Origin of the sequence: Streptomyces sp. NPDC056480 (assembly GCF_042795405.1) — a bacterium.
Taxonomy (GTDB): Bacteria; Actinomycetota; Actinomycetes; order Streptomycetales; family Streptomycetaceae; genus Streptomyces.
In genome coordinates this window covers 1-55,017 of sequence record NZ_JBHTSA010000032.1, presented here as the reverse complement: position 1 = coordinate 55,017, position 55,017 = coordinate 1, and the positions used below count along the sequence as shown (strand labels likewise).

Here is a 55,017-nt window from a genome sequence, read left to right as displayed (position 1 = left end):
CTGGTAGCCGAGCGAGGACGTGGGCGCGTCGAGGGTGGCGCAGGCTCCGGTGGGCGGGGGCAGCGAGGGCTCCTCCTCGTACAGGCCGGGGAGGATCGCGATGGTCAGGCCGGGCCGGTCGACGGCGTCGACGGCCTGCTGGAGGTGGCGGTAGCCCTCGCGGGCGCAGCGCTCGTAGAGGGTGCGGTTGCGGGCCTTGAGGGGGGCCGGGAACCGGGAGATCCGGCTTTCGAACGCGGTCCGGTCGGTCTTGCAGACGAGGAGGTCGGGTTCTCCGGTGCGGAGCTTCGGCACGGTGCCGGAGCCGTCGGGGAAGGTGACGGGCCGCTCCTCGTGGGCCTGGGCCCCGGGGGCGGTGAGCAGGGCCGCGGCGAGAGCCGCGAGCACGACCGAGAGCGCGAGGACGAACCTTCGGGTCCAGGACATGCGCGTGAGAGTAGAGGATTGTTCATCTTTTTTGACCCCCTCGCGCAGCACCTGATTTCCGGGGCGTCCGGCGCCGGAAGCCGGGTCGGCATCCCGTTTCGGCCACCGACTCCCGATGCCCCGTTGACGCGGGACGCGCGGAATCCTACGGTCATGCATAGGATTCCCTTGATGGGCTTCCCTTGTGGGCTCAGGACAGGAGCGGGCGATGACCACGGAGCAGGCCGAGAGGCGCGAGCAGGCCGGGAAGACGGCCGAGGCGCTCGGCTACAGCACCGGTTTCGGCAACGAGCACAGCTCGGAGGCGATCCCCGGCGCACTGCCGCACGGCCGCAACTCGCCGCAGCGGGCGCCCCTCGGCCTCTACGCCGAGCAGCTCAGCGGCAGTGCGTTCACCGAGCCGCGGGCGCACAACCGCCGCTCGTGGCTCTACCGGATCCGCCCCTCCGCGGCGCACCCGCCGTTCACCCGGATCGACAACGGCGACGTCCGCTCCGCGCCCTTCGACCAGACCGTTCCCGACCCCAACCGGCTGCGCTGGAACCCGCTGCCCGACCCGGCTCCCGGTACCGACTGGCTGGCCGGCCTGTGGACCCTCGGCGGCAACGGCGACGCGACCCAGCGGGCCGGCATGGCCGTGCACCTGTACCACGCGAACGCCTCCATGGAGCGGGTCTTCGGCAACGCGGACGGCGAGCTGCTGATCGTCCCGGAGCGCGGCGGCCTGCTCCTCCGCACCGAGCTGGGCCTGCTGGCCGTCCACCCCGGCGAGACGGCGCTGATCCCCCGTGGGGTCCGCTTCCGCGTGGACCTGCTGGAGGAGACCGCCCGCGGCTACGTCTGCGAGAACTACGGGGCTCCGTTCCAGCTCCCCGACCTCGGCCCGATCGGCGCCAACGGCCTCGCCAACGCCCGTGACTTCCGCGCCCCGGTCGCCGCCTACGAGGACGTCGAGGGTCCGGTCGAGGTGGTCAACAAGTACTGCGGCAACCTCTGGTCGGCGACCTACGGCCACTCGCCGCTCGATGTCGTCGCCTGGCACGGCAACCACACCCCGTACGTCTACGACCTGCACCGTTTCAATGTCATCGGGACGATCTCGTACGACCACCCCGACCCGTCGATCTTCACGGTCCTCACCTCGCCCTCCGACACCCCGGGGCTCGCGAGCGTGGACTTCGTGGTCTTCGCCCCGCGCTGGCTGGTCGGCGAGGACACCTTCCGACCTCCGTACTTCCACCGCAACGTGATGAGCGAGTACATGGGCCTCATCGAGGGCGCGTACGACGCGAAGGCGGAGGGCTTCGTGCCGGGCGGCGGCTCGCTGCACAACATGATGTCCGCGCACGGCCCCGACCGGGAGACCTTCGACCGGGCGAGCGCCGCCGAGCTGAAGCCGCAGAAGATCGACGACGGTCTCGCCTTCATGTTCGAGACCCGCTGGCCGGTGACCGCGACCCCGCAGGCCGCGGGCGCCGACCACCTGCAGAAGGGGTACGACGACGTATGGCAGGGTCTGGAGCGCCACTTTCGGCCGTAGTGTCTCGGCCGTACGCCCGTAGCCTTCGTACGGAGAACCCGTGACCGCCTTCGCACCCGACTCGCTGGTCCTGAACCGCAAGCTGCCGCTCTGGTATCAGGTCTCGCAGTCGCTGCGCGCCTCGATACTGGGCCGCACGCCCGACGCCTCGCTCCGGCTACCCACCGAGGAGCAGCTCGCGGCGCACTACGGCGTCAGTGTGCTCACGATGCGCCAGGCCCTCAAGGAACTCGAGGAGGAGGGCCTGATCAGCCGGCACCGGCGGCGCGGGACCTTCATCGAGCCGGGCGCCCGGCGCTCCACCCCGCGCCGGCTGCTCGGCTCGATCGACGCGATCGTGGCCCAGCAGTCGGGCGAGCGGACGACGGTCCTCGGTCACGGCAGCGAGGCGGTGCCGGGTGAGCTCGCCGAACACTTCCCCGACCTCACGGAGATCGTGGCGTACCGGCGGCTGCGCCGCGACGGGGAGAGCGGCGAGCCGACCAACTGGGCGGAGAACGCGGTGCGTCCCGAGCTCGCGGCCGCGATCGACCCGGCCGATCTGGAGCGCTGGCCGATGACGAAGGTGCTGCGGGACGTCGTCGGGGTGCGGATCAGCCGCATCACGGACACGGTCGAGGCCCGTCTCGCCGACCCGGAGACGGCGGCGCTCCTTGATGTGCCGCTCCTGTCGCCGATCCTCCACTACACCGGGGTGACCTACGACGAGGCGGGCAGGGTCGTCGACGTGGCGCGCATCCGGTACCGGGGCGACCGCTTCTCCTTCACGGTCACGGTCGAGGCCCAGTGACGGTCACGGCCGAAGCCCAGTGACGGTCACGGCCGAAGCCCGGTGACGGTCCTCGCCGAAGCCCGCTGACGACGCCGACGCTGACGACCGGAGCACACCGACGGTCACGGTCGAGGCCCGTCGGCCGGAGGCCGGGGTCTCCGGACAGTGGAGACCCACGGACGGCGGTCGTTAGCATGCGGGGCGTGACGGAAGCCCCCGGAGCGAACAACGCCGATCTGCCTCCCCTCGCCGACGCGCAGTCCGTCGCCGACCTCCCCCTCCTCGACGACCTCATGCCGTGGTCCGTCGCCCCACTGCGCTTCGGCCGCTCGTGGATCGTGGCGCCGGACGCGCGGACGCTGCGGTCCCGCTGGGACCGCCTGGCGGCCGCCGAAGGGGCCGAGCGCGAGGCCCTGTTCCGCCCCAGCCGGGCGCGGACCCCGTCGAGTGCGGTGGCCGCGCTGCCGGGTCAGCGGACCGGGACCGTGCGCTGGGCCCGGGAGCCGGGACCGTGCCCGGAGCCGGTACGGGTCGCGCGGGGGCCGTTCGACGAGCAACTGCTGCTGCCCGACCACCGGCTGATCGACGCCGCACGGCCGGAGCTGTGGCGGGTGGCCGGCGAGCCGCAGCTCTTCGCCGTCGAGCAGGGGTACGTGCCCGGTGCGGCCGGCCCCGCGCTCCTGGTGACGGCCGCGCTGCCCGAGGGCCGCTCCCCCGCGGGGCGACCCGGCCGGATCCGTCCGCTGTTCCGGCGCCCGGGGGGCATGGAGCCGAACCTCGCCCCCGGCCTCCTCGGCTTCCTCGGCGAGCGGTACGGGCACGAGGTCGGCGTCCTGGAGTGGCTCGCGTGGACCGTGGCGGCGGCCCTCCCCTCCCCCGCCGGGTGCCGGGTGCCCCTTCCCGGGGACCCGGAGGTCTGGGCGGCGGGCGTGGCGCTCGGCCGGGAGCTCGTCGACATCCAGGCGCGGGGTGCGCTGAGCGGGACGAAGCCCCGGCTGCCGGGCGGGCGCCGTCCGTACGTGCGGGCCGCGGTGCCGGCGCGTCCCGGGACGTTGACGTACGAGGCGGCCGACGAGGCCCTGTGCCTCGACGGGGGGCGCGTCTCGCCCGTACCGGCGGAGGCCTGGGAGTTCAGCGTCGGCGGGGCGCGGGTCCTGGAGCAGTGGTTCGCTCACCGGACCGCCCCGGTGGAGCCCGGGTCGCTGGACGCGATCGGGCCGGCGGCCTGGCCGCAGGAGTGGACGTCGGAGCTGCTCGACCTGGTGACCGTGCTGGCGCTGCTCGGCGCACGGGAGCCGGATCGGGCGGCCCTCGCCTCGGCGGCCCTCGCACCGGAGGCGGCCGGATCCGTGGGCCGGGAGGAACTGCGGGCGGCGGGTGTCCTGCCGCCGCCGGCCGGGTCCCGCCGCCCCGCCTCGGTCCTCGACCATCAGGAGGAGGGCCCGGAGGGCCAGTTCATGCTGCTGTGACGGGGCCCTCCGGCGGCGCGAACGAGTCGAGGAGGCGTCCGATGGTCAGGGCGAAGATCTCGTCCGGGTCGACGGGGGCGGCGGGGGCCTCGGCGAGCAGTCCCGCGAGGTGCGGGTACCTCCCGCTCGCGACCTGCCCCATGAGGTAGGCGCCGCGCACCGCCTGTTCCTCCTCCTCCGACCAGGGAAGTCCGCGGGCCCGTTCGGCGATGGCCTGTTCGTTGGCGACGGTCGCCATCACCGTGCCGTTGACCATGGCGATCAGCTGCATCTTCAGCCCCGGGGGGACGTCGAGCGGGACGAGGCAGCCGAGGCACCACTCCAGGAAGCGCAGGGCGTTGGGGCTGAATCCGTAGGCGGTGGTCATCACCCGGGCCAGCCAGGGGTGCCGGTACATGATCGCGCGGCTCTGGTACGCGATCCCGGTCATGTCGGCGCGCCAGTCGCCGCTGGGTTCCTCGGGGAGCGCGTACTCGCCGCTGACCGCGTCGACCATCAGCTCGTACAGGTCCTCCTTGCGGGGGACGTAGTTGTAGAGCGACATGGTGCCGCAGCCGATCTCGGCGGCGATCCGCCGCATGGAGACCGCGTCGATGCCGTCCGTGTCGGCGATGCGCACGGCGGCGTCCACGATGTCCCGCCGGCTGTACGCCGGTTTCGGGCCTCGGCCCGCGCGTTCGGGCCGCGCCCAGATCACTTCCGGTTCGGCCGCTCGGCCCGCCATGGATCATCACCTCGCTCCCATCGTAGTTACGTACGCCGTACGTAGTGCGGTATGGTCGCGCCATGACGACTACGTACGCTGTACTTAGTGAGGGTCTGCAGAAGCGGTACGGCGAGGTCCACGCCCTCCGCGGCCTCGACCTCGCCGTCCCCGAGGGCTCGGTCTGCGGCGTCCTCGGCCCCAACGGCGCCGGCAAGACAACGGCCGTCCGCGTCCTGACGACCCTGGTGAAGCCCGACGCGGGCAGCGCGCGGGTGGCCGGCCACGACGTGGTGCGCGATCCGGCGGGGGTACGGAAGCGGATCGCGGTCACCGGGCAGTACGCCTCCGTCGACGGGGACCTGACCGGCGCCGAGAACCTGCGGCTGTTCGCGCGGCTGCTGCGCGCCCCGCGCGCCCGCGCCGACGAACTCCTGGAGCAGTTCGGCCTCGCGGCGGCGGCCGGGCGCCCCGCCCGCACCTACTCCGGCGGCATGCGGCGCCGGCTGGACCTGGCCGCGAGCCTGCTCGTACCGCCGCGGGTCCTCTTCCTCGACGAACCGACGACCGGGCTCGACCCGTACAGCCGCAACGGGATCTGGGACGCCGTACGGGGGTTGGCGTCCCGGGGCACCACGGTGCTGCTGACCACGCAGTACCTGGAGGAGGCGGACCGGCTCGCCGACGACATCGTCCTGATCGACGGGGGTCGCGCGGCCCAGCGCGGCAGCCCGGCCGAACTCAAGGCGCTCGTCGGCAGCTACGCCGAGGTGGTCGTCGCCGACCCCTCGGCCCTCGAAGCGGCCGCGGCCGTCCTCGACCGCCTGACCGGTTCGGCCCCGGTCCTGGACGCCGGGCACCGCACGGTCGGCGCGGTGACCACGGACGGCACGCTCACCCTCCCCCGGATCGTCCGCGAGGTCGACGCGGCCGGGGTCCTCCTCGTCGACGCCTCACTGCGCCCGCCCACCCTCGACGAGGTGTTCCTGCGCCTCACCGACCGGAAGGAACTCGCCGCATGAGCACCGCTCTCGTCCAGGAGCAGGGAACGCGCCCGGTGAGCACCGCGCTCCTCCAGGACGGAACGGCCGTCCTCGGCCGTCACCTCCTGCGCATCCGGCACGCGCCGGCGATCACCGTGATGACCCAGACGATGCCGATCGTGTTCCTGCTGTTCTTCGGGTACGTGTTCGGCAGCGCGCTCGCCGTGCCGGGCGCGGAGTACCGGTCCCACCTCGTGCCGGGCCTGCTCGTCGCGACGGCGGCCGGGGGCCTGATGACCGGCATGTTCCAGGCCGCCCAGGACGCCCACCGCGGTGTCATGGACCGCTTCCGCACCATGCCCGTGAGCCGGTCCGCCGTCCCGCTCGGGCAGGCCCTCGCCGACCTCGTGACCAGCGCCGTCGGCACCGTGCCGCTGCTCCTGGTCGGACTCGCCATGGGCTGGCGGGTCGAGGGAGGCGCGCCGGAGGCCCTGGGCGCCTTCGGTCTGCTGCTGCTCTTCCGCTTCGCGACGACCTGGGTGGGCATCCTGCTCGGCCTCGCCTCGAAGAGCGAGGAGGCGGCGGGCCAGCTCGGCAGCGCCACCTTCATGCTGCCGCTGCTCTCCAACGCGTACATCCCGACCGGCAACCTGCCGGGGTGGCTGCGCACGGTCGCCGAGTGGAACCCGATCTCGGCGGTCACGACGGCGGTACGGGTCCTCTTCGGCAACGCGCCCGTCCCGGCGGACGCGGCCTGGCCGGTGGCCCACCCGGTCGCCGGGGCGCTGCTCTGGTCGCTCGGCCTGATCGCCCTCTTCGCCCCGCTCGCGGTCCGCCGCTACACCCGGGGCTGACGATCCCCGCCCCACCCCGGGGGGTGACATGTCCCCTGGTGACAAGGACAGGCCCCGCAGGGTAGGCAGGGCTTTCATGAGCACTCAGCCACTCCCCCTCGAAGGCATCACGGTCGTCGCCGTCGAGCAGGCCGTCGCCGCCCCCTTCGCCACCCGGCAACTCGCCGACCTCGGCGCCCGCGTCGTCAAGGTCGAGCGCCCCGACGGCGGGGACTTCGCCCGGGGGTACGACACGGCCGCACGGGGCCTCGCCTCGCACTTCGTGTGGTGCAACCGGGGCAAGGAGTCCGTGGCGGTCGACCTCAAGGACCCGCGCGGTCTCGCCCTCGTCCGGCGGCTGGTGGCCGGCGCGGACGTCTTCGTGCAGAACCTCGCCCAGGGGGCGGCGGCTCGGCTCGGCCTCGACGCGGCCACGCTCTGCGCCGCGCACCCGCGGCTGATCGCGGTGGACGTCTCCGGGTACGGAGCGGAGGGGCCGTACGCGCACAAGCGGGCGTACGACATGCTCGTCCAGTGCGAGGCGGGCCTGGTATCGGTGACCGGGACGCCGGAGCGGCCGGTCAAGTCCGGGATCCCGGCGGCGGACATCGCCGCCGGGATGTACGCCTTCTCCGGCGTCCTCGCCGCGCTCGTACGGCGCGGCACGACCGGCCGCGGCGGCCCCGTGGAGGTCTCCCTGCTCGACTCGCTCGCCGAGTGGATGGGGCACCCGTTGCATTACGGCATGCATGGGGGTACGCCCCCGGCGCGAACGGGGCTCGCACACGCGGTGATCGCTCCGTACGACGCCTATCCGACGGCGGACGGCGGCCTGGTGCTGCTCTCCGTGCAGAACGACCGGGAGTGGCGGCGGCTCGCCGAGCAGGTCCTCGGCCGGCCCGACCTCGCCGACGCCCCGGACTTCGCGACGAACACGGCGCGGGTGGCGGGCCGGGCGGCGACGGACGCGGTGGTCGCGGCGGCGCTGGCCCCGCTGACGGCGCCCGAGGCGCTGGCCCGGCTCGACGCGGCGGGCATCGCCTGCGCCCGGCTCAACTCGGTCGCGGAGCTCGCGGACCATCCGCAGCTGACGGCCCGTGACCGCTGGCGCGCGGTCGAGTCGCAGGTCGGGCCGCTGCGTTCGCTGCTGCCGCCGATCGTGTTCCCGGACGCGCCGGAGCCGCGGATGGACCGGATCCCCGCCCTCGGGCAGGACACGGACGAGGTCCTCGGGGAGCTCGGGGTGCCGGAGGAGGAGGTGAAGGAGCTGCGGGGCGCGGGGGTGATCGCCTGAGGGCGCGAGGACCCCGGCTCCGCTCGCGGGGGCCCGGCTCCGCTCGCGCGGTCGGGCGGGCGTCTCTCGCGCGGTCGGGCACCTCGCGGGATCGGGCACCTCGCGGGGTCGGCCAATCGCGCACGGGGCGGGTGCCCCTCGGGGGTCGGAGGTCACTCAGGGGTCGGAGGTCACTCGTCAGGCCGGGCCCGCGGCCGGGTCGGGCCCGCGGCCGGGTCGGGCCCGCGGCCGGGTACGACTGAGCGCCGGACGGGCGGGGACACGTCCGGCGACGTGGCAGTCGTGCGGTCAGGCAGTCGTGCGGTCGGAGTCGTGAAGGCGACCGGGCGGAAGCGGGCGGGAACCTCGGGGTTGCTCGGCCCGGTGCGCCCGGCTCCTAGTGGCGCGTTCCGAAGAGGGAGCGGCGGAGGCGGCGGAGCGGGGCGAAGAGCGAGACCCGCGCGCTGCGGCTGCGGTGACCGTGCACCGGAACCTCGGGCGTACGCGACGTCAGTTCACGCATCAGCAGCGTCGCCTCGGCCACCTCCCGCTGGGGCACGGCGGGACCGCCGAGCACCGCGAGATGACGGTCGAGCCGCGAACTCGTCGCACTGCTCCCGCAGGTGATGGCAGGCACTCGCGGCCTGCTGCGCATTGCTATCTGTTCCATGTCACTCCCCACCCGTACAAGGGCACCCGACCCAGGGCAGGTTAACCCTATCGCCCCGCGGTGACACCCGTGTATCCCGGCGACGGGATTCACGGCACTCGTACGGGGGTTGACGGTCACCGTCCGAATCCATCTGATTCCAGGGCGAGTTGGACAGGATTTCGAACACCTGCCGAACCGTCACGAACCATCCTGCCCTCCGGACCCGCCTCCCCGCGCACCCGGACCGGTGTGATCTCCACCACCAAGATCGTTCGACTCGGGCGGCGCGCGGAGCGGACACCGCGGCGGCGCCGGACCGGGGCCGGGAGGACACCCCTCGGCTACCGTGGATCCATGACGGTGATCGCGGGTCGTTACCGGCTTCTGGACGTGCTCGCCGAAGGGGCGACGGGCACCGTCTGGCGCGCCCTCGACGAGACGGGCCGCCACGAGGTGGCCCTCAAGGAGCTCCGGGCCCCGGACGGGCTTCCGGCGGACGAGGTGCCCCTTCTGTACGCGCGGCGCGAGCGCGAGGCCCGGGCGGCCGCCCGGATCTCCCATCCCGCTGCCGTACGGGTCCTCGGCGTCGCCACGGAGGACGGCCGGCCCTGGGTCGTCATGGAGCTCGTCCGGGGTCTCAGCCTCGCCGACACCCTGGAGGCGGCCGGGCCGCTGCCGCCGCGCGAGGCCGCCCTCGTCGGGGCGGAGGTCCTGGCCGGGCTGCGGGCGGCCCGGGAGGCCGGCGTCCCGCACCGGGAGGTGGATCCCGAGCACGTCCTCCTCGCCAACGACGGGCGGATCGTCGTGACCGGCTTCGGTACGGCTCCGGAGGACGACCCGGGGCCGGCGGCGGAGCTGCGCGCCCTGGGGACGCTGCTCGACGCGACGATGTCCGCACGGCCGTCGCCGCTGCCCGCGAAGGACGACCGGGCGGGGGAACTCCGCACCCTCGTCGAGGAGCTGTCGGCCGAGGCTCCGGAGCGCCTCCTGACGGCGGACCAGGTCGAGCGGGAACTGCGGCGGGTGGCGACGGGCGGGGCGCGGCCCGCCCGGCCGGAGGCACCCCCGGCCCCGGCGTCACCGTCCACCGGGACGTCCGCCGCTCAGGCGGGGGGCGAGCCGGCCGCGCGGATCGGGAGTCCTCACGGCAACGCCTCCGCGACACCGTCGAGTTCGGCGCCGGAGGCCCCGCGGTCGACGTCGCCCCGGCGCGCCCACGTCCTGCTCGCCGGAGTGATCGGCGCGCTGCTCATCGCGGGAGCACTGGCGTACCACCTGGTCCGGGACGGCGAACGAGGCGCCGGGCCCGGGCCGGGCGGTGTCACGAGCACCGCTCCGGCCGGCCCCGGCGCCACGGACGGCGCGGGCGGCGGTCCGGTTACACCGCGTTCCTGAAGCTGGGCATGTAGCCGCCGGACTGACCGGCGGCCGTCGGGTGGTAGGACTCCCCGATGTTGAGCCAGTTGACGCTGTGCAGCCAGGCCGAGCCGGAGCAGATCTCGTGTCCGGTGAACGCCGGGACGACGCTGGAGAAGGCGTAGCCGTGGTCGGCCGCACGCTTGGCCACGGCGGCGTTGAGGTAGTCGGAGGCTCCGTTGATGGCGCTGCGCTCGGCCTCGCTCAGGCCCGCGACGCAGCTGCCGCCCAGCTGGTAGAAGCGCGGGTAGCCGAGGACGACCACGCGGGCGGCGGGCGCCTTGTTCCTGATCGCCGTGTAGACGGAGTCGAGCTTGCCGGGCAGCGTCGTGTCGACGTAGCTCTTGGCCTGATTCACCCGGCTGATACAGGTGGCTTCGGACTGCAGCACACAGGTCGTCATGACGTCGGCGAAACCGGCGTCATTTCCCCCGATCGTGAGGGAGACCAGGTCGGTGGCGGAGGAGAGCGGACCGAGCTGATTCGCGGTCACATCACCCGTTCGGGCGCCCGAGCAGGCGGTGAACGCGAAGGAGGAGGGGGCGTTCGCGTTCTTCCACAGCACCGGATACGCCTTCGTGGAGCGCTTGCAGTCTCCGCTGGCGCTGTCGTAACTCCCCGAGCCGACACCGGAGGAGTACGAGTCACCAAGGGCCACATAGTCGACTGCGGCGGTCTCGGCGGCCTGGGCGGCGCCCACCCCGGTGAGGGCGAGGACGGCACCGAGCAGGAGCGAGGACGATACGGCGGCAAAACGGGACAGTCTCATGGAACCTCCCTTTAGCAGGATCTCTGCGCTACCAGGTAGTAGCATCGGATCCGCCGCGCCGGAAGTGTTCATGTCAAAACTGGGGATGAACGTCACCCGATCCTCCGTCAGCGACCGTCCACTTCCAGCCATGGACGACAGGCGGCCGACGGGTGGCCGGAAGGGGGCGGGAAGCGGAGCCTCCGGTACCGCTGAATGGCCGACCGAGAACACGACACATTCACACAACAAAACACAGAAGCCTGATCCCGCATCACTGTTCTCTGCATGCAAACGGATTGACCGAATCCGATCGGGACGGTTGCACATCTGACCGTCGAAGCTTCGCCAAACTACGGAAAAGCGGGCCACAGAACCGGGACTTGCCATACAGTCCCATTCATCAATACCGTCGTACATCTCACCCGCACCGATCCATCACGCAAAGCGGCTCAGGGGAGGGCTCTAGCGTCGCTGATGGTCCCGGGGCGGGGCGCGGTAGGGGGGTGCCGTGCTCGGTGTTCGAACGTGCGCCGAGTCGCGGGTACCGCGCGGCCAGACATGCCAACTCGCCGATCCCGAAAGGTGATCGTTCTGTGCGGGACGGCGAGAACCCCCCTTTCGAACCGGACACACCATCGGACCGCCCAAGGGGTGGGCGGCCCACCGGACGAGAGGGAAACCAGACCCATGAGCTCGTTCCTGCGCCCATCCGTCTCGGGCCAAGAAATGACCGAGCCGAGTCGAATAGCCGCCCAGTACCGGGCCATCACCTCACATCTGGCGATCACTCCGCCGGTGAGCGTTGTCATTCCCGCGATGAACGAAGCCGAAAATCTTCCGTACGTGCTCAAGACACTGCCGGAATGGATTCACGAAGTCGTCCTCGTCGACGGAAATTCCACGGACAACACGGTGGACGTCGCCCGTGAAGTGCGGCCGGACGTCAAGGTGGTCAAGCAGGTCGGCAAAGGCAAGGGCGACGCGCTGATCAGCGGCTTCGCGGCCTGCACCGGCGACATCATCGTGATGGTCGACGCGGACGGTTCGGCCGACGGCCAGGAGATCGTCTCGTACGTCTCCGCCCTCGTCGGGGGTGCCGATTTCGCCAAGGGCTCCCGCTTCGCCAACGGCGGCGGCACGGACGACATGACGACCGTTCGCAGACTGGGCAACTGGGCCCTCTGCTCGCTCGTCAACCGCAAGTTCGGCGCCCGGTACACCGATCTCTGCTACGGCTACAACGCCTTCTGGCGGCACTGCCTCGACAAGATCACCCTCGACTGCACCGGCTTCGAGATAGAGACCCTCATCAACATCAGGGTCGTCACGGCCGGCCTCAAGGTGCAGGAGGTCCCGAGCCACGAGTACAACCGCATCCACGGCGTCAGCAACCTCAACGCCGTGCGCGACGGCATCCGGGTCCTGAAGGTGATCCTCAAGGAGAAGGCCGTCAGCAAGGCCGCCCGCCGCCGGCCGGCCCCGTTCTCGGTCAGCGTGCCCCGGGGAGAGGCGTCTTGAACGACCGCACGACCCCGCACGGCTTCTCGGTGGTGATCTGCGTCTACACGGAGGAGCGGTGGGAGGACATCCTCGCCGCCGTCGACTCCGTACGGAAGCAGTCACTGCCCGCCCTGGAGACACTGCTCGTGGTCGACCACAACGAGCGGCTCCTCTCCCGGCTGACCGAGGAGTACGCGGAGCAGCGGCTCACCGAGGAGGTGCGGGTGCTCGCCAACGCGGGCCCCCGCGGTCTCTCCGCCGGCCGCAACACCGGAATCGCCGCCGCCCGCGGCGATTTCGTGGCCTTCCTCGACGACGACGCCGTCGCCGAGCGGGACTGGCTCCACCACTTCTCGGCCGCCTACGACGACCCGCGCGTCATGGCCGTCGGCGGCCGGACGATGCCCTCCTGGGCCTCCGGCCGCCGCCCTGCCTGGTTCCCCGAGGAGTTCGACTGGGTCGTCGGCTGTACGTACCTGGGGCTGCCCCCGGGCCGCGTCCCGGTGCGCAACGTGCTCGGGGGCAACGCCTCCTTCCGCCGTACGGCCTTCGACGCGGCCGGCGGTTTCGCCACCGGCATCGGGCGGGACGGCGACCGGCGGCCCCTGGGCGGTGAGGAGACCGAGCTGTGCATCCGGCTCTCCAAGGCACTGCCCGAGGCGATCCTGCTGATCGACGACCGGGCGGTCATCCACCACAAGGTGCCCGCCGTGCGCGAGCGCTTCGGCTACTTCCGTACCCGGGTCTACGCCGAGGGGCTCTCGAAGGCGCTGGTCGCCCGCAGCGTCGGCGCGCAGAAGGGCCTGGAGTCGGAACGGCGCTACACGACACGGGTGCTGCCCGCCGGAGTCCTGCGCGGGATGCGCGACGCGGTGCTCGGGCGCTCCGGCGGCGCAGGCCGCGCCGGGGCCATCGTCACCGGGGTGACGGTCGCGGCCGGCGGCTACGCGCTGGGGACGCTCCGGGCCCGGAGGAGCGGAACGACGTTCTCCTGGGGACCGATCGAGCGTCACGGCACCACGGAGACCGGGGCGGGAGCCGAGGCGGGTGCCGCTTCCGGAACCGATGCCGCCACCGGCGCCGGAACCGGCGAAGCGGTACGGGCGGACGCCCTGGCCTCCGAGGGAGGTACCCGGTGACCGACAGCACGGGTGCCACGGGCACCACGGGCACCACAGGCACCACGGACAGCGCCGGCGGCTCCGGCGTCACCGACACCGCCGTGCCCGTCCCCATCCTCATGTACCACGCCGTCGCCCCCGACCCCGCCCCCGCGACCCTCGGGCTCTCCGTCACCCCGGAGGCCTTCGCCGCGCAGATGGACGTGGTCGCCGAGCGGGGGTTCACGCCGCTGACCACCGCCGCGCTCGCCGCCGCCTGGCGCACCGGCGACCCGTTGCCCGCGCGGCCGCTCCTCGTCACCTTCGACGACGGCTACGAGGGCGTCCACCGGCATGCCCTCCCCGTGCTCGCCGAGCACTCCTTCGCGAGCACCGTCTTCGTCTCCACCGGCTGGCTGCGGGGCAGGCACGAGACGGGTGGCGCGCTCGACACCATGCTGGACTGGGCGCAGGTGCGGGAACTCGCCGACGCGGGCACGGAGATCGGCGGGCACAGCCACACCCACCCCCAGCTGGACCAGCTCGGCGCGCGACGGCTCCGGTTCGAGACGCTGCGCTGCCGGGAGATCGTCGGCGAGGAGCTCGGGACGGCGCCGCTCTCCTTCGCGTACCCGTACGGATACTCCAGCCGCCGGGTCCGCCGTACGGTCCGGGAGGCCGGCTTCACGCAGGCGCTCGCGGTCGGCAACGCGCTGGCCAGACGCCGCCAGGGGCCGTACGCCCTGGAACGGGTGACCGTGCGCCGGTCCACCGGCGTCGAGGAGTTCACCCGGCTCGTGGAGGGGCGGGCGATCGCCCGTGCCTTCGCGGTGGACCGGGTCATGACGAAGGGGTACGCGCTCGCGCGGCGCGCCCGGGGTGCGGCGGGGGGTCACTGGATCTGAGCCCCAGGTCCGGCTCCGGGAGCCGGGCGTCCACGGAATCGTCCCGTTCAAAACCCGGTGCACGGAATGCCCGGTTGCCCGATCATGGGCCCATGGCTGACACCCCACCGGTACCGTCCGAGCCGCAGCGTTCGCTGCCGATCCGGCTCACCCTCGACGACAGCGACTCGCCCGCGGACGTCGTGGACGCGCTGTTCCTCGGCCGCTTCGCGACCGGGGAGCAGCCGCACTCGCACAGCACCACCGTGGACCGGGTCAGGCCCGAGGCGACCCTCCTTCCCGCCGGTGCCACGGTGCTGCGGGCCGCGAAGGACGACGACCGCAGCGCCGTGCTCGCCGAGGGCGAGGGGTGGACGCTGCTGATCTCCCGCTGGAACCGGGGCGCCGACGTCACCGTCACGGCCGCCGACGCCGACCTCGCGGAGCGGGTCCTGAAGGAGGCGACCGACGGGGCCAAGGACGACCCGGAGCCCCAGCCGGAGAACGTGACGATGGGGTTCTGGTACGTGTCCCCGCGCCGCGGCCCGCACCGGACGACCCGGCAGATCAGCGCCGGGACCTGGGACGAGGTCCGGCCCAACTACTCGGCGCCGGTGGCCGAGTCGATGGACCGGCTGATGAAGGTGACGCCCGAGTCGATCTCGGGCCGCCTCCTGCTCCTGCACGGCCCGCCCGGCACGGGCAAGACGTCCGCGCTGCGCACCCTGGCCCGGTCGTGGCGGGACTGGTGCCAGGTGGACTGCGTCCTCGATCCGGAGCGGCTCTTCAACGACGTCGGCTATCTGATGGACATCGCCATCGGGGAGGACGAGGGCACGGCGAAGGGGCGCTGGCGGCTGCTTCTCCTGGAGGACTGCGACGAGCTGATCCGGGGCGAGGCCAAGCACACGGCGGGTCAGGCCCTCTCCCGGCTGCTCAACCTGACGGACGGTCTGCTCGGCCAGGGGCGCAACGTCCTCGTCGGCGTCACCACCAACGAGGACCTGGAGCGGCTCCATCCGGCCGTGGTCCGGCCCGGCCGCTGCCTGGCCCGGATCGAGGTGGGACCGCTGAGCCGGGCCGAGTCCGTGGAGTGGCTCGGGCGCGCGGAGGACGTTCCGCGCGAGGGCGCGACGCTGGCGGAGCTGTTCGCCCTGCGCCGCGGCACGCCCCCGGCGGAACTCCCGGAACCCCGCACGGCGGGGGCCGGCCTCTATCTGTAGGTCCCTCGCGTCGGGGTCGGCTATCTGTCGCCCCTCGTGTCAGGGTCGGCTGTCTGTCGCCCCTCGTGTCAGGGTCGGCTGTCTGTCGCCCCTCGTGTCAGGGTCGGCTGTCTGTCGCCCCTCGCGTCGGGGTCAGCTGTCGTAGGCGGCGCGCAGGGCCTCGTTCATCGCGGCCTCCGCCGCCTCGCGGCTGAGGCCGAGGCGACGGGCCTCCTCCGCGTACTGGGCGGCGGCGGTCGCGGCCCGGCGGGTGGCCGCGTCGCCCGCGGCGGCGACGAAGGTGCCGTGACGCCCGCGCGTCTCGATCACCCCGTCCGCCTCCAGTGCCTTGTACGCCTTGGCGACCGTGTTCGCGGCGAGGCCCAGCTGCTCCGCGAGTCCTCGTACCGTCGGCAGCTTGTATCCGACCGGCAGCCTGCCCGACCGGGCCCGCTCCGAGATCTGGGCACGCAGTTGTTCGTACGGAGCGGTGGTGGATTCGTGGTCCACGGCGATGGTGAGTGTCACCCCGCCGATTCTGCCCCCACCCCACGGGAAAATGGGAGGCGGCGGTGCGTCCCCGGCCCGTAGCGTGCGACCACATGACTGTGATCGTCCGTGATGTACACGCCGAGGACGCCGAGGGTTTCGCCCAGGTGCGCCGGGCGGCCCTGCCTTTCATGCTCTCCACCGCCGAGCAGCTCGTCTTCGACTGGGCGCGCGCGCATCCCGACAGCCACTACCGCCCGCTCGTCGCCGTGACCGAGTCCGGCGGGATCGTCGGAACCGCCCAGGTCGGCATCGCGCACGACGCGCCGCGGCCCGGGATCGGCTACGCCAACGTGTACGTGGACCCCGCGCACCTCGGTCAGGGGGCGGGGACGCTGCTGCTGCGCGCCGCCGAGGAGTACCTGGCCGAGCGGGGGGCGCGGACCCTGTACAGCTGGGCCCTGGACGCGCCGGAGAACCTCTCCTGGGCCGCGCGGCGGGGGTACTCCCCCAGCCGTTCCGCCTACTTCCTCCGGCTCGACCTCACCACCGCCGAACTGCCGCCGCTGCAGGCGCCGCCGGCCGGTGTCGAGCTGCTGACGGCCGAGGACTTCGCGGCCGATCCCCGGCCGCTCTTCGAGCTGGACGCGCTGACGTCGGCCGACGAGCCGGGCGATGTGGGGGTGGAGATGGACGACTTCGAGCACTGGCGGACGACGACCTGGGAGCACCCCCTCCTCGACCGGGCGCTGACGACGGTCGCGGTGGTGGACGGCGTTCCGGCGGCGTTCAGCGCGGCGCAGACGGACGGTCTCGGCCGGTACAACTCGGGAATGACGGGCACCGCGCCCGCGTTCCGGGGGCGCGGGCTCGCGAAGCTCGCCAAGAACGCGTCGCTGCACCGGGCCCGGGCGGCCGGCTGCACGGAGGCGTTCACCGGGAACGACACCGGGAACGAGCCGATGCTGGCGATCAACAAGTGGTTCGGTTACGAGGTCGGAGCACGGGAGGTACGGCATGTCCGGACGATCGGTTGAGGTCACCCTGACGAAGGCGGGCCGGACGAAGATCCGTTACCCGGCGGAGGTGCTCACGGAGGACGGGGCCCGGCTCTCGGTGCGTGCCCCGTGGGCGGCCGAGGGGGTGAGGGACTTCGGCTTCGTGCGGTTCGAGCCGGGCGACGTCTTCGTGGAGCACTACTGGAGCGACCGCTGGTTCACCGTCAAGGAGGTGTGGTCGGCCGAGGGGGCTCTCAAGGGCTGGTACTGCGACATCACCCGTCCGGCCGTGATCGACGGTTCCGAGGTGGTGATCGAGGACCTGGACCTGGACCTGTGGGTGTCGGCCGACGGCAGCGAGGTGCTGCGGCTCGACGAGGACGAGTTCGCGGCGAGCGGGCTCACCGCCTCCGATCCGGAGGCGGCGGCGTGCGCCGTGGTCGCCCTCGACGAGCTGGAGGTCCTGGGGCGCGAGGGCCTGATCGAGCTGCTGCGCTAGCGCGGAGGCGCGGCCCGGCGGCCGGACGTCCGCGCGTCGTCAGCGGAGTTCGACGGGAGCGTCCTCGGCGGCGAGGAAGCCCGGCGCCGGCAGGCCCGTCTCGCCGGCCGTGAGCTGCATCAGGGTGGCACGCACCCGGGCGGCGCCCGGCCGGTAGGCGGGGTCCTTCACGACGGAGGTGTTGACCCACTCGTGGAGGTGTCCGTCGCAGACGGCCTGGGTGCCGCCGATCCCGGCGGAACGGTTCCCCTGGACGAGGGTGGAGCTGACGAAGACGGGGCCGGCGCTGTCGTCGAGACAGCGGTACATGCCGGAGAGCGTCACCGTGCTGTCGTCGCCGACGGTTCCGTAGCCGTAGACGGAGAGGTCGTCGGCCGTGCGGCTGCCGAGCGGCTGGCCGTTGAGGACGGGGCCGTTCAGGACGGGGCCGTCGAGGGCCGGGCGGGCGGTGAGGCCGTCGGCCCCGCCCGCGTGGGCGAGTGGGGCGACGGCGGCGGAGGCGAGCAGAACGCCTGCGGCGAGGACGAGTCGGACGCGCATGAGCGGGGTCCCTTCGGGGTGGGGGGAAGGTACTGCCCGCCAGGGATACCGGATCCGGCCGCCATCTGGCCGAAACTCACCCTATTGGGGGCGAGTTGAGCCGCTTTCGGTAGTGAATACGGTCGTACGGTCCGTCCGCGCGCCGCTCGACGGCCTCATAGCCGTACCGCTCGTAGAGCTTCTGGTTCTCCCACATCATCGCGTTCGTCAGCAGCCTGACCTCGGGAAGCCCGAGCTCGCCCGCCCGGGACTCGACGAAGCCGAGCAGCCGCCGGCCCAGGCCGGTGCCCTGGGCGTCGGGGTGGACGGCGATGTTGTCGAGATAGAGGTGGTCGGCCTCGGTCCTGAGGACCACGAGACCGACCACCGGGTCACCGGCGACGAACACCCTCCCGGCGGCCACGTCCGCCGCGTGGTCCGCCTCCATCGGGGCCGGTACGAGACCGATGCGGTCGATGTAGTGGTGATAGGCCGCGTCGGTCACGGCCTTCACCCTCGGCACGTCGGAGCTCGTCGCGCGGCGGATGTCCTGTGTCATGCCGCCACGTTACGGCGCCGTACCACCACCTTCCTCAGCAGCGGCCAGGCGAGCAGGAGGACGACGACCGCGTACACGGTGATCGAGAACGGCGTGTTCACCAGGCCGGTCACCGAACCGTCGCTGATCTGCAGGGCGCGCCGCAGCTGCTGTTCGGCGGCCGGGCCGAGGATGACCCCGATCACGGCCGGCAGGACCGGGAGCCCGTACCTCCGCATGCCGAGTCCGATCAGGCCGACGACCAGCAGGATGACCAGGTCGAGGGCCTCGCCGCCCACCGCGTACGCGCCGACGGCCGCGAAGAAGAGGATGCCCGCGTAGAGGTACGGGCGGGGGATGCGCAGCAGCTTGGCCCAGACGGGGGCGAGCGGCAGGTTGAGCGCGAGCAGCAGCACCATGCCGACGAACAGCGAGGCGATGAGCCCCCACACCAGGTCGGGCTCCCGCTCGAAGAGCAGCGGGCCGGGCTGGATGCCGTACTGCTGGAACGCGGCCAGCATCACGGCGGCGACGGCCGTCGTCGGCAGCCCGAGGGTCAGCATCGAGACGAGCGTCCCGGCCGCCGAGGCCGAGGCCGCCGACTCGGGTCCGGCCACGCCCTCGATGGCGCCCTTGCCGAACTGCTCCTTGTGCTTCGAGAGACGCTTCTCCGTCACGTACGACAGGAAGGTCGGGATCTCCGCGCCGCCGGCCGGGATCGCGCCGAACGGGAAGCCGATGAGGGGACCGCGCAGCCAGGACTTCCAGGTGCGCTTCACGTCGTCGCCGCCCAGCCAGGGACGGCCGACCGGGATGGCCTCCCCCGCCGTGCGGCGCAGGTGGGCCGCGACCCAGAGGGCCTCGCCGATGGCGAAGAGCCCTACCGCGACGATGACGACGTCGACGCCGTCGGCGAGCTGGAGCGAACCGAAGGTGAGGCGCTGCTGCCCGGTCATCTGGTCGAGGCCGACCAGACCGATCGTGAGGCCGATGAGGAGGGAGGCGAGACCGCGGATGCGGGAGGAGCCGAGGACCGAGGTCACCGCGATGAAGGCGAGGACCATCAGGGCGAGGTAGTCGGGGGCGCCGATGTCGACGGCGAGCGCGGCGACCGTCGGGGCGAGGACGACGAGCAGGATCGTGCCGATCATGCCGCCGGCGAAGTGGCCGATGGCGGCCGCGGCGAGCGCCTGCGCGCCCCGGCCCGCCTTGGCCATCGGATTGCCCTCGATGGCGGCGACGACGGCCGCGCTCTCCCCGGGGGTGTTGAGGAGGATCGAGGTGGTGGAGCCGCCGAACATCGCGCCGTAGTAGATGCCGGCGAACATGATGAACGCGCCGGTCGGTTCGAGTCCGTACGTCACCGGGAGCAGCAGGGCCACGGCCATGGCGGGGCCGATGCCGGGCAGGACTCCGATGGCGGTGCCGAGGAGCACGCCGATGGCGGCCCACAGCAGGTTCATCGGGGTGAGGGCGGTGCCGAAGCCGTCGATGAGGGAGTTCAGGGAATCCATGGGTCAGATCACTCCCATCAGCGGGCCGCCGGGCAGCGGGACGCCGAGCAGCTTGTCGAAGACGGCGTAGGTGAGGAGCGAGAGGGCGGCGGCGATCAGCGGGTCGCGGTGGAAGTGGCGGCTGCCGAGGGCGTACGCCGCGCCCCAGAAGAGGAGCGCGCCGGCGACGGGGAAGCCGATGGGGCCGATGAGGACGGCGAAGGCGAGGAAGACGCCGGCGAGGAGCAGGACGGTGCGCCAGTCGGCGGGCTCCGTCAGGTCGACGTCCTCACCGGCCTCGGCCTCGCCGCGGCCGCCGCGCAGGACGTCGACGGAGAGGAGGACGGCGACGACGAGGAGGCCGCAGCCGACGACGAGGGGGACGGTGGCGGGGCCGACGGGGCCGCGGCCGGCGAGGTCGGCGTCGAGGGTGAGGGCGTCGGTGAGGACGAGCACGCCCAGGACGAACAGCAGCACGCCGACGCCGAGTTCGGACCGTTCGCGCCACCAGGAGGCGAGGTTGCCGCTCTTGCCGTTCACCGTCGGGGTGGTCTCGGATTCGGTGCTCACAGTCCGAGCTCCTTCAGTACGGAGCCGACGCGGCGGTCCTGCTCGGCGAGGAAGGTGCCGAACTCCTCGCCGGGCAGGAAGGCGTCGTTCCAGCCGTGGGTCTTCAGCGACTCGCGCCACTGCGGGGAGTCGTGCAGCTCGGTCACCAGGGTGACGAGCTTCTCGCGCTCGGCGTCGGAGAGGCCGGGCGGTGCGACGATGCCGCGCCAGTTGGTGAACTCGGTGTCGAGGCCCGCCTCGCGGAGGGTGGGGGCGTCGAGGCCGGGGACGCGCTTCGGCCCCGTGACGGCGAGCAGGCGCAGCTCGCCCGCCTTGATCTGGTCGAGGTACTCGCCGACGCCCGAGACGCCGAAGGCGACCTTGTCGCCGAGGATGGAGGCGAGGAGCTCGCCGCCGCCGTCGAAGGGGACGTAGTTGACGTCCTTGGGGGCGATGCCGGCGGCCTGGGCCATGAGCATCGGGGCGAGGTGGTCGGGGCCGCCGGGCGAGGAGCCGCCGCCGACGGGGAGTTTGCCGGGGTTCTTCTTCCAGGCGGTGAGCAGCTCGTCGATGGTCTTGTACGGGGAGTCCTTGCCGACCACGACGATGTCCTGCTCCTCGGTGAGCCGGGCGATCGGGGTGGTGTCGGCGAGGGTTCTGGGGGTCTCGTTGGTGTGGACGGCGCCGACGACGCCGAGGCCCATGGACATGGCGAGGCGGCCGTTGCCGCGTTCGCCGACGAGCCGGGTGAGGCCGACGGTGCCGCCCGCGCCGGGCAGGTTGAAGACCTCGATGTCGCCGGTGAGGTCCGCCTCCTCGGCGTTCTTGGCGGCGGTGCGGGCCGTGATGTCGTAACCGCCGCCGGGGGTGTTGGGGACCATGAAACGCAGGCCGGGTATCCGGGTGCCGGTGTCGGAGCCGCTGCCGGGACTGAGCAACGGCGGACCCACCAGCACCAGGAGCGCGGCCCCGAGGAGGGCGAAGGGGGTGCGCAACCGCACGTGTGCCGCCTCTCAGCTGTAGGGGAAAAGGGGATGTGAAGTGGCCCACATGTTGCCCGCGCGTTAAGAAGCTGTCTCTCTTCCGCAATCAACGGACGTTGTGGTCGTTGTGGTCGGGACCTAGCGTGGGTCGTCGTGACGAACGTGCTGGTGGTGGACGACGACTTCATGGTCGCCAAGCTGCACTGCCGCTATGTGTCGGCGGTGGCGGGCTTCACGGTGTCCGGGGTCGCGCACAGCGGCGCCGACGCCCTGCGCGCGGCCGAGCGGCTCAGGCCCGACCTGGTGCTCCTCGACGTGTTCCTGCCGGACATGGACGGCATCCAGGTGCTGCGGGAGCTGCGCGCGGCGGGCCTGGGCATGGACGCGCTCTTCATCACGGCGGCCCGGGACACGGGCACGATCCGCGAGGCGCTGCGGGCGGGGGCGCTGCACTATCTGATCAAGCCGTTCAGCCAGGCGGCGCTGCACGAGCAGCTCCGGCACGTGGCCTCGCTGCGCAGCCGCCTCGACGAACTCGACGAGGCCCGCCAGGAGGACGTCGACCAGATCTTCGGCACCCGCCCCCGCGGCTCCCGGGAACTCCCGAAGGGCCTGGCGGCCCACACGGCCGACCTGGTCGACTCCGTCCTCCGCGCCCACCCGGAGGGCCTCTCGGCCACGGAGTGCGCGAAGGCCGGCTCCCTGTCCCGGGTGAGCGCCCGCCGCTACCTGGAGTACTTCGCGGAGACGGGCCGAGCGGAGATCACCCTGCGCTACGGCGGCACGGGCCGGCCGGAGCGGCGGTACCGGCGGCTGGGGTGAACCCCGCTCACGTGGAGGCGGCGGCACCGTCCCGGAACGTGCGGAGAAGCCCTTCGGCGTGGACCGTCCAGGGGTGGGCGGGGCCCAGGACCCGGGTCCGGCCCTCCACCAGCATCTCTCCCTGCTCCACCGCGTCGGCGTGCCGTCCCAGGGCGTTGAGGACGATGCCGAGCGACTCTCGCGCGTTGAGCAGCAAGGGGTAGTCGGGAGCGAAGATGCGCTCGTATCCGGAAAGGGCCCTGCGCGCGTGGGGCAGCGCCTCGGCAGCCCTCTCCACCGCGGCGAGCGCGGACGCGTAGCCCAGCTCGGCTCCGAGCGTCATGGGGTGGTCGTCCCCGGTGGCGCTGCGGCAGTCCTCGATGACGCCCGGCCCCATGGCGAGGATGTCGTCCCTGTCCGGAAGAGCGGCCGCGGCCGGGCTCCCCGCCACCTCCACGATGTACTTCCGTGCGATGAGCGTGAGCGGGTGGGACCTCCCGAGGGCCGCCTCCCGGCCCTGGGCGGCCCGCCTCCTCAGGACCATCGCCTCCGGAAGCCGACCACGGTGGGGAAGAACGAGTGCCAGCCGCAGGCACGCCTCGAGCGTGTCGGGGTCATCGGCTCCGAGGACCCGCTCGCAGTCGTCGAGGGCCTGCTCGTAGACGGCCTCCGACTCCTCGAACCGGCCGAGGCGGAAGAGTGCGCGGCCCACGCGAAGGCGAAGCCTGAGAGCGAACACGTTGTCGACGGCAAGACCGCGGGTGACGAGTGCGAGGGCTTCGTTCGCCAGGGTGAGCGCCGAGGCGTAGTCCCCCGACCTGTGCACGGCGACGACGAGTCGGAGGACGCAGTCCGCGGCGCCCTCCAGCACGTCCGGGGCGGCACTCCGGCCGACCGCTCTCCGCAGGTGGGCCGTGACGTGGGGAGCGAGCAGGGTCACCGCGGGATCCTGCACTCCGCGCTGGGGGACCTCCGGCAGGACGGCCCGCAGAAGTCGGGTGGCCGTCGCGGCGAGCCGATCGCACTGGTCGTCGGGGGTGGCCCGGGCGACGCTGTCGAGGAGGATCCCATGGACGCGCAGGCAGCGCACGCGGCCCGGAACGAGCTCGGTGAGCGAGTGGTCGAGGAGCCCGCGCAAGGCGGGTTCGACGCGGGACGGGTGGAGTTCCGCACCGAGATCGGCGCCGGAGAGGAGGGTGAGCGGGAGGGGGTCGCCGGCCCAGCAGGCGAGCAGCCGCAACAACGCGGTGGCTTCGGGAAGGCCCTGCGCGCTGAGGGCGTCCAGGGAGAGCTGCCAGGTGCGGCTGAGGAGCTGCCGGGAGTCCGTGCCCGCCTCGGCGCCCCGGTCGAGGAGTTCGATCGGATGGACGTCCGCACCGCCGTCGAGCCCGTGCCGGTAGTCGGCGAGGTTCCACGGGTCGATGATCTGATGGGCGAGGAACCCGCCGGCGAGGGTGAGTGCCAGGGGGAGACGCCCGAGGCGGTCCGCGACCTGCGCCGCCTCCTCGGCGCTTCCCGCGTGGGGGGCGAGGTCCTGGAGGACGAGAGCGGCGTCCGCGCGCGGCAGGACACCGAACTGGAGGAGTTCGGCGCCCGGCCACCAGTGGGCCGCCGCCTGGCGGGTGGTGACGACGACGATGCCCTTGGGGCTCGTCCGCAGCCACCCGCCGTCGCGGAGGACGGCAGGGGTGTCGGCGTTGTCCAGGACGAGCAGCCAGGGCTGGTCGGAGGCGTCGAGGTAGTGCCAGACCAGGTCGGCGGCGGGCCGCAGTCCGCTGCGCGCGCCGGTGAGTTCGGAGTCGGTGGCGCCCCGGTCGGCCGCGACGGCGAGCATGCCCGCCCGCAGGGAGGCCGGGTCGGAGGCGTTGACCCAGAGGCCGATGCGCCCGGAGTGGCCGGTGGCGTGCCGGAAGAGGGCATGGGCCACGGCGGTCTTGCCACAGCCGCCCATGCCGTGGAGGACGTAGGCGCGGTTGCCGACGCCGGGCTCGACGGCGGCTCTCAGGCGGTCCATCTCGCCGACGCGGTCGCGGAGTACGACGGGTGTCCGGCCGACCGCCGGGTGACGGACCGAGTCGGGGCCGGCCCACTCGGGGGCGTGGTGATGGTGCTCGACGATGTGCTGGTCGCCCGAGGCCTGGTAGATCCGTCCGTGCCCGTCGGCCCGCGCGTCGTAGGCGCCGCTCATCGTTCCTCGATGTACTGGTCGCGGCCCGCCTGGTACACGCGGGCGTGTCCGGAGGCGGTGGCGTGCTGTGTCACCGACGGAACGTCGGGCGTGGGCGGCTGCAGCTCGTCCATCAGCCTCCGGAGTGCCGCGGCCTCCTCGGGATGTGTGACGAGCAGCCGCCGGATCCGGCCCTGCCACTCCGCCCCGAGTTCGCGTCCTGACTCCTCGTCCCCGCCGTCCCGCGCGGCGAGCAGGTCCGCCCGGGTCACCTCCAGCTCGGCCGAGATCGCCTCGGCCCGCTCGGGCTCGGCCCGGCGCCACAAGGACGCGACGCCGTCGCTGACGCGCTGCCACGCCTCGGTCGTCAGCAAGGTGACCAACGTCGTCCCCGCCGTGCCCGCCAGCACGGCCAACTCCGCGTCCAAGAACCCGCCCCCTCCAGCCAGTTGTCGCCCGTCGGCCCAGAGTAGTCGCACCCCGGCTCCGCGGCGGCCGGCGGCGGCGACTTCCTCAGCAGCCGCTTAGTGGTTCCTTAAAGCGGTCCTAAGGATCGTCTTCTCCGGCTCTCCAGCGGGCTTTTCGTGGATTCGGGCGGCTAGCTTTCTGGGCATCCCCCCACCTCACCCTCGTGAAGGAGCTGTCCCCCCATGACTTCTCGCCGTACCGCCGCCGTGACCGCCACCGCGGTTCTGGCTCTCTCCGGGCTCGCCTCCTCGCCCGCGTTCGCGCACGGGTCGATGACCGATCCGGTGAGCCGGGTCTCGGCCTGTTACGCGGAGGGGCCCGAGTCGCCGAAGTCGGCGGCGTGCAAGGCGGCCGTGGCGGCGAGCGGGACGCAGGCGTTCTACGACTGGAACGCGGTGAACATCGCCAACGCGGCCGGGAAGCACCGTGACCTCATCCCGGACGGCAAGCTGTGCAGCGCGGGGAACGACAAGTACCGGGGGCTCGACCTCGCGCGGGCCGACTGGCCGGCGAGCCCGATGGCCTCCGGGGCGCACACCTTCCGTTACAAGGGGACCGCACCGCACCGGGGCTCGTTCGCGCTGTACGTGACGAAGGACGGGTACGACCCGTCGAAGCCGCTGAAGTGGTCGGACCTGGAGGACAAGCCGTTCGCCACGGTGACCGACCCGCGGATGGAGAGCGGCGACTACGTGTTCCAGGGCACGGTGCCGAAGAAGTCCGGCCGCCACCTGATCTACTCGGTCTGGCAGCGCTCCGACTCCCCCGAGGCCTTCTACACCTGCTCGGACGTGGTGTTCGGGAAGGACAGCGGCGGCGGTACGGCTCCGGCGCCGACCGCCTCCGCGCCGAGCGACGAGCAGATCGAGGACGGTCAGGACGAGTCCTCGGTCGAGCACGGCGGGCACGGGGACGGCAACGCCTCCACGGGTCCGGAGAAGACCACGGCCGCCCCCGAGCCGAGCCAGGAGACGGGCCACGGGGCGGGGCACGAGACGCAGACCGCTCCGGCCGGCGAGACCTCCTCCGCCGCGCCCAACGCGCCTGCCCCCGCCGCCGGTTCGGGCTCCGGTTCCGGTGAGGTGCTCGCCGAGACCGGTGGCGACGCCACCACCCCGTACCTCGCGGTCGGTGGCGCCGCCGTGCTCGCGATCGGCGCGGCCGTGCTCTTCGGGTCGACGCGCCGGCGGCGTACCCAGGGCTAGAAGGGCCGGAAGGACTAGCCGATCACCGAGAGGCAGGTGGTCGGGGTCGCGTGGGCCGGGTCGAGGGCGTTCTCCACCTCGTGGAAGGTGACCCGGTCCACCGTGCCGATCGCCACGTGCTCGGACAGGTCGAGCGCGCACTTGTCCTGGATGAGGACGTTGGTGACGTTCGGGCCGCTCAGGAACTGCGAGCGGTACGGGGTGACCACCTCGTCGTACCGGGTCGCGATGACGTGGTAGCGGACCCCGGGCACGGTGTCGCCGCCCTGGTTGAGCTTGGTGATGAACGGCGAGCCGGCGATCTGGTCGGCGAGCCCGGGAGTGTTGGCCTTGATCAGGTCCTCGGCGCCGGGGAAGTACGGCAGGAGCTTGGTGAGTCCGAGCAGGGTGGTGCCGTGGTTGTCGGGGGCGATCCCGACGAGCGCGTTCACCTTCTCGGCCCCGCCGAGGAACTTGAGGTACCAGCGCGGCATCATGCCGCCCTGCGAGTGTCCGACGATGTCCACCTCGGGGGCGCCGGTGGCGGCGAGGACCCGGTCGACATAGGTGTCGAGCTGTCCTGCGGAGGCCTCGATGGGGCCGAGTCCGTGGAAGAACGGCACGTTCGGCAGCTGGCCGTAGTCCAGCGAGAAGACGCAGTATCCGCGGTTGACCAGGTACGGCGCGAGGACGAGCCAGTTGTCGACGGAGTTCCCGAGGGTTCCGTGGACGAGGACGACGGGCCGCGGGTGCGCGGCGGAGGGCTTGCAGGAGTAGTCGTTCCAGCCCCGACTGGTGGTGGCGGTCTCGGCCCGGGCCGAGGCGGCGGTGGTCGGCGCGAGGGTGGCGGCGGCTGCCAGCAGCAGGACGGACAGTGCTCTGACGGCGTGTTTCCAGGGCAGCATCGGGCGATCTCCTTGCGGCTCAAGGGGATGGTGGGGGTGCTACGCCCTGCGGTCCGGACCACAAGTGGGGATGCGCGATGGGGATGCGCTTCAGCCAAGCTACGCACGGGTAGCCTTGGCTGGGAAGTTACGCGTCGGTAAAAAGTGATGTGTCGTCACAGGAGCCCGGCGGAAGGGCTGTCAGGCCGCCAGTGATCCCGGCAGGACCGCCCGCGGACCGAATTTCGCCCGTGCCTTGTCCGCCACCGCCTCGATCCGCCGGGCCTTCTCGTCCGCCGGGTCCAGGGACAGCTGATGCGCCGCGCCCTCCGCGGCCGCGAGCCCCTCGGCGCGCAGGGCGATGCCCCGTACCCGGGCCCGCTGGAGGCCGAAGGAGTCGTGGACGGCGTACGCGAGGGCGGTGAGCGCCGCCGAGTGGGCGGTGGGTTCGGGCAGCGTACGGCTCCGGGTGGTCGTGGTCCGGTCCGCGTAGCGCACGGTGACGGCGAGCGCGCGGCACACCTGTCCCTCCGTGCGCAGCCGGGTGCCCAGTTCCCCGGCGAGTGAGAGGAGGGCCCGGCGCTGCCGCGTCCGGTCGGTCTCGTCGCGCGGGAAGGAACGTTCGGCCGCGACCGAGCGGGAGGCCGCGTGCGGGACGACGGGGGTGCGGTCGATGCCCCGGGCCCGTTCCCACAGCTCACGGCCGGTCTTCGCGCCGACGAGCCGCTGGAGCACGGCGAGCGGCGCGTCCGCGACGCGGCCGACGGAGTCGAGTCCGTAGCCGCAGAGGGTGCGGGCGGTGGCGCGGCCGACGCCGTCGAGTGCGACGACCGGCCGGTCGCGCAGGAAGGCCGCGGGGTCGTCGACGACCAGGGTGACGCCGGGCCGGGCCTCGCTCGCGGCCATCCGGGCCAGCATCGGGTTGGGGCCGGCCCCGATGACGCAGTCGACGCCGTACAGGGCGAGGGTCCTGACCCGGATCACCGAGGCGAGCTCGGCCGGGCTCCGGTCGAAGTAGCGCAGCGCACCCCGCACGTCGGCGAGCGCCTCGCAGGGCGGGGCGGCTTCGACGACGGGGGTGAACTCGGCGAGCAGGTCGATCAGCGGGGGAAACAGGGTCTCCGCCCCGCCCCTCCCGAAAGCGTCAGAAGCGCCGGAAGCACTGGAAGCACCGGAAGCGGGTGGCCCGAGCCGGAACCGTACACAGAGGATCATCTCGTTCTCCTCCGTCTCGTGTCCCCGCCAACCCTGAGCGGTTTGTCCCTGAACGCCCCCTCCCGCTCCCTCAGCCTAGAGCATGTTCGAATGTTTGTGCGAGTCGCTTGAGTGTCAACTGCGGTTGACGCGAGGACGACTGTCAACGTAAGTTGACGTCATGACCGATGCGACCGATCTCGCCGCACGGGCGGGCGACCGCGACCCACGGGTCGGACTACGGGCCGTCTCCGCCCTGCGGCGACTGCTCGAACAGCTGGAAGCCGTCCAGGTGCGCAGTGCGCGCAACCAGGGGTGGTCGTGGCAGGAGATCGCGACCGAACTGGGTGTCAGCCGGCAGGCCGTCCACAAGAAGTACGGGAGGCAGTGATGTTCGAACGGTTCACGAAGGCCGCGCGCGCCGTGGTGAAGGGCGCGGTCGAGCACGCGGAGCGGGCCGGGGCGACGGTCGTCACCCCGGAGCATCTGCTCCTCTCCCTGCTCGACGGGGAGGGCACCCGGGCGGCGGGCGCGCTGCGCGTGCTGTGCCCGCCGGACCGCCGGCCGTCCCTGGTGGCCGCGCTGACCGACGCCCGGCGCCGGGCGGGGCTCTCCCGCGCGGACGAGGAGGCCCTGGCGGACCTCGGCATCGACGTCGGCGCGATCGTGGCGCGGGTGGAGGAGACCCATGGCGAGGGCGCGCTGGCGGGCGACCGCAAGGACTCCGGGTGGTGGTCGGGTCGCCGGTCCTTCTCGCGGGAGGCCAAGACCGTCCTGGAGAAGTCCCTCCGGGTGGCGCTGGCCCGCAAGGACCGGGAGATCGGCGACGAGCACATCCTGCTCGCGCTCACCACGACCGGCGGGGTCGTCGCGGAGGTCCTGGCCGACCACGGGGTGACGTACGCGTCCGTCGACACGGCGGTCTCCGGAGCGGCGACCGCCTGATCGGGAGCGGCGACCGCCTGATCCGGGGCGGCTACCGCTTGACCTGGGGCGACTACCGCCTGATCCACGGCGGCCCGTCCCGCGGAACGGCTCAGCCCGCCGAACCCGGGCTGCTGTGCCACAGCTTCCGTCCACTCGGAGTCCCTTCACCCGCCGGCTTGAGGTCGGCCCAGGGGTTCATCTCGTACCCCGTGGGCATCGTGATGCGCCGGCCGGAGTCGCCGCGACCGCCGGCGGGCGCGGCGTCGCCGTTCCCGTCGCCCGTGGCGGGCGCGGTCGGCTCGGCGGGTTCGGCGAGGCGCTCCCCCACCGCGTCCAGGCCGCCGGACGCCCGGAGTTCGACGAGTTCGGCGAGGTTCCAGGCGGCGCCGCCGACCACGCTGACGCTGCGCGGGCCGCGCCGCTGCACCACTCCCCTGACCAGCAGCAGCCAGGAGTGGAAGACGGTGTGGGCGCAGCGCTCGTGGGCGTCGTCGAAGAAGGCGAGGTCGACCAGGCCGGTGCCGTCGTCGAGGGTGGTGAAGATGACGCGCTTGCCGGAGCGGATCGGCGGGGTCTGGGTGGCGGCCTTGGCGCCCGCGACGAGGACGGTCCTGCCGTGCGGGGTCTCGCGGAGGCGCTGGGCGGAGACGACGCCGAGTTCGCGGAGGAAGGCGTGGTGGTCGCCCATGAGGTGGCGGGAGGCGTCCATGCCGAGGATGCCGAGCTCGGCGCTGAGGCGTTCCGTCTCGTCGAGGTCGGGCAGGCCGACGGGGGCGGTCTTCCCGCCCTGGGCGAGCGGGAGTTGACCGCCGTGGGAGGCGGCTCCCCGCTGGATGCGCCGGAGTTCGGTGAGGTGGAGGAGGAGGTCGCGGCGGTTGGCGCCGAAGGCGTCCAACGCGCCGACCTGGGCGAGCCGTTCGGCGACGGGGGTGCGGGGGCGGGCCCGTTCCCAGAAGTCGAGGAGGGAGGCGTACGGCTGTCCGGCCTCGATCCGCGCGCCCTCGGCCTCACTGATGCCGTGGACGTCGGTGAGGCCCAGCCGGAGCCCCCACCGAACCGTCGATTCAGACACCAGTTCGATACGGTGAGCGACCGCGGACCGGTTCACGTCCAGCGGCAGCACCGGCACCCCCCGCCGCCGCGCGTCCGCGAGCAGCAGCCGCTTGGGGTACATACCGGGGTCATGGGTGAGCAGCCCGGCGTAGAAGGCGGCCGGATGGTGCGCCTTGAGCCAGGCGGACTGGTACGTCGGTACGGCGAAGGCCACCGCGTGCGCCTTGCAGAAGCCGTACGAGCCGAAGGCGGCCACGATCTCCCAGGTGCGGGCCACGACCTCGTCCGCGTATCCGCGCGCCGAGGCCTCCCGGGCGAACCAGAGCCTGATCCGGCCCTGCGACTCCGGGTCCGAGAGCCCGCGCCGCACCTGGTCGGCCTCGTCGCGGCCGCAGCCGGTCATGATCCGTACGATCTCGATGATCTGCTCGTGGAAGACCACCACGCCGTACGTCTCCCGCAGCGTCTCCTCCAGGTCGGGGTGCGGGTAGCGGACGGGCGCGCGGCCGTGCCGGGCCTCGATGAAGGGGCGGACCATGTCGGCGGCGACCGGCCCCGGCCGGAAGAGCGAGATGTCGACGACGAGGTCGTGGAAGGTGGCGGGCTGGAGCCGGCCGACCAGGTCGCGCTGGCCCGGCGACTCGATCTGGAAGCAGCCGAGGGTCTCGGTGGAGCGGATGAGCCGGTAGGTCTCGGGGTCGCCCTCCGGGACCGCGTCGATGTCCGGGCGGGTGCCGGTGGCCCGCTCGACCTCGGCGACGGCGTGGGCCATCGCGGACTGCATGCGGACCCCGAGGACGTCGAGCTTGAGCAGCCCGAGGTCCTCCACGTCCTCCTTGTCGAACTGGGACATGGGGAACCCCTCGCCGCTGGTGGGCACCACGGGGGTACGGGCGAGCAGCGAGGCGTCCGAGAGCAGCACCCCGCAGGGGTGCATGGCGGTGCCGCGCGGCAGCGCGTCAAGGGCCTCGACCAGCTCCCAGAGCTTTCCGAACCTCTCTCGCTCGCCCGCGAGTTCGCGCAGTTCGGGCAGTTCGTCGAGGGCCGCGAGGGCGTCGCGGGCGCGGATGTGCGGGAAGGCCTTCGCGACCCGGTCGATCTCGGCCGGATCCATGGAGAGGGCCGCGCCCACGTCCCGTACCGCGTGGCGGACCCGGTAGGTCTCGGGCATGGAGACGGTGGCGACGCGCGCGGTGCCGAAGCGGTCGATGATCGCCCGGTAGACCTCGAGCCGGCGGGCGGACTCCACGTCGATGTCGATGTCGGGCAGGGCGGTGCGGCGCTTGGAGAGGAAGCGTTCCATCAGGAGGCCGTGCTCGACCGGGTCGGCGTGGGCGATGCCGAGGAGGTGGTTGACGAGGGAGCCGGCGCCGGAGCCCCTGGCGGCGACCCGGATGCCCATCTCCCGGACGTCGTCGACGACCTGGGCGACCGTCAGGAAGTAGGGGGCGAAGCGGTGGTGGGCGATGACGTCCAGCTCGCGGTGCATCCGGTCCCAGTAGGCGCCCCGCCTCTCGTACCCCTTGAGGATCATGCCGGCGGCGGCGCGGGAGGCGAGGACGCGCTGGGCGGTGCGGTGCTCGGCGCCGACGAGGTGCGGTTCGGGGAAGTGCGCGGAGCCGATGCCGAGGTCGTCCTCGGGGTCGACCAGGCAGGCGGCGGCGACCGTCGCGGTCTGTTCGAGGAGCCGGTGGGCGGTGTCCCGGCGGAAGCCGGCGGCCTCGACGATCCGTTCGGCGGCGGCCAGCATGTCGCCGGTCCCCTTGAGCCAGGCGGCGCCGCTGTCGAGCTCCTTGCGGGGGTCGACGGGGACGAGGCGGCGGGCGGAGTCGAGGACGTCGGCCACCGGGCCCTGGCCGGGGTCGGCGTACCGGACGGCGTTGCTGAGGACCGGCCGGACGCCCTGCTCGGCGGCGAGGCCGACGGTACGGGCGGCGAGCCGCAGGGAGCCGGGCCCGGTGCCGGAGCGCCCGTGGTCGACGGCCGCGAGGCGCAGCGCGTCGCCGTACCGGTCGCGCCAGGGCGCGAGCAGCCGGACGGCCCGGTCGGGGCGGCCGGCGGCGAGGGCCCGGCCGACGTCGGAGTCGGGGCCGAGGAGGACGAAGACGTCGTCGTCGCACAGGGCGGACCAGGGCAGCAGGGGCCGCTCCCCTCCTCCGGCGTGGGCGGCGGTGATCATCGCACAGAGCGAGGCCCAGCCGGTACGGGAGCGGGCGAGGAAGAGGGCGCGGGGCGCGGACTCGTCGACGAAGGCGCCGCCGCGGACGGGGACCCGCCGGATGTCCTGCGGGCCGCGGTCGGGGACCCGCCCGGCGCCCCCCGGGCCGCCGCCGGAGGCGGCTGCCGGCGCCTGCCCCGCGCCTGCTCCGGACCGCCCCGGTCCCGGCCCGGGCGCCGTCGCCTCGTAGGCGAGGTCCACGCCGAACAGGGGGCGGACCCCCGCCTTCGCGCAGGCCTTCGCGAAGCGGATCGTGCCCGCGAGGGTGTCGCGGTCGGTCAGGGCGAGCGCGTCCATGCCGCGCTCGGCGGCGCGTGCGGCCAGTCGTTCGGGGTGGGAGGCGCCGTAGCGCAGGGAGTAGCCCGACGCGGTGTGCAGATGCGTGAACCCCGGCATGGCGCGCCTCCCGGCTCCCGCATCGAAATCGTACGTACGTTCCCACCCCCTCGTTCCTCACCTTAGCCCATTTCGAACGTCCGTACGATAAGCGTGCCGGGCCGTCCTCCGGTCAGCCATTCGGGCGCATCCCACCTGCGGAAACGTCCCCTGCCCCAGAGCGTGGGGGCATGAGCCTCGTCGACGAACTGAAAAGCGCCGTCACCCCCCGAGCCGCCCTCCTCGTCGTCGGCGTCTTCGCCCTCCAGCTGCTGTTCATCACCTCGTACGTCGGAGCCCTGCACCACCCCAAGCCGAGGGACGTCCCCTTCGGCGTCGTCGCACCGCAACGGGTCTCCGCACAGCTCGTCGGACAGCTGGACCGGCTCCCGGGCGCCCCGCTCGACCCCCGTGCGGTCTCCGACGAGGCCACGGCACGGAACCAGATCCTGAACCGGGACATCGACGGCGCCCTGATCGTGGACCCCACCGGCCGCACCGACACCCTGCTCGTGGCCTCCGGCGGCGGCACCGTGCTCTCCTCGGCCCTGGAGACGATCCTCACCCGGGTGGAGGCGACCCAGCAGCGCACCGTACGGACCGTCGACGTGGCCCCCGCCTCGCCGGAGGACTTCGACGGGCTCTCGGCCTTCTACCTCGTCGTCGGCTGGTGCGTCGGCGGCTACATCTGCGCCGCGATCCTGGCCATCAGCGCGGGCTCCCGGCCCGCGAACCGGGAGCGCGCGATCATCCGACTCGGGGTCCTCGCGGTCTACTCGGTCCTCGGCGGGCTCGGCGGCGCGGTCATCGTCGGCCCGATCCTGGGCGCCCTGCCCGGCAGCGTCGCCGCCCTGTGGGGGCTCGGGACACTGGTCGTCTTCGCCGTCGGCGCCGCCACCCTCGCCCTGCAGTCGGTCTTCGGGATCGTCGGCATCGGCCTGGCGATCCTGCTCATCGTGGTCGCGGGCAACCCCAGCGCGGGCGGCGCCTTCCCGCTGCCGATGCTGCCCCCGTTCTGGAACGCGATCGGCCCCGCCCTGCCACCGGGCGCCGGCACCTGGGCGGCGCGCTCGATCGCGTACTTCAAGGGCAACGACATGACGGGCTCGATGCTGGTCCTCTCGGCCTGGGCGGTCGTCGGCGTGGCCGTCACCCTGGTGATGTCCTCCCTGAAGCGCAAGCCCGAGTCGGAGCCGATCGCGGACGAAGTCGACACCGCGAGCGGGGCGCGGATCCGCTGACGCCCAAAACCCCTGGCCCGCCCGCCCATCGGCCGTTACGTTCACGGGGCAGCACCGACCGTTCCCCGAACCGACAAGGCTCTCCGTGACTTCTGTCCGCCCCGCCCGTCCCGACGAACTCCCCGCCCTGGTCGAGCACCCCGGCGACCCCGAGCGCAACGCCGCCACCCGCGCGTACCTCGCCCAGCTCCTCGACAGCGCGTGCACCCGGCCGGAGTGGTGCCTGGTCGCCGAGGACGGCGACGGCCGGCTCACCGGCAGCGTGGTGCTGTGGACCATCCCGGGGCACGAGGTCCCGCTCGCGCTGGTGCTGTTCGAGGCGCCGGAGGACGCTCCGGAGACCGCTGCCGCGCTGCTCGACGCGGCCGCCGCCAAGGCCCGGGAACTGGGCGCGACGGAGCTGGAGCACGTCGTCGACTCCCCCGCCCAGGCCCCGCAGTTCCAGCGGAACCCGGAGCACCGGGGCGAGCTGCTGCGGGCGTCCGGTTACGCCGTGATCCGCGACGGCCGCAGGTTCAGCATCGGGATCACCGCCGCGACCGGCACCGCCGGCGCCGGACCGGAGTCGTCCGGCGGGCCGGACGGGCTGCCCGCCGACGACCCCCGGCTGACCTTCCGCTCGCTCGCCGAACTCGGCCCCGAGCCCTTCGTCGCGGTCCTCGCCGAGCTGCTCGCGGACACCGCCGACGCCCGCCTCGCGGCCGACGTACGGCAGCACGGCGCCCGGCGCGCGGCCGAGCTGCTCTTCGAGGAGACGGCCGAGCTGAAGCACGAGCCCGCGTGGTGGGAGCTCGGCTACGACGCGGACGGCACCGTCGCCGTGATCAGCCTGCCCGCAGAGAACCCCAGCGTGCCGGTCATCGGTTTCGTCGGCGTCGCCCCCGCCCACCGGGGCAAGGGGTACGCCACCTCGGTCGTGGTCCGGGGCACGCGGGTCCTGGCCGGGGCCGGGGCCACCGAGATCCGCGGGGACTGCGACGCCGCGAACGTGGCGATGGCCAAGGCCTTCGAGCGCGCCGGGTACGTGAACTTCGCCGACCGGCTGGAGTTCGCCCGCGCCCTCTGACGCCCTGCCCCTCTGAACGCCCTGCCCCCTCTGGACGCTCGGACCCCGCGGCCTCTGACGCGGTCCGCGGTAGGACGGTGCCGCCCCGTGCGAGGAAGCACGGGACGGCACCGTCCTGCCGCGGCGGACTACCGGCCGTAGTACGCCCGGGTCATCAGCTCCTTCATCTCGTCGATCATCGGCATCCGGGGGTTGGCCGGCGCGCACTGGTCGGCGTACGCGTTCATCGCCTGCTGCGGCAGCGCCGCGAGGAAGGCCGCCTCGTCGACGCCCTCCTCCTGGAAGGAGGCGGGGATGCCGCACCGGGTCCGCAGTTCCTCGACCGCCCGGGCGTAGGACTCCACGCCCTCCTCCGGGGTCGCGGCCGGCAGGCCGAGCGTCCGCGCGATCTCCTGGAAGCGCTCCGGGGCCCGGTAGACCTCGGCCTTCGGCCACGGCACGGCCTTGTGGGTGACGGTGCCGTTGTGGCGGATCACGTGCGGGAGCAGCAGCGCGTTGGTGCGGCCGTGGGCGACGTGGAAGGTGTTGCCGAGGGTGTGGGCCATGGCGTGGACGAGGCCGAGGAAGGCGTTGGCGAAGGCCATGCCGGCGATGGTGGAGGCGTTGTGCATCCTCTCGCGGGCCTCGGGCGCCCTCGCGCCCTCCGTCACACAGGTCTCCAGGTTCTGGAAGATCAGCTTGATCGCCTGGAGGCACTGGCCGTCGGTGAAGTCGTTCGCGTAGGCGGAGACGTACGCCTCGGTGGCGTGGGTCAGGGCGTCGAAGCCGGAGTCGGCGGTGACCGTGGGCGGCAGGTGCAGCGGCAGGGCCGGGTCGACGACGGCCACGTCCGGGGTGAGGGCGTAGTCGGCGAGCGGGTACTTCTGCGCAGCCTCCGGGTCGGAGATCACCGCGAAGGGGGTGACCTCGCTGCCGGTGCCCGAGGTGGTCGGGATCGCGACGAGCCGGGCCTTCTCGCCGAGCTTCGGGAAGCGGTAGGCGCGCTTGCGGATGTCGAAGAACTTCTCCTTGGTGTCCGCGAACTCGACCTCGGGCCGCTCGTACATCAGCCACATGATCTTCGCCGCGTCCATCGGGGAGCCGCCGCCGAGGGCGATGATCGTGTCCGGGCGGAACGCGCGCATGGCTGCGGCGCCCGCCCGGACGGTGGCGAGCTCCGGGTTGGGCTCGACGGAGTCGATGACCTGGAGGGCGACCGGCTCCTCGCGTCCGTTGAGGATGTCGGTGACCTTCTGGACGAAGCCGATCTCGCCCATGGTCCGGTCGGTGACGATCGTGACCCGCTTCAGGCCCTCCATCTCGCCGAGGTAGCGGATGGCGCCGCGCTCGAAGTAGATCTTCGGCGGGACCTTGTACCACTGCATGTTGGTGGTGCGCCGTCCGATCCGCTTGATGTTGATCAGGTTGACCGCGGTGACGTTGTCCGAGACGGAGTTGTGCCCGTAGGAGCCGCAGCCGAGCGTGAGGGAGGGGAGGAAGGAGTTGTAGACGTCGCCGATGCCGCCGAAGGTGGAGGGGGCGTTGACGATGACCCGGATCGCCTTGACGCGCCTGCCGAACTCCTCGGCGAGCTCCTCGTCCTCGGTGTGGATGGCGGCGCTGTGGCCGAGGCCGTGGAACTCGACCATCCGCGCGGAGAGTTCGAGGCCGTGCTCGGTGGAGTCGGCCTTGAGGGCGGCCAGGACCGGGGAGAGCTTCTCGCGGGTGAGGGGCTCGCCCTCGCCGACCTCGGCGCATTCGGCGAGGAGGACCGAGGTGTTCCCGGGGACCTCGAAGCCGGCCTGTTCGGCGATCCACTGGGGTGACCTGCCGACGACGTCCGCGTTCAACTTCGCTCCGGCGCAGTCGGTTGCGTAGGCGGTGGTGCCGAAGACGTACTCCTCCAGCTTGGTCTTCTCTGCGGCGGTGACGACGTACGCGCCGAGGCGTTCGAACTCGGCGATGCCCTCCTCGTACACCTCCGCGTCGAGGATGACGGCCTGCTCGGAGGCGCAGATCATGCCGTTGTCGAAGGCCTTGGAGAGCACGATGTCGTGGATCGCGCGCTGGAGCCTGCCGCTGCGGGTGACATAGGCGGGGACGTTGCCCGCGCCGACGCCGAGGGCGGGCTTGCCGCACGAGTAGGCGGCTTTGACCATGGCGTTCCCGCCGGTGGCGAGGATGGTGGAGACGCCCTCGTGGTTCATCAGGAGGCCGGTGGCCGCCATGGAGGGCTCCTCGATCCACTGCACGCAGCCGGCGGGCGCGCCGGCGGCGACGGCGGCGTCGCGGACGATCCGGGCGGCCTCGGCCGAGCATCGCTGCGCGGAGGGGTGGAAGGCGAAGACGATCGGGTTGCGGGTCTTGAGGGCGATGAGCGCCTTGAAGACCGTGGTCGAGGTGGGGTTGGTGACGGGGGTCATCGCGCAGATCACGCCGACGGGTTCGGCGATCTCGGTGATGCCGTTCAGCTTGTCGCGGCGGACGACTCCGGCGGTCTTCAGGCCGGCCATCGAGTGGGTGACGTGTTCGCAGGCGAAGAGGTTCTTGACGGCCTTGTCCTCGAAGAGGCCGCGCCCGGTCTCCTCGACGGCGAGCTTCGCCAGGTCGCCGTGGGCGCTCAGTGCGGCGAGCGAGGCCTTCTTGACGATGTGGTCGACCTGCTCCTGGTCGAAGGTCTCGAACCGGTCGAGCGCCGCGAGGGCTTCCCGCACCAGTACGTCCACCGTCTCCTCGGTCTCCATGGCAGGCACTCCTTCGTGGGTCCCTTTTCTCTGATGTCTCCATTCGACACCCGATGACCTGCGAGAAGGGGCGCTGAAGGGCCTGCCGGGAGGGGCCGGAAGTCCCTTTGTGAACGCATTCACAAAGGGACTCCGGGCCGTGTGTCCCGGGTCGGCTAGAAGACGCTGACCCCGTACGCGCTCAGCGCCTCCGTCACGGGCTGGAAGAAGGTCGTCCCGCCCGTGGAGCAGTTGCCGCTGCCGCCCGAGGTGAGGCCGACGGCACGGCTGCCCGAGTAGAGCGGGCCGCCGGAGTCGCCGGGCTCGGCGCAGACGTTCGTGCGGATCAGGCCGGAGACGATGTCGCCGCCGCCGTAGTTCACGGTGGCGTTGAGGCCCGTCACGGAGCCGCTGTGGATGCCGGTGGTGGAGCCGCGGCGGGTGACGGACATGCCGACGGTGGCGTTGACGGCGCTCGTGATGTCCACGTTGCCGACCGTGCCGGACTTGGTGACGGAGGTGTTGGTGTAGCGCACCAGGCCGTAGTCGTTGCCCGGGAAGCTGGACCCGGCGGTGGTACCGAGGACGGTGGTCCGGGAGGAGTTGGAGTACCAGGTGCCCGCGCCGTCGGTGCAGTGTCCGGCGGTCAGGAAGTAGTAGTTGCCCGCGCCGTCCCGGACGTTGAAGCCCAGCGAGCAGCGCCAGCTGGTGGCGTAGATCGCGTCGCCGCCGGATATCAGCTTGCTGAACTTCCCGGGGGTGCGCTCGATCCGGATGGCGTCCGCATGGGCGCCGGCCTGCCGCTTGATCTTCGCGAGTTCGGCCTGGTCGACGGTGGAGTCGGCGGTGACGACCAGTTTGCCGGTGGCGGTGTCGGCGTACCAGGCGGTTCCGGCCACGTCCGCGGCGCGGACGGCGTCGCCGGTCGCCGAGAGGGCGGCGGCGTCGAAGGTGCGGGTGCTCTGTGCGGTGTCGGCGGTGCCCGCGCTCGCGGTGGGGGCGGCGAGCGCGGCCGCGGCGGCGAGGCCTGCCGCGACGGCGAGCAGCCGGACGGTTCTCGTGGGGGTGGTGCGCATGGTCCTCACTTCTGTTCCTCCCGAGGGGAATCGGGGGCCCGCCGTGGGGTGCCGGGCCCGTGAGGCGCGGCCCGGGGCCGGCGCTGTGGGGGAGTCTCGGGCCGTACGACTTCGCGCCGCAAGGGCGCGATTCGGCCGTACGGCCCTGGACTTACCACCGGTTCGGGGCCCCACCCGACTTCCCACCCGACTCGACTTCCCACCGGTTCGGCTCCCCGCCGGTTCGGCTTCCCACCGATTCACCCGAGTCGAGAGGTCAGACCTCGCTCAGCCGCCGCTCCCCCGCCGCGACGGCGGTGTCGAGCGTGTTCCCGGGCGGCGGGAACGGGCAGATGAAGTGGTCGGCGAAGGCGCACGGCGGCAGCAGCGCGCGGTTGAGGTCGACCGTCACCGAGCCGTCCGCCGCCGGGGCCGCCGGGCGCAGGAAGCGGAAGCGGTAGCTGTCCCGGCCGCTGGTGGCGTCCGCGAAGACCGCCCACAGGGAGCCGTCGTCCTCGACGGCCACCTGGAGGGTGTGCTCGCCGCCGTGCAGTTCGAAGACCAGCTCCCCGGAGAGCCCGAGACCGCGCTCGCGGCCGTCGGCGTTCTCCACCCGCACGCTGCGCGTCCGCTCGTAGGGCCGGAAGACTCCGGGCACCACCCAGCGCTCGTCGTACGGGGTGGCCTCGATGCCCCGGAAGGCGGTACGGGCCTCGGAGCCGGGGTCGAAGTCCCGTACGGCCCAGAGCCCTTCGCGCCGCAGCACCACGAGCCGCCGGCCCGCCGACTCGACGCGGGACTCGTGGATCGGGCCGTGGTCGGCGGTGAGCCGGACCGTGCCGGTGAAGGGCTTGTCGTCGACGGTGATCCCGTCCTCGGCACGGGCGCTGAGGAGCACCTCGTCGCCGTCCTCGCGCCACTCCCCCGGAACGGCCGGAATTCGCCCCTCCGGGAAGTCCGAGAGCCAGTGGGTGCCCGTGAGGGAGAGCGGACCGTACGAGGAGGAGACCGCGGCCTCCCGCTGCTCGTGCCAGTGCTGCCACTCCTGCCGGGCTCCGGCCCCCGCGTCCGTACCCGGGTCGCTGTCGTTGTCCGTGCTCATGGTGCTCAACCTTTCCATACGGGCTCGGGAAGCCCGAGGTGCGACCGGAGCGTCGTGCCGGAGTACTCCGTACGGAAGACGCCCCGCTCCTGAAGCAGGGGGACGACCCGGTCGACGAAGTCGTCGAGGCCGCCGGGGGTGAGGTGGGGGACGAGGATGAAGCCGTCGGCGGCGTCCGTGGCGACGAACTCCTCCAGGGCCGCCGCGACCGTCTCCGGGCTGCCGACGAAGGACTGCCGGCCGGTGGACTCGACGACCGTCTGACGGATCGACAGGCCCTTGGCCTCGGAGAGCGCCCGCCACTTCCTGGCCACCCCGACCGGGTCGGCGACCCGCACCCGCCCCTGGACCAGGGTCGAGTCGGGATCGGGGTCGACGTCCGGGAGCGGTCCGTCCGGGTCGTAGCCGGACAGGTCGCGGCCCCAGATCTGCTCCAGGGCGAGGATGGCGTTCTGCGGGGAGACCTGCTGACGGCGGATCTCACCGGCGTGCTCCTGCGCCTCGGCGTCGGTGTCCCCGAGGACGTACGTCACCCCGGGCATGATCTTCAGATCGCCGGGCTCCCTCCCGTACCGGGCGAGCCGCGCCTTGACGTCGGCGTAGAACTCCCGGCCGGCCTCCAGGGTCGAGTGACGGGTGAAGATCACGTCGGCGGCCGAGGCCGCGAACTCCCGGCCCTCGGTGGAGTCGCCGGCCTGGATGACGACCGGGTGACCCTGCGGCGGGCGCGGGACGGTGAACTCGCCCTCGATCCCGAACTGCGGCCCGCTGTGGACGAAGGGCCGCTGCCGGCCGTCCGGGGTCCAGGAGTCCCACAGCTCCCGGGCCGTGGCGAGGAACTCGGCGGCCCGGGTGTAGCGGTCGGCCCGGTCGAGGTAGCCGCCGCGCCGGAAGTTCTCGCCGGTGAAGGCGTCCGAGGAGGTGACGACGTTCCAGGCGGCCCGGCCCGCGCTGAGGTGGTCGAGCGAGGCGAGCCGACGGGCCAGTTCGTACGGCTCGTTGAAGGTGGCGTTGACCGTACCGGCCAGGCCGAGCCGGTCGGTGACGGCGGCGAGCGCGTTCAGGACCGTGATCGACTCGGGCCTGCCGACGACGTCGAGGTCGTGGATGCGGCCGTTGTGCTCGCGCAGCCGCAGCCCCTCGGCCAGGAAGAAGAAGTCGAACAGACCGCGCTCCGCGGTCCTGGCGAGATGCTCGAAGGAGGAGAAGTCGATCTGCGAACCGGAGCGCGGATCGGCCCAGACGGTGGTGGAGTTGACGCCGGGGAAGTGCGCGGCAAGATGGATCTGCTTCCGGCCCGGAGCCGTACTCATGCGCGTGCTCCCGTCGTCACCCGTGCATCGGCGGCGTACTGGCTGACGGGGCGGGCGAGCCCCAGGTGGTCGCGGAGGGTGGTGCCCTCGTAGGCCGTGCGGAAGAGCCCGCGGTCGCGCAGCCGGGTGACGGTGCCGGCGGTGAACCGCTCCAGGTCCCGCTCGGGCACGGCCGGCACGAGGTGGAAGCCGTCGATGGCGCCGCCGCCGTGCCAGCCCGCGATCAGTTCGGCGAGCGCCCCGGGCCCGCCCTCGTACGCGTCGAGGTCGACGGTCGCCGAGAGCAGGACGCGCAGCTGTCCGGGGTCCCGGCCGTGGGCGCGGGCCCCCTGCCGCAGTTCGGTGCGGAGGGCGGCGGCCTCCTCGGCGGAGGAGGCCCTGATCAGGGCCACGTCGGCATGGTGGGCCGCGGTGTCGCGGGCGGCGGGGCGGGTGGCGTCGACGACGGTCACCGGGTTGCCCTGCGGGGGCCGGGGGACGATCGAGGGGCCCTTGACCGAGAAGGTCGCGCCCTGGAAGTTCACGTGGTGCAGCTTGCGGCGGTCGACGAACCGCCCGGTCACCACGTCCCGTATCTCGGCGTCGTCCTCCCAGCTGTCCCACAGTTTGCGGGAGACCTCGGCGACCTCCCCGGCCTCCTGCCAGAGTTCGGCGGTGGGCGGTGCCGGGCGGCGGCCGAAGAGCCTGGCCTCGGCCCCGGTCGGGGAGACCGCGATCCGCCAGCCCGCCCGGCCCCGGCTCACCCAGTCGAGGGTGGCGACGGCGGCCTGGACGTGGAAGGGCTCGGTGTGGGTGGTGGTCACGGTCGGCACGAGGCCGATGGAGCGGGTCTCGGGGGCGACCCGGGCCAGGACGGCGAGCGCGTCCAGGCCGGGCCGGGTGAAGGAGTCGTCGTGGGTGAGGAGGTCGAGCCCGGCGGCCTCGGCGAGCCGGGCGAGCGCGACGGTACGGGCGCCGGTGCCGGCGACGGCGGGTGCGGCGGCCCGGGCGGCGGCGGAGGCCAGGGTGGTGCCCGGGACGTCACCGGCGCCCGGGGCGAGTTCGGCGGCGAGGTGGAGCGTTCGGCTGCTGGTCATGCGGTCTCTCTCGAAGCGACGTGGAGCGGACGGAGCGCGGTCAGTTCTTGGTGCGGGGCAGTCCGGGCGGGTTGATCTCGGACTTCGTCACGGACTCGCTGTCGAGGCCCCAGCGCTTGAGGACCTGGGCGTAGGTGCCGTTCTCGACGATGTGGTCGATCGCTGCGGCGTAGGCGGCGACGAGCCCGCTGTCCTTCTTCGTGGTGGCCGCGATCTTGCCCTGGAGTCCGGCGCCCGCCCCGGAGAACTTGCCGACGATCTCGGTCTGTCCGGCGGAGAGCACGTGGTAGGCGGCGACGGGGTTGGGCCCGAGGTAGCCGTCGATCCGGCCGGACTGGAGCGCCAGGTAGTAGTCCGAGGTGTTCTGGTAGTACTTGATGTCGACCGGCTTGCGGCCGGCCTTCTCGTTCTGCGCGGACCAGTCGACGAGGATCTTCTCCTGGTTCGTGCCGGAGCCGACGGCGATCGCCTTGCCCGCCACGTCCTCGGGGCCCTTGACCGTCCAGCCGGAGCCCTTCTTCGCCTCGAAGGCGAGGTCGTCCAGGCGGTAGGTGGCGAAGTCGTACTTGTCCTTGCGCTCCTCGGTGACGGTGACGTTGGAGAAGACGGCGTCGTACTTGCCGCTGTCGAGGCCGACGAAGAGGTTCTCCCACGAGACCGGGTTGAACTCGGGCTTCAGTCCGAGGGCGTCGGCGACCAGGGTCGCGAGGTCGACCTCGACGCCGATCAGCGTCTTGTCGTCGGTGGCGTGGAAGGCGAGGGGCGGATTGCTCGTCGCGGAGACGCCGAGGATCAGGGTGCCTCTCTTGCGGACGGCCTCGGGCAGCTTCGCGGCGAGTGCGTCGACCTTGGGGGTGTGGACGCGGTTCTGCTCGGGGCTGAGGTTGATGCCGTTCGCGGCCTTCTTCGCCTCGGGCTTGGCCGCGTCGAGGGCGGCGTCACCCGAGCCGCAGGCGGTGAGGACGCCGAGGGCGGCGAGCGAGGCGAGGGCGGCGAGGACGGTGCGACGGGTCTTCATGGCAGTACTCCTAAGAGAGAAGGGACGGGGCGGTCAGAGGACCTTGGAGAGGAAGGCGCGGGTGCGTTCGTGACGGGGGCTGTCGAGCACCTCGGCCGGCGGCCCCTGCTCGACGATCCGGCCCTCGTCCATGAAGACCACGGTGTCGGCGACCTCGCGGGCGAAGCCGATCTCGTGGGTGACGACGATCATGGTGGTGCCGGAGGCGGCCAGGTCCTTGATGACGTCGAGGACCTCGCCCACCAGCTCGGGGTCGAGCGCGGAGGTCGGCTCGTCGAAGAGGAGCAGGCCGGGTTCGAGGGCGAGCGCGCGGGCGATGGCGACCCGCTGCTGCTGTCCGCCGGAGAGCTGCTTGGGGTACGCCTCCGCCTTGTCGGCGAGCCCGACGCGTTCGAGCAGCGTCCGGGCCGCGGCCTCGGCCTCCTTGCGGGGGCGCTTCAGGGCCGAGACGGGGGCCTCGACGATGTTCTCCAGGACGGTGAGGTGCGGGAAGAGGTGGAAGTTCTGGAAGACGAAGCCGATCCGGGTGCGCTGCTTGAGGATGTCCCGCTCGCGCAGCTCGTAGAGCTTGTTGCCGGAGCGGCGGTATCCGACGAGGGTGCCGTCGACGCTGACGGTGCCGCTGTCCACCTTCTCCAGGTGGTTGATGGTCCGCAGGAGGGTGGACTTGCCGGAACCCGAGGGACCGAGGACGACGGTGACCTCCCCGGCGCGGACGTCGAGGTCGATGCCGCGCAGGACGTGGAGGGGGCCGAAGTTCTTGTGGACGGACCGGATCTCGACCTTGGCGGTGGTGGTGGCCCGGGCTTCGGCGGGCGGGTCGGCGGTGACGGAGCTCATCGGACGCTCCCCTTCGCGTAGTGGCGTTCGACGTAGTGCTGGACGACGGAGAGCGCGGTGGTGAGCAGGACGTACCAGGCGGTGGCGACCATCAGGAGCGGGACGACCCGTCCGTTGCGGCCGTAGACGACCTGGACCTGGTAGAAGAGTTCGCCGATCGCCATGACGGAGACGATCGAGGTGCCCTTGAAGAGCGAGATGATCTCGTTGGCGGCGTTGGGCAGGATCGAGCGCATCGCCTGCGGCAGGACGATCCGCCGCACCTGCCGGAGCCGCGGGATGCCGAGGGAGGCCGCGGCCTGCAACTGGCCCTCGTCCACGGCGAGTACACCGCCGCGGACGATCTCCGCCGCGTAGGCCGCCTGGTGCAGGGCGAGCCCGAGGACGGCGGCGCTCATCTCGCCGACCAGGCCCATCGTGTCGAAGGAGAGGAAGCTCGGCCCGAAGGGGATGCCGATGCTCAGCTCCTTGTAGAGATAGGCGAGGTTGAACCAGAAGAGCAGCTGGACGATGAGCGGGATCGAGCGGAAGGCCCAGATGTAGCCGAAGGCGACGGACCGCAGGAACGGGCTGTCCGACAGGCGCATGAAGGCGAGCACGATGCCGATCGCGAAGCCGAGGGCGGTGCCGTAGAAGGTGAGCTGGAGGGTGACCCAGACGGCCCGGAGGACCGTCTCGGTGGTGAAGAACGCGGCGAAGACGTCCCACTCCCAGCCGGGGTTGGTGACGAGCCCGTGGACGAACTGGACGAGCAGGACGGCGGTGACGACGACGGCCACCCAGCGCCAGGGGTGCCGCACGGGGACGACCACGAGCTCGGGGCCCGCCGCGGGTTCCTTCACGACGGCTCTGGTGGCGGGCGGATCGCTGGTGAGAGACATGGCGGTTCCTCGGAAAGGGGTCGGGCGGCGGGAGGGGGAGGAGAGGTGGTCAGGCGCTCAGCGGGGCCGGGAGCCGACACGCCCGGTCACGCAGGAACGTCAGCGCCTCCCGCGCGGTGACGTCGTTCTGCCGGAAGGCGACCCCGCCGGTACGGGGCCGGGTGAAGGCGCTGTCGGTCCGCGCGGTGGTGTGCGGACCGAGCGCGAAGCGGCGCGGGTGCGGACGTCCGTCGAAGTCGAGGACCCGGCCGTCGACGGGGTCGACGACGAGGAGGCCGCTGGCGGTGGCCCGGGCGCCCTCCTCGTGCAGGGCGCGCAGGAGCGGGCTGCCGGTGAGTTCGAGGGTGGGGTCGGGCAGCCGGGCCTCGACCAGGGCGCGTGCCTCGGTCCACTCCCCGGGTACGGCGGCGGACGCGGCCCGGAAGACTCCGCGCTCCTCGTCGGCCTCGACGGCGATCTGGGGGCCGAGGAAGCGGACGACGCCGGCGCGCGAGAGGGCGAGGAGCTGGCGCAGCCGGGGGCCGGGCGGCCCGGAGGCGAGGTAACTGAAGAAGCCGTGCCACCAGTCGCCGGTGTCGATGCGGTTTCCGAGCCTGAGGAGCTGTCCGTAGACGGAGAGCAGGCCGGCGAAGACGGCGGCGTCGGAGCTGTGGGCGGGGTCGTGGCGGCGGGTCAGGTCGTCGGTGATGTAGTCGCGCAGACCGTGCTGGAGGGCTTCCTTCGAGGCGAAGCGGATGCCGTCCAGGGGGTGGTCGAGGGCGTCCAGGTCGAGCCGGTCGGCCGGGTCGGGGACGGCCGCGGCGACGACGGCGGCGAGTTCGGCGCCGCGCGGCGGCGCCGCCGCGTAGGCCCGCTCGAAGTCCTCCCACGCGAGCGCGGTCCGCTCCGGGTGGGTGGAGAAGAGCCGGTGGTAGTGGGCCCAGCCGAGTTCCTTGTCGACCAGCGGCCACACGTCGCGCCGGAAGTCGAGCGGCCCGTTCCTCCGCAGCAGGGCGTCGGTCTGCCCGGGGCCGAAGAAGCGGGGCAGCGGGGGCCGTTCGCCTTCGAGGGCGTAACCGATCTTCGAGTGGTACGGGACGCCCCGGCGCGATCCGACGTGCAGCACCGGTTCCTTGCCGGAGGGCACGTAGACCAGCGCGTCGCCCTCGCCCTCGTACCGTCCGCCGCGACCCTCGGTGAGCAGCACCATCAGGTCGACGAAGGCGAGCCCGAAGCCGCGGACGAGGACGGGCTCGCCGGCGGGCAGCGCGGTCAGGTCGGTGTCGGCGGTGAAGTCGGGCGGCAGGTGGACGAGTCCGTGGCGGGCGGCGAAGCCGGCGAGGGCCCGCTGCTCCGGGTCGGGCTCGGCGTCCAGGTGACCGACGGTGAGGACGACGAGGTCGGCGAGGAGGGGCACGGCGGAGCCCTCCAGCCAGACCCGCTGGCGCCCCTCGCGCGGGCCGCCGATCCGCAGGGCGCTGGTGCGGTGCTCGTGGACGGAGACCGTGGCGGGCAGCGCGGCCCGGGCCCGCTCGAACACCCAGCGCAGGTAGGCGCCCTGCTGGGTGCGGGTGGGGAAGGTCCGGCCCTCGATGCCGGCCCACTCCGCGACGGTGGGGCCGGGGCGTACCGGGCCCGCCAGGTCCACGGTCTCGTCGGTGAACATGGTGACGTCCTCGGCCCTGGAGTTCATCCAGAGCAGCGGGGACTGCGCGGTGCGCCAGATCCGGCCGGGGCCCGGCGGGTGCGGGTCGACGAGGTGGAGGTCGAGGGGGCGGTCGCCGTACAGCTCGGGCAGGTTGGCGGCGAGCCGTTCGAGGAAGCCGGTCCCCCGCGGCCCGGCGCCCACGATCACGATCGACGGATTCGTGCTCATCGCGCACCCGCCGTACCGCGGGCGTAGTGGCGCTCGACGTAGTGCTGGCCGAGGCTGAGGACGGAGGTGACGGCGACGTACCAGAGCGTGGCCACGAGCAGCAGCGGAATGACCTCGTACGTGCGGTGGTAGACGAGCTGGGTCGAGTAGAGCAGGTCCTGGACGGCGATCACGGAGACGATCGAGGTGCCCTTGAGGGTGCCGATGAGCATGTTCCCGGCCGGCGGGACGATGGCCCGCATGGCCTGCGGCAGCACGATCCGGGAGAGCCGGCGCCACCTGCCGAGGCCGAGGGACTGGGCGGCCTCGAGCTGGCCGCGGTCGACGGAGAGGATGCCGCCGCGCACGACCTCGGCGGCGTAGGCGGCCTCGTGCAGGGTGAGGCCGATGACGGCGACGGACACGGGGCCGAGGAGGTTGACCGTGCTGACGCCGAGGATCTGCGGGTAGAGCGCGCCGATGTTGAACCAGAAGAGCAGCTGGACCAGGATCGGGGTGGACCGGAAGAACCACACGTATCCCCAACTCACCGCGCGCAGAACGGGGTTGTCGGAGAGTCTGAGCACGGCGAGCAGGGTGCCGAGGACGAAGCCGAGCACCATGACGAGGGCGGTCAGCCACAGGGTGAGGCCGAGTCCGCGCAGGACGGACGCGGAGGTGAAGTACTCGGCGACCACGTCCCACTGGAAGGCCTTGTTGCGGACGACCGAGACCAGGCCGAGGGCGAGCAGGACGAGGACGAGGACCGCGGCGGTCCACTGCCCGGCGCGGCGGGCGGGGACGATGCGGGGCGGTGGTTCGGCCGGTGGGGCCGTGGAGGGGGTTTTGACCAGGGTCGCGGACATACGAAGACTCCGTGGATGCCAGAGGCGGATCGAACACGGGGTGCGCCTTCACACGCGGTGAGCACGGAGCCGGGCCCCTCAGCCCGATCCGCCCTTCGAGGCTATGCGGTCAACAGGCCCCGTTGTCAAGGGTGTCCGCACTGTGAGCCGTACGTCTCATCGCGGTTGACGCGGGAACGGATGCCTGTTCCACTGTGGCCATGCATTCGCAGCAGCTGGTCACGCGCTCCCACATCGACTTCGGTCGCGTGTGGTCCTCCTCCTGTTGAGCCGACCCTCTGCTCGGTGAGCCGGCCTCCGGCTCCGCCCCGTCCGCGTGCTGTTCTCCGCGGCGCCTTCACATCCAGGCCCCTCGTGGTGCCTGAGCTCTCCCCTCCCCTCGCTCTGCCGCGCCGCCCTCCTTCGTTCTGAAGGGCTGCCCTCCTTCGTCCTGAAGGACCGTCATGACCTTCGCGTTGTCCGTGCACCGGACCACGACCACCGACCCCCTGGCGCGCCCGCTCCTCGACGAGCTGGCGTACGAGTACACGACCCGGTACGGCTCCGCGCACGATCTGAGCCGCTACCCGGCGGAGGAGTTCGCCCCGCCCCACGGCGCCTTCCTGCTCCTCCTCGAGCAGGGCCGGCCCGTGGCGGGCGGCGCCTACCGCCGCTACGACGACGACACCGCCGAACTGAAGCGGATCTGGACCCACTCGGCGCACCGCAGGCGCGGACTCGCCCGCCGGGTCCTGACCGTGCTCGAACGGGAGGCCGCCGCCCGCGGCTACTCCCGCCTCTATCTCACGACCGGACCGCGCCAGCCGGAGGCCAGGGGCCTCTATCTGGCGAGCGGCTACCGCCCGCTCTTCGACGTGTCCGCCGATCCCGAGTCGATCGGCCCGCTGCCGTTCGAGAAACTCCTGGAGAACCCGAAGCCATGACCACGCGCACGCGTCCCGGCACCGCACGCACCGCCCTCGTCTTCGCCCTGATCACCGGCGCCGCCCTCACCCTGACCGCCTGCGCGGGCGGCGATCCCGCGACGGCCCCGGCCGGCGCCTCGGGAGCCCCGGGCGCCGCGAAGGGCGCGCTCCCGACGGAGGACGTGGTGTCGGCGGTGAAGAGGAACGAGGCGGCGGCGAAGCTGCTGCCCGCCGACGTACGGCAGCGGGGCAGCTTCACGATCGCCTCGTCCGTCGCCACCCCGCCCAGCTCGGCGTACCTGCCCGACGGGAAGACGGTCGTGGGGGTGGACGCCGACTTCGCCGCGGCCGTGGCGAAGGCCCTCGGCCTGGAGCTCAAGCGCGAGGTGGTCGGGTTCGAGGCGATCCTGCCGGCGCTCGGCAGCGGCAAGTACGACGTCGGCACCGGGAACTTCGGCGTGACCGAGGAGCGGCGCAAGGCCATCGACTTCGTGACCTACATCAACGACGGCCAGGGCTTCGCCAGCCGCGCGGACAGCCCGCTGAAGGCGGTCACCGACCTCACTCAGCTGTGCGGTCTGAAGGTGGCCGTGAACGCGGGCACCACCTTCGAACGGACCCTGGAACAGAACAAGGGCCGGTGCGCGGAGGCGGGCAGGAAGCCGTACGAGGTGAACGTCTACAGCGAGACCGGGGCGATCTGGATGTCGCTCCAGCAGGGCCGCAGCGATGTCGTGATGAACACGATCAACGGGGTGCGGTACGCGGTGACGCAGCAGAAGAACGTGAAGTTCCTCAACGAGTACCGGCGGCTCGACGTCGGCTTCGCCTTCAAGAAGGGCACGCCGCTCGCGCCCGCCTTCCAGGCCGCGGTGAACGGCCTGAAGGCGGACGGGACGTACGACCGGATCCTGCGGAAGTGGGGCGTGACGGGGTCGGGCATCGCCACGTCGCAGATCTCCCCGCCGGAGATCCCGGCGCCGAAGAAGTAGCGGGCACGGCCCCGGTCGGCCGACGGTCCGTCAGCAGCCGTCGCAGGGGCAGCAGCAGTCGCAGTTGCCGCAGCCGGGGTCGCAGTCGCAGTCCCGGCAGCAGCCCTCGCGCTTCTTGCGGGACCAGGGGCCCTCGTACTCCTTGGCGCAGCAGATCTGGCAGGTGCAGAAGAGCCAGGTGAACATGGCGCACCCGGCGAGGAAGCCGCGCGGCTTGGGTGCCTGCGGGGCACCGCCGCCGAACTGCGGCGGCAGCCCACCGAATCCGCCGGAGCCACCGGACCCACCGGACCCACCGGACCCACCGAATCCACCGGATCCGCCCGGGCCGCCCCCGTACGGGTTCCCGCCACCGCCGCCGTGGGGCTGGTACGGGCCCGGTGCCCCGCCCGCGTACGGATTGCCCGGCACCGGTCCCCGGCCCTGGTCCTGACCCTGGCCGTACCCCGGTCCCTGCCCCGCCCCCGGCGCCCCGTGCGCGCAGGTCGTCGTGCCGAAGGCGCGGTCCACCGAGGTGCGCAGCTCGTGGGCGAGCAGGACGTGCGCCAGCTTGTCGTCGGCGAACTCGGCGTCCTTCAGCGCGAGGCGGATGCCGTGCAGGGCGTCGTCGGCGAGCCGGCGGGCCTCCTCCCGGGACGTGCCGGTCGCGGTGAGCGGGTTCCAGGCGCCCTTCTCCGCGTCGGCGGTCTGGTCCTCGACGGCGTCGAGGAGGTGCGCGAGGCGGCCGAAGAGCCGGCCCGCCTCGGCGAGCGGCTCCGCGTTCCCGGGCCGTCCGGCGAGGACGGCGGTGTGCGCGAAGGCCGCCGCGGTGGCGGTCTCGGTCGGTTCGGTGACGGTGAGCAGGGAGGTGCCGGGCCCGGCGAGGGCCTCGATCCCGGTCTGGCGGTCGACGGCGTCCACGAGGACGGCGGTGTCGAAGCCGAGGGCGCGGCCGGTCCTGGCCCCCGCCTTGTCCCAGGAGCGTGCGACGCGGCGGGCCGCGGCGGCGGCGGGCCGCCGGGCCAACAGCCCGTCCCGGTCGGCGACGTGGTCCCGGACCTTGGCGGAGGCGAGGACGAGCGAGACGGCGGCGGCGAGCCGGGCGCCTTCGCCCCTGGCGACGGGAGCGGTCCGCATGGCGCGCAGCGCGCAGGGCCCGGCGGTGCGGCGGCCGGCCTCCGTGACGCCGGTCTGAGCCTCCGTCAGAACGGAGACGATGAGTCCGTCGTAGTTGGTGACGACCCGGGCGAACTGGCCGTGGTCGGCGCGAAGTGCCAGGCAGAGGCCGCAGAGATGGGCCATCCACTCGGTCTTGAGCCCGTCGGTGAGCCGATGGGTGCAGGGTCTGACGATTCCGAACATGGACTCCCCCGTGAGTCGTGAATCTGGGCCGGGCTATGGACCGCCGGACGGCCTCGCGGCATCGTAGCGAGCGGGTCCGTTCACCCGTACGCGCCCATCGTCACCCTTGTGGCCCGACTTTCATATTTTCAGCTACATGGCCCTCCCTCAGGCCCCGCATACCGCAAGTTTCCTGACGAATCGCCAGTAAACGGTGCTCACGTTCTGCACCAGTACCGTCACGAATCCCCTGCGCGCCGACTATCCACTTGGCGCGCGATCCGCATCATGAAGGACGATAGGGATTGCGGAACCACAAGTGACCGCGTGAAAGGAGGCGTCCATGGGATCGGTGCGCAAGGCGAGTGCCTGGCTGGGCCTCGTCGAGGACAACGACGAGCGTTACTACGACGACGAGTACGCCGACGGTGCCGAAGGCGGCGACGCCTGGGTGACGGACCCCCGGGTCCGGGTGGCCACGGACACCGCCGAGGACCGGGGCCGGCGCATCGCCACCGTCTCCCCCGACGGCTTCCGGGACGCCAGGGGCATCGGCGAGCTCTTCCGGGACGGTGTTCCGGTGATCGTGAACCTGACCGCGATGGAGCCGAACGACGCCAAGCGCGTGGTCGACTTCGCCGCCGGTCTCGCCTTCGGACTGCGCGGCTCGATCGAGCGCGTCGCGACGCGGGTCTTCCTGCTGACCCCCGCCGACACCCAGATCGTCACCGGTGAGACGGGTCGCCGCCAGCAGGACGGTTTCTTCAACCAGAGCTGAGCGGGTCCGCCGGTCGGCCGGGCACCCCGAGGGATCGGGTCAGTGCACCGGACGCCCCGAGCCGGCGGGCTCGATCGCTTCCCGGGTCGCGGGCACTCGCGGCTCGGACGGGTCGGCGGGCTCCCGTGCCTCCGACGGCTCCGAGGACCGCGCGGCCCCCGTCGGCCTCGACGGCACCGGCGCGGACCGGACGGGCTCGGACCCGGCCGTCTCGGACGGAGCCGGCTTCGACGGCACCGGCCGCTCCGCCTCCGGAACACCCTCGGACCTCGCCTCCTCCGGATCCACCGGGCACTCCATCACCCGGGGCAGGCGCCGGGCCATCGCCGCGCCGAGCAGCAGCAGCCCCGCGCTCACGAAGAGCGTGATGTGCAGCCCGCTCACGAAGGCGTGCCGGGCCGCCTGGTGCAGCGCGCCGCCGGCCGCGCCGCCGAGCTGTTCGGCGACCTGGTAGGCCTCGCCGAGCGAGTTCGCGGCGGCCCGGCTCGCCTCCGCGGGCACCCCGGGGACGGCGGCGAGCCCGGGGGCGTACGCCGCGTTCATCACACTGCCGAGCAGGGCCGTGCCCATGCCCGCGCCGAGCTGGTACGAGGTCTCCCCGATCGAGGCCGCCGCACCCGCGCTCCGCTGCGGCGCCTCGCTGAGCATCGACTCGTACGCCGAGAAGAGCGTGGTCTGCAGGCCGAAGCCGAGCAGCACGAAGCCCACCGTGAGCAGCAGCGGCCGGTCGTGCTGCCCCATGAAGGTGAGCAGCAGCACGGCGGCGGCGGTGAGGACGAAGCCCCAGCCGACCATCCGGCGCGGTCCGATCCTGCGCAGGGTGTACGAGCCGGTGGCGCCGGCGGCCATCGCGGCGAAGGTGAGCGGCAGCAGCCGCAGCCCGGTCTCCAGCGGGCTGAGGCCGAGGACCAGCTGGAGGTACTGGACGGCGATGAGCTGCAGGCCGACCAGGGCCAGCATCGCGAGCACGATGCAGCCGACCGAGGTCGTGAAGGCGGCCCGGGAGAAGAGCCGCATGTCGATCAGCGGGTGGGGCCGTCGCCTCTGGCGCCGTACGAAGAGGACGAGGAGCGCGGCGCCGAGCAGCAGGGGCGCGGCGGTCGGGAGCGCGACGAGCGGTTCGCCGGCGCCGGCCCGCTTGACCCCGAGGACGCAGCCGAGCACACCGGCGGCGGCCATGAGCGCGCCGAGGACGTCCCAGGGTCCGTCGACGGCCCCCCGGGACTCGGGGAGGAGGCGGCGGCCGAGCGGCAGGATCAGCGCCATCAGCGGAATGTTGATGAGGAAGACGGAGCCCCACCAGTAGTGCTCGACGAGGAAGCCGCCGAGCACGGGCCCGGTGGCGGCACCTATCGCGGCGACCGCCGTCCAGATCCCGATGGCGGTGGCGCGCTCCCGCCGGTCGGGGAAGACCGCCCGGAGGATGGAGAGCGTGGCGGGCATGATCATCGCGCCGCCGACGCCGAGGAGCACCCGGGCCCCGATGAGGACCGAGGGCTCGGTGGCGAGCGCGGCGACCGCCGAGGCGATGCCGAACAGCGCGTATCCGAGGAGCAGGATTCTGCGCCGTCCGACCCGGTCCCCGAGGGTGCCGAAGAGGATCAGGAGCGAGGCGCAGATCAGCGGGTAGGCGTCGACGATCCAGAGCAGCGAGGTGGCACTGGGGCGCAGGTCCTCGGTGAGCGAGGGGATCGCGACATGGAGGATGGTCGCGTCGAGCGCGACCACGAGAAGGCTGACGCAGAGGACGACGAGGACGACCCAGCGGTTGGCTCCGCCGCCGGCTGCGGCACGCGGTCGTGCTGGGGCCGTGTTCGTCCGCGACATGTACGTACCTCCCAGTGAAGCTCTCGCGCTCGGCGGGCCCCGACCAGGGCTTATGCCCCTGGGGCGGCCCGGCATCGACGGGCGAGTGAGCCGTCAGCGTACGCGAGTTCAAGGCCCGAGCGCGTGGTGCAGCTCTCACCCCGGCGGGCCGCGCGGTGTGGTGTACGCCACTCGGGGCGGCCCGTGCGTCGCATGGAATTCCGTACGGACACCTGTTTGAAGCAATTCCCCCGCGTTCAAACACTCTTCCGGAAACGACTCCCCGACAATAGGGCGGAAGGTCATCGGATTTCCCGACGGACGGCGGGAATAGGTCACCGACTGAGACCTACTCCACATCACATCAACATCACGAACAGACCGGAACGACCGGGTCTGCTACTCACTCCCTGTAACGTCGATTCGGTGCGTACCGACATCTTTGCCCGGCTGGACCGGGAGCCGGAACCGCCGAAGATAGAGGTCCCGCGGATGACCCGCACGCGTCTCGCCCTCTTCGGCGGGACGTCGGCGTTCTATCTCGCCATGGTCGTCGCCGTGCTGCTCTCGACGTGGCTGGTGACCCTCGACTGGAAGATCATGCTCTTCCGGCCCTATCAGCAGTGGCCGGAGATCCACGGCTTCCTCGACTACTACGTCGTCCTCGGCCAGCGCGGCCCCACGGCCGTCATGGTGGCCGCCTGGCTGGGCTGGCGCTCCTGGCGCCAGCACACCCTGCGGCCCCTGCTCTGCCTCGGCGCCGCCCTCCTGCTGCTCAACGTCACGGTCGGCGCGGTCAAGCTCGGGCTCGGCCGCCTCGGCCCCCACTACGCGACCGAGGTCGGCTCCGCCGAGCTCTTCGCGGGCGGCGACATATTCCCCTCGGGTCACACCGCGAACGCGGTCGTGACCTGGGGCATCCTCGCCTATCTGGCGACCACCCCGAGGGCCAGGCGCTATCTGTCGGCGCTCTCCGCCGTGGTCGCGCTCGGCGTCGGACTCACCACGGTCTACCTGGGCACGCACTGGCTGAGCGACGTCCTCCTGGGCTGGGCCGCCGGACTGCTGATCCTGCTCGCCCTGCCCTGGTGCGAGCCGGTCCTCGCCGTGGCGGAGTCGTGGATCCTCGCCCTGCGCGACCGGGTACGGGACCGGCTGCGGGACCGCCGCCGTCTGGTGCCCTCGCTGCCCGTGGCCTCCGGAGGACCCCGCCCGGGGTACTTCCCGCAGCGTCCGCCCGGCTCCGAGGAGCCGGTCCGCGGGCCGGCGGGAGTGGCCGGCGGCCGCGCTCCGGCGACCCGCGCGGGAGTGGCCGGCAGCCGCGCCCCGGCGACCCGCGGCTGACCGCGAGCACCCGCCCCACGCATACGGAAGGGCCC

At 72.6% G+C, this 55,017-nt stretch carries 50 protein-coding genes (1 of these 50 only partly in view); 23 read left to right on the top strand and 27 right to left on the bottom strand.

The window, feature by feature from the left end; all coding sequences use genetic code 11:
• Window positions 1-426, bottom strand: the start of a protein-coding gene (locus ACFQ79_RS16835) for a right-handed parallel beta-helix repeat-containing protein (protein WP_383583900.1). Its footprint begins 1,899 nt before the window's first position; only the first 426 of its 2,325 coding nucleotides appear in the window; its start codon is at window positions 424-426; its stop codon lies off the left edge, out of view.
• Between the two features lie 208 nt (window positions 427-634).
• Here ACFQ79_RS16835 and hmgA point away from each other — a divergent pair, with 208 nt between their 5' ends.
• From hmgA to ACFQ79_RS16820, 3 genes are all read left to right on the top strand, one after another.
• Window positions 635-1,966, top strand: coding sequence for a homogentisate 1,2-dioxygenase (gene hmgA, locus ACFQ79_RS16830; RefSeq protein ID WP_383583897.1), 1,332 nt, complete (start codon window positions 635-637; stop codon window positions 1,964-1,966).
• A gap of 40 nt (window positions 1,967-2,006) precedes the next feature.
• On the top strand, window positions 2,007-2,756 hold the full coding sequence (locus tag ACFQ79_RS16825) for a GntR family transcriptional regulator (protein WP_383583895.1): 750 nt from the start codon (window positions 2,007-2,009) through the stop codon (window positions 2,754-2,756).
• Between the two features lie 176 nt (window positions 2,757-2,932).
• A complete protein-coding gene (locus ACFQ79_RS16820; protein ID WP_383583893.1) occupies window positions 2,933-4,207 on the top strand; it encodes a type ISP restriction/modification enzyme in 1,275 nt (424 codons plus the stop codon).
• Here the strand turns inward: ACFQ79_RS16820 and ACFQ79_RS16815 are convergent.
• Complete coding sequence (locus tag ACFQ79_RS16815) at window positions 4,194-4,931, bottom strand: TetR/AcrR family transcriptional regulator (RefSeq protein ID WP_383583891.1); 738 nt, start codon at window positions 4,929-4,931, stop codon at window positions 4,194-4,196. The genes ACFQ79_RS16820 and ACFQ79_RS16815 overlap by 14 nt on opposite strands.
• Before the next feature lie 62 nt (window positions 4,932-4,993).
• On the opposite strand from ACFQ79_RS16815, the gene ACFQ79_RS16810 reads away from it, so the two are divergent.
• From ACFQ79_RS16810 to ACFQ79_RS16800, 3 genes are all read left to right on the top strand, one after another.
• Window positions 4,994-5,932: an ATP-binding cassette domain-containing protein gene (locus ACFQ79_RS16810; RefSeq protein ID WP_383583889.1), complete on the top strand. Its 939-nt coding sequence runs from the start codon at window positions 4,994-4,996 to the stop codon at window positions 5,930-5,932.
• A complete protein-coding gene (locus tag ACFQ79_RS16805; protein ID WP_383583887.1) occupies window positions 5,929-6,747 on the top strand; it encodes an ABC transporter permease in 819 nt (272 codons plus the stop codon). The genes ACFQ79_RS16810 and ACFQ79_RS16805 overlap by 4 nt, the downstream gene beginning before the upstream one ends.
• 76 nt (window positions 6,748-6,823) lie before the next feature.
• Window positions 6,824-8,020 (top strand): CaiB/BaiF CoA transferase family protein, encoded by a 1,197-nt coding sequence (locus ACFQ79_RS16800; RefSeq protein ID WP_383583884.1) that lies wholly within the window; start codon window positions 6,824-6,826, stop codon window positions 8,018-8,020.
• A 376-nt stretch (window positions 8,021-8,396) separates the two neighbouring features.
• On the opposite strand, the gene ACFQ79_RS16795 is transcribed toward ACFQ79_RS16800, so the two are convergent.
• Window positions 8,397-8,669 (bottom strand): hypothetical protein, encoded by a 273-nt coding sequence (locus tag ACFQ79_RS16795; protein WP_030315798.1) that lies wholly within the window; start codon window positions 8,667-8,669, stop codon window positions 8,397-8,399.
• A gap of 336 nt (window positions 8,670-9,005) precedes the next feature.
• On the opposite strand from ACFQ79_RS16795, the gene ACFQ79_RS16790 reads away from it, so the two are divergent.
• Window positions 9,006-10,046: a protein kinase gene (locus tag ACFQ79_RS16790; protein WP_383583882.1), complete on the top strand. Its 1,041-nt coding sequence runs from the start codon at window positions 9,006-9,008 to the stop codon at window positions 10,044-10,046.
• Here the strand turns inward: ACFQ79_RS16790 and ACFQ79_RS16785 are convergent.
• Entirely contained in the window at window positions 10,030-10,836 is an 807-nt protein-coding gene (locus tag ACFQ79_RS16785) for an SGNH/GDSL hydrolase family protein (protein ID WP_383583879.1), read from the bottom strand. The genes ACFQ79_RS16790 and ACFQ79_RS16785 overlap by 17 nt on opposite strands.
• Before the next feature lie 669 nt (window positions 10,837-11,505).
• On the opposite strand from ACFQ79_RS16785, the gene ACFQ79_RS16780 reads away from it, so the two are divergent.
• From ACFQ79_RS16780 to ACFQ79_RS16765, 4 genes are all read left to right on the top strand, one after another.
• Window positions 11,506-12,336, top strand: coding sequence for a glycosyltransferase family 2 protein (locus ACFQ79_RS16780; protein WP_383583946.1), 831 nt, complete (start codon window positions 11,506-11,508; stop codon window positions 12,334-12,336).
• On the top strand, window positions 12,333-13,457 hold the full coding sequence (locus ACFQ79_RS16775; protein ID WP_383583876.1) for a glycosyltransferase family 2 protein: 1,125 nt from the start codon (window positions 12,333-12,335) through the stop codon (window positions 13,455-13,457). The genes ACFQ79_RS16780 and ACFQ79_RS16775 overlap by 4 nt, the downstream gene beginning before the upstream one ends.
• 101 nt (window positions 13,458-13,558) lie before the next feature.
• Window positions 13,559-14,323 (top strand): polysaccharide deacetylase family protein, encoded by a 765-nt coding sequence (locus ACFQ79_RS16770; protein WP_383583945.1) that lies wholly within the window; start codon window positions 13,559-13,561, stop codon window positions 14,321-14,323.
• A gap of 92 nt (window positions 14,324-14,415) precedes the next feature.
• Window positions 14,416-15,525 (top strand): DUF5925 domain-containing protein, encoded by a 1,110-nt coding sequence (locus ACFQ79_RS16765; protein ID WP_383583873.1) that lies wholly within the window; start codon window positions 14,416-14,418, stop codon window positions 15,523-15,525.
• A 132-nt stretch (window positions 15,526-15,657) separates the two neighbouring features.
• Here the strand turns inward: ACFQ79_RS16765 and ACFQ79_RS16760 are convergent, their stop codons facing one another.
• On the bottom strand, window positions 15,658-16,032 hold the full coding sequence (locus ACFQ79_RS16760; protein ID WP_055599231.1) for a GntR family transcriptional regulator: 375 nt from the start codon (window positions 16,030-16,032) through the stop codon (window positions 15,658-15,660).
• Window positions 16,033-16,106: 74 nt separating this feature from the next.
• Between ACFQ79_RS16760 and ACFQ79_RS16755 the strand changes: the two genes are divergently transcribed.
• Together ACFQ79_RS16755 and ACFQ79_RS16750 are read left to right on the top strand one after the other, a co-directional pair.
• Complete coding sequence (locus ACFQ79_RS16755) at window positions 16,107-17,030, top strand: GNAT family N-acetyltransferase (protein WP_383583870.1); 924 nt, start codon at window positions 16,107-16,109, stop codon at window positions 17,028-17,030.
• Window positions 17,011-17,490: a DUF402 domain-containing protein gene (locus tag ACFQ79_RS16750; protein ID WP_383583867.1), complete on the top strand. Its 480-nt coding sequence runs from the start codon at window positions 17,011-17,013 to the stop codon at window positions 17,488-17,490. The genes ACFQ79_RS16755 and ACFQ79_RS16750 overlap by 20 nt, the downstream gene beginning before the upstream one ends.
• Before the next feature lie 39 nt (window positions 17,491-17,529).
• On the opposite strand, the gene ACFQ79_RS16745 is transcribed toward ACFQ79_RS16750, so the two are convergent.
• The 5 genes from ACFQ79_RS16745 to ACFQ79_RS16725 form a co-directional block, all read right to left on the bottom strand.
• A complete protein-coding gene (locus tag ACFQ79_RS16745) occupies window positions 17,530-18,030 on the bottom strand; it encodes a DUF6299 family protein (protein ID WP_383583864.1) in 501 nt (166 codons plus the stop codon).
• 76 nt (window positions 18,031-18,106) lie between these two features.
• Complete coding sequence (locus ACFQ79_RS16740; protein WP_383583861.1) at window positions 18,107-18,568, bottom strand: GNAT family N-acetyltransferase; 462 nt, start codon at window positions 18,566-18,568, stop codon at window positions 18,107-18,109.
• Complete coding sequence (locus tag ACFQ79_RS16735) at window positions 18,565-20,061, bottom strand: tripartite tricarboxylate transporter permease (protein ID WP_383583859.1); 1,497 nt, start codon at window positions 20,059-20,061, stop codon at window positions 18,565-18,567. Before ACFQ79_RS16735 ends, ACFQ79_RS16740 begins: the two co-directional genes overlap by 4 nt.
• A 3-nt stretch (window positions 20,062-20,064) precedes the next feature.
• On the bottom strand, window positions 20,065-20,610 hold the full coding sequence (locus ACFQ79_RS16730; protein WP_383583856.1) for a tripartite tricarboxylate transporter TctB family protein: 546 nt from the start codon (window positions 20,608-20,610) through the stop codon (window positions 20,065-20,067).
• The gene (locus tag ACFQ79_RS16725) at window positions 20,607-21,590 is read right to left on the bottom strand and encodes a Bug family tripartite tricarboxylate transporter substrate binding protein (protein WP_383583854.1); all 984 of its coding nucleotides are present in this window, start codon (window positions 21,588-21,590) and stop codon (window positions 20,607-20,609) included. Before ACFQ79_RS16725 ends, ACFQ79_RS16730 begins: the two co-directional genes overlap by 4 nt.
• A 135-nt stretch (window positions 21,591-21,725) precedes the next feature.
• Between ACFQ79_RS16725 and ACFQ79_RS16720 the strand changes: the two genes are divergently transcribed.
• Entirely contained in the window at window positions 21,726-22,394 is a 669-nt protein-coding gene (locus tag ACFQ79_RS16720) for a response regulator (protein ID WP_383583852.1), read from the top strand.
• A 7-nt stretch (window positions 22,395-22,401) separates the two neighbouring features.
• Here the strand turns inward: ACFQ79_RS16720 and ACFQ79_RS16715 are convergent, their stop codons facing one another.
• Both ACFQ79_RS16715 and ACFQ79_RS16710 read right to left on the bottom strand, forming a co-directional pair.
• On the bottom strand, window positions 22,402-24,561 hold the full coding sequence (locus ACFQ79_RS16715) for a tetratricopeptide repeat protein (protein WP_383583850.1): 2,160 nt from the start codon (window positions 24,559-24,561) through the stop codon (window positions 22,402-22,404).
• Window positions 24,558-24,968, bottom strand: coding sequence for a hypothetical protein (locus tag ACFQ79_RS16710; RefSeq protein ID WP_383583848.1), 411 nt, complete (start codon window positions 24,966-24,968; stop codon window positions 24,558-24,560). The genes ACFQ79_RS16715 and ACFQ79_RS16710 overlap by 4 nt, the downstream gene beginning before the upstream one ends.
• Window positions 24,969-25,190: 222 nt before the next feature.
• On the opposite strand from ACFQ79_RS16710, the gene ACFQ79_RS16705 reads away from it, so the two are divergent.
• Window positions 25,191-26,213 (top strand): lytic polysaccharide monooxygenase, encoded by a 1,023-nt coding sequence (locus tag ACFQ79_RS16705; protein WP_383583846.1) that lies wholly within the window; start codon window positions 25,191-25,193, stop codon window positions 26,211-26,213.
• Between the two features lie 14 nt (window positions 26,214-26,227).
• On the opposite strand, the gene ACFQ79_RS16700 is transcribed toward ACFQ79_RS16705, so the two are convergent.
• Both ACFQ79_RS16700 and ACFQ79_RS16695 read right to left on the bottom strand, forming a co-directional pair.
• On the bottom strand, window positions 26,228-27,097 hold the full coding sequence (locus tag ACFQ79_RS16700) for an esterase/lipase family protein (protein ID WP_383583844.1): 870 nt from the start codon (window positions 27,095-27,097) through the stop codon (window positions 26,228-26,230).
• 180 nt (window positions 27,098-27,277) lie between these two features.
• Entirely contained in the window at window positions 27,278-28,291 is a 1,014-nt protein-coding gene (locus ACFQ79_RS16695) for a hypothetical protein (protein ID WP_383583842.1), read from the bottom strand.
• A gap of 160 nt (window positions 28,292-28,451) precedes the next feature.
• On the opposite strand from ACFQ79_RS16695, the gene ACFQ79_RS16690 reads away from it, so the two are divergent.
• Entirely contained in the window at window positions 28,452-28,661 is a 210-nt protein-coding gene (locus ACFQ79_RS16690) for a helix-turn-helix domain-containing protein (protein ID WP_030315760.1), read from the top strand.
• Window positions 28,661-29,215, top strand: a complete 555-nt coding sequence (locus ACFQ79_RS16685; protein ID WP_383583840.1) for a Clp protease N-terminal domain-containing protein — start codon at window positions 28,661-28,663, stop codon at window positions 29,213-29,215. Before ACFQ79_RS16690 ends, ACFQ79_RS16685 begins: the two co-directional genes overlap by 1 nt.
• A 91-nt stretch (window positions 29,216-29,306) precedes the next feature.
• Here the strand turns inward: ACFQ79_RS16685 and ACFQ79_RS16680 are convergent, their stop codons facing one another.
• A complete protein-coding gene (locus tag ACFQ79_RS16680) occupies window positions 29,307-32,864 on the bottom strand; it encodes a DNA polymerase III subunit alpha (RefSeq protein ID WP_383583838.1) in 3,558 nt (1,185 codons plus the stop codon).
• Between the two features lie 170 nt (window positions 32,865-33,034).
• Between ACFQ79_RS16680 and ACFQ79_RS16675 the strand changes: the two genes are divergently transcribed.
• Window positions 33,035-34,084 carry a DUF3533 domain-containing protein gene (locus ACFQ79_RS16675; RefSeq protein WP_383583836.1) on the top strand — a complete coding sequence of 350 codons (1,050 nt, stop codon included), beginning with the start codon at window positions 33,035-33,037 and terminating at the stop codon, window positions 34,082-34,084.
• An 85-nt stretch (window positions 34,085-34,169) separates the two neighbouring features.
• Complete coding sequence (locus ACFQ79_RS16670; RefSeq protein WP_383583834.1) at window positions 34,170-35,150, top strand: GNAT family N-acetyltransferase; 981 nt, start codon at window positions 34,170-34,172, stop codon at window positions 35,148-35,150.
• A 128-nt stretch (window positions 35,151-35,278) separates the two neighbouring features.
• On the opposite strand, the gene adhE is transcribed toward ACFQ79_RS16670, so the two are convergent.
• From adhE to ACFQ79_RS16620, 10 genes are all read right to left on the bottom strand, one after another.
• Complete coding sequence (gene adhE, locus ACFQ79_RS16665; protein ID WP_383583833.1) at window positions 35,279-37,873, bottom strand: bifunctional acetaldehyde-CoA/alcohol dehydrogenase; 2,595 nt, start codon at window positions 37,871-37,873, stop codon at window positions 35,279-35,281.
• Between the two features lie 155 nt (window positions 37,874-38,028).
• Window positions 38,029-38,928, bottom strand: a complete 900-nt coding sequence (locus tag ACFQ79_RS16660; RefSeq protein WP_383583831.1) for a S1 family peptidase — start codon at window positions 38,926-38,928, stop codon at window positions 38,029-38,031.
• 256 nt (window positions 38,929-39,184) lie between these two features.
• Complete coding sequence (locus tag ACFQ79_RS16655) at window positions 39,185-40,009, bottom strand: DUF1684 domain-containing protein (RefSeq protein ID WP_383583829.1); 825 nt, start codon at window positions 40,007-40,009, stop codon at window positions 39,185-39,187.
• Window positions 40,010-40,014: 5 nt separating this feature from the next.
• On the bottom strand, window positions 40,015-41,322 hold the full coding sequence (locus tag ACFQ79_RS16650) for an NtaA/DmoA family FMN-dependent monooxygenase (RefSeq protein ID WP_383583827.1): 1,308 nt from the start codon (window positions 41,320-41,322) through the stop codon (window positions 40,015-40,017).
• Window positions 41,319-42,398: an LLM class flavin-dependent oxidoreductase gene (locus tag ACFQ79_RS16645; RefSeq protein ID WP_383583825.1), complete on the bottom strand. Its 1,080-nt coding sequence runs from the start codon at window positions 42,396-42,398 to the stop codon at window positions 41,319-41,321. The genes ACFQ79_RS16650 and ACFQ79_RS16645 overlap by 4 nt, the downstream gene beginning before the upstream one ends.
• Window positions 42,399-42,438: 40 nt before the next feature.
• Window positions 42,439-43,416, bottom strand: a complete 978-nt coding sequence (locus ACFQ79_RS16640; protein WP_383583823.1) for an ABC transporter substrate-binding protein — start codon at window positions 43,414-43,416, stop codon at window positions 42,439-42,441.
• A 33-nt stretch (window positions 43,417-43,449) separates the two neighbouring features.
• Complete coding sequence (locus tag ACFQ79_RS16635; protein ID WP_383583821.1) at window positions 43,450-44,256, bottom strand: amino acid ABC transporter ATP-binding protein; 807 nt, start codon at window positions 44,254-44,256, stop codon at window positions 43,450-43,452.
• Window positions 44,253-45,137: an amino acid ABC transporter permease gene (locus ACFQ79_RS16630; protein WP_383583819.1), complete on the bottom strand. Its 885-nt coding sequence runs from the start codon at window positions 45,135-45,137 to the stop codon at window positions 44,253-44,255. The genes ACFQ79_RS16635 and ACFQ79_RS16630 overlap by 4 nt, the downstream gene beginning before the upstream one ends.
• A 49-nt stretch (window positions 45,138-45,186) precedes the next feature.
• Window positions 45,187-46,992 (bottom strand): FAD/NAD(P)-binding protein, encoded by a 1,806-nt coding sequence (locus ACFQ79_RS16625; protein WP_383583817.1) that lies wholly within the window; start codon window positions 46,990-46,992, stop codon window positions 45,187-45,189.
• On the bottom strand, window positions 46,989-47,837 hold the full coding sequence (locus ACFQ79_RS16620) for an amino acid ABC transporter permease (protein ID WP_383583815.1): 849 nt from the start codon (window positions 47,835-47,837) through the stop codon (window positions 46,989-46,991). The genes ACFQ79_RS16625 and ACFQ79_RS16620 overlap by 4 nt, the downstream gene beginning before the upstream one ends.
• Before the next feature lie 443 nt (window positions 47,838-48,280).
• On the opposite strand from ACFQ79_RS16620, the gene ACFQ79_RS16615 reads away from it, so the two are divergent.
• Together ACFQ79_RS16615 and ACFQ79_RS16610 are read left to right on the top strand one after the other, a co-directional pair.
• Complete coding sequence (locus ACFQ79_RS16615) at window positions 48,281-48,760, top strand: GNAT family N-acetyltransferase (RefSeq protein ID WP_383583813.1); 480 nt, start codon at window positions 48,281-48,283, stop codon at window positions 48,758-48,760.
• Entirely contained in the window at window positions 48,757-49,734 is a 978-nt protein-coding gene (locus ACFQ79_RS16610; RefSeq protein WP_209494045.1) for an ABC transporter substrate-binding protein, read from the top strand. Before ACFQ79_RS16615 ends, ACFQ79_RS16610 begins: the two co-directional genes overlap by 4 nt.
• 30 nt (window positions 49,735-49,764) lie before the next feature.
• Here ACFQ79_RS16610 and ACFQ79_RS16605 read toward each other — a convergent pair whose 3' ends face one another.
• Window positions 49,765-51,075, bottom strand: coding sequence for a DUF5685 family protein (locus ACFQ79_RS16605; protein ID WP_383583809.1), 1,311 nt, complete (start codon window positions 51,073-51,075; stop codon window positions 49,765-49,767).
• A 322-nt stretch (window positions 51,076-51,397) separates the two neighbouring features.
• Here ACFQ79_RS16605 and ACFQ79_RS16600 point away from each other — a divergent pair, with 322 nt between their 5' ends.
• Window positions 51,398-51,832: a cell division protein SepF gene (locus ACFQ79_RS16600; RefSeq protein ID WP_030315727.1), complete on the top strand. Its 435-nt coding sequence runs from the start codon at window positions 51,398-51,400 to the stop codon at window positions 51,830-51,832.
• A gap of 39 nt (window positions 51,833-51,871) precedes the next feature.
• Here the strand turns inward: ACFQ79_RS16600 and ACFQ79_RS16595 are convergent, their stop codons facing one another.
• The gene (locus tag ACFQ79_RS16595) at window positions 51,872-53,659 is read right to left on the bottom strand and encodes an MFS transporter (RefSeq protein ID WP_383583806.1); all 1,788 of its coding nucleotides are present in this window, start codon (window positions 53,657-53,659) and stop codon (window positions 51,872-51,874) included.
• A 405-nt stretch (window positions 53,660-54,064) separates the two neighbouring features.
• Here ACFQ79_RS16595 and ACFQ79_RS16590 point away from each other — a divergent pair, with 405 nt between their 5' ends.
• A complete protein-coding gene (locus ACFQ79_RS16590) occupies window positions 54,065-54,982 on the top strand; it encodes a phosphatase PAP2 family protein (RefSeq protein ID WP_383583803.1) in 918 nt (305 codons plus the stop codon).
• Window positions 54,983-55,017 lie beyond the last annotated feature (35 nt).

What these genes read in the sequence shown, in the direction of transcription:
- hmgA (WP_383583897.1), top strand. Translation starts at nt 635, where the DNA reads ATGACCACGGAGCAGGCCGAGAGGCGCGAGCAGGCCGGGAAGACGGCC.
- ACFQ79_RS16820 (WP_383583893.1), top strand. Translation starts at nt 2,933, where the DNA reads ATGCGGGGCGTGACGGAAGCCCCCGGAGCGAACAACGCCGATCTGCCT.
- ACFQ79_RS16815 (WP_383583891.1), bottom strand. Translation starts at nt 4,931, where the DNA reads ATGGCGGGCCGAGCGGCCGAACCGGAAGTGATCTGGGCGCGGCCCGAA.
- ACFQ79_RS16810 (WP_383583889.1), top strand. Translation starts at nt 4,994, where the DNA reads ATGACGACTACGTACGCTGTACTTAGTGAGGGTCTGCAGAAGCGGTAC.
- ACFQ79_RS16805 (WP_383583887.1), top strand. Translation starts at nt 5,929, where the DNA reads ATGAGCACCGCTCTCGTCCAGGAGCAGGGAACGCGCCCGGTGAGCACC.
- ACFQ79_RS16800 (WP_383583884.1), top strand. Translation starts at nt 6,824, where the DNA reads ATGAGCACTCAGCCACTCCCCCTCGAAGGCATCACGGTCGTCGCCGTC.
- ACFQ79_RS16795 (WP_030315798.1), bottom strand. Translation starts at nt 8,669, where the DNA reads ATGGAACAGATAGCAATGCGCAGCAGGCCGCGAGTGCCTGCCATCACC.
- ACFQ79_RS16790 (WP_383583882.1), top strand. Translation starts at nt 9,006, where the DNA reads ATGACGGTGATCGCGGGTCGTTACCGGCTTCTGGACGTGCTCGCCGAA.
- ACFQ79_RS16785 (WP_383583879.1), bottom strand. Translation starts at nt 10,836, where the DNA reads ATGAGACTGTCCCGTTTTGCCGCCGTATCGTCCTCGCTCCTGCTCGGT.
- ACFQ79_RS16780 (WP_383583946.1), top strand. Translation starts at nt 11,506, where the DNA reads ATGAGCTCGTTCCTGCGCCCATCCGTCTCGGGCCAAGAAATGACCGAG.
- ACFQ79_RS16770 (WP_383583945.1), top strand. Translation starts at nt 13,559, where the DNA reads ATGTACCACGCCGTCGCCCCCGACCCCGCCCCCGCGACCCTCGGGCTC.
- ACFQ79_RS16765 (WP_383583873.1), top strand. Translation starts at nt 14,416, where the DNA reads ATGGCTGACACCCCACCGGTACCGTCCGAGCCGCAGCGTTCGCTGCCG.
- ACFQ79_RS16755 (WP_383583870.1), top strand. Translation starts at nt 16,107, where the DNA reads ATGACTGTGATCGTCCGTGATGTACACGCCGAGGACGCCGAGGGTTTC.
- ACFQ79_RS16750 (WP_383583867.1), top strand. Translation starts at nt 17,011, where the DNA reads ATGTCCGGACGATCGGTTGAGGTCACCCTGACGAAGGCGGGCCGGACG.
- ACFQ79_RS16745 (WP_383583864.1), bottom strand. Translation starts at nt 18,030, where the DNA reads ATGCGCGTCCGACTCGTCCTCGCCGCAGGCGTTCTGCTCGCCTCCGCC.
- ACFQ79_RS16740 (WP_383583861.1), bottom strand. Translation starts at nt 18,568, where the DNA reads ATGACACAGGACATCCGCCGCGCGACGAGCTCCGACGTGCCGAGGGTG.
- ACFQ79_RS16735 (WP_383583859.1), bottom strand. Translation starts at nt 20,061, where the DNA reads ATGGATTCCCTGAACTCCCTCATCGACGGCTTCGGCACCGCCCTCACC.
- ACFQ79_RS16715 (WP_383583850.1), bottom strand. Translation starts at nt 24,561, where the DNA reads ATGAGCGGCGCCTACGACGCGCGGGCCGACGGGCACGGACGGATCTAC.
- ACFQ79_RS16705 (WP_383583846.1), top strand. Translation starts at nt 25,191, where the DNA reads ATGACTTCTCGCCGTACCGCCGCCGTGACCGCCACCGCGGTTCTGGCT.
- ACFQ79_RS16700 (WP_383583844.1), bottom strand. Translation starts at nt 27,097, where the DNA reads ATGCTGCCCTGGAAACACGCCGTCAGAGCACTGTCCGTCCTGCTGCTG.
- ACFQ79_RS16695 (WP_383583842.1), bottom strand. Translation starts at nt 28,291, where the DNA reads ATGATCCTCTGTGTACGGTTCCGGCTCGGGCCACCCGCTTCCGGTGCT.
- ACFQ79_RS16690 (WP_030315760.1), top strand. Translation starts at nt 28,452, where the DNA reads ATGACCGATGCGACCGATCTCGCCGCACGGGCGGGCGACCGCGACCCA.
- ACFQ79_RS16685 (WP_383583840.1), top strand. Translation starts at nt 28,661, where the DNA reads ATGTTCGAACGGTTCACGAAGGCCGCGCGCGCCGTGGTGAAGGGCGCG.
- ACFQ79_RS16680 (WP_383583838.1), bottom strand. Translation starts at nt 32,864, where the DNA reads ATGCCGGGGTTCACGCATCTGCACACCGCGTCGGGCTACTCCCTGCGC.
- ACFQ79_RS16675 (WP_383583836.1), top strand. Translation starts at nt 33,035, where the DNA reads ATGAGCCTCGTCGACGAACTGAAAAGCGCCGTCACCCCCCGAGCCGCC.
- adhE (WP_383583833.1), bottom strand. Translation starts at nt 37,873, where the DNA reads ATGGAGACCGAGGAGACGGTGGACGTACTGGTGCGGGAAGCCCTCGCG.
- ACFQ79_RS16660 (WP_383583831.1), bottom strand. Translation starts at nt 38,928, where the DNA reads ATGCGCACCACCCCCACGAGAACCGTCCGGCTGCTCGCCGTCGCGGCA.
- ACFQ79_RS16655 (WP_383583829.1), bottom strand. Translation starts at nt 40,009, where the DNA reads ATGAGCACGGACAACGACAGCGACCCGGGTACGGACGCGGGGGCCGGA.
- ACFQ79_RS16650 (WP_383583827.1), bottom strand. Translation starts at nt 41,322, where the DNA reads ATGAGTACGGCTCCGGGCCGGAAGCAGATCCATCTTGCCGCGCACTTC.
- ACFQ79_RS16645 (WP_383583825.1), bottom strand. Translation starts at nt 42,398, where the DNA reads ATGACCAGCAGCCGAACGCTCCACCTCGCCGCCGAACTCGCCCCGGGC.
- ACFQ79_RS16640 (WP_383583823.1), bottom strand. Translation starts at nt 43,416, where the DNA reads ATGAAGACCCGTCGCACCGTCCTCGCCGCCCTCGCCTCGCTCGCCGCC.
- ACFQ79_RS16635 (WP_383583821.1), bottom strand. Translation starts at nt 44,256, where the DNA reads ATGAGCTCCGTCACCGCCGACCCGCCCGCCGAAGCCCGGGCCACCACC.
- ACFQ79_RS16630 (WP_383583819.1), bottom strand. Translation starts at nt 45,137, where the DNA reads ATGTCTCTCACCAGCGATCCGCCCGCCACCAGAGCCGTCGTGAAGGAA.
- ACFQ79_RS16625 (WP_383583817.1), bottom strand. Translation starts at nt 46,992, where the DNA reads ATGAGCACGAATCCGTCGATCGTGATCGTGGGCGCCGGGCCGCGGGGG.
- ACFQ79_RS16620 (WP_383583815.1), bottom strand. Translation starts at nt 47,837, where the DNA reads ATGTCCGCGACCCTGGTCAAAACCCCCTCCACGGCCCCACCGGCCGAA.
- ACFQ79_RS16615 (WP_383583813.1), top strand. Translation starts at nt 48,281, where the DNA reads ATGACCTTCGCGTTGTCCGTGCACCGGACCACGACCACCGACCCCCTG.
- ACFQ79_RS16610 (WP_209494045.1), top strand. Translation starts at nt 48,757, where the DNA reads ATGACCACGCGCACGCGTCCCGGCACCGCACGCACCGCCCTCGTCTTC.
- ACFQ79_RS16605 (WP_383583809.1), bottom strand. Translation starts at nt 51,075, where the DNA reads ATGTTCGGAATCGTCAGACCCTGCACCCATCGGCTCACCGACGGGCTC.
- ACFQ79_RS16600 (WP_030315727.1), top strand. Translation starts at nt 51,398, where the DNA reads ATGGGATCGGTGCGCAAGGCGAGTGCCTGGCTGGGCCTCGTCGAGGAC.
- ACFQ79_RS16595 (WP_383583806.1), bottom strand. Translation starts at nt 53,659, where the DNA reads ATGTCGCGGACGAACACGGCCCCAGCACGACCGCGTGCCGCAGCCGGC.